This is a genomic window from uncultured Polaribacter sp. (assembly GCF_947497125.1).
Taxonomy (GTDB): Bacteria; Bacteroidota; Bacteroidia; order Flavobacteriales; family Flavobacteriaceae; genus Polaribacter.
The window spans coordinates 115,344-173,014 of record NZ_CANMFI010000006.1 but is presented as its reverse complement, the minus strand read 5'-3'; the positions used below and the strand labels follow the sequence as shown (position 1 = coordinate 173,014).

Below are 57,671 nucleotides of genomic sequence, written 5' to 3'. Positions count from 1 at the left end.
AGTACATCTCCGTTTTCATCTAAATGCACAAAGCTGGCGCCATAGGTAGAAAAATTAATTGCTTTTATAGCGTATTGCTCACTTTTTAAAATTCGATTAAAAATTTCCTTTAACCAAGTTTGTAAGGCAGCTAAATTTTCTGTTGGATAACCATCTTCATCTTTAATTTCATCAAAAGAAGCATACTCTCTGTATACTTCTTTGAATTTTTTATCAAAAAGAAAAAATTTCTTATTAGTTTTTCCAATATCAAAAATGGCAGTTACTTTTTGTTTCATGGTGTTTTTTTACAATCCTGTTGCTATTGTATTTTTACCTCTTTCTTTTATTAATGCTGCTCTTACAGCTAAATTTCTATAACTTTCTATTGGGTTTATAGCTCCACCTGTTTTTAGTCTTGCTGCTGCCAATAAAGGTCTTACATCTGTTCTAAAAGCACCTTGTAAAATTTCTTGACACTTAGTAACATCATTTTCTAATTGTGCTGTTCTTAAGGCTTTTTGATCTACTAACAATGCTTTTGCATACGCTTCTTGTATGGCTTCTAAAGATTGTAATAAATCTTCTAAAGGATCTTTAACATTATGACTTGCATCAATCATCCAAGCTAAATCTGGGTTTTGTGGATTGTTTTCCATTCCGTAAACCAATTCATTAAAGATTAAAAATAACGAATATGGTTTAATACTACCAACAGTTAAATCATCATCACCATACTTACTATCGTTAAAATGAAATCCACCTAACTTTCCTTTTAACATTAATACAGATACAATTTGTTCTATGTTAGAATTTGGTAAATGATGTCCTAAATCTACTAATGAGAAAGCTTTTTCTCCGCACTCATTTGCCAACATAAAAGAAGTACCCCAATCTTGAATTACAGTTGAATAAAAGTTTGGTTCATAAGGCTTGTACTCTATTAGTAACTTCCAATCATCTGGTAAGCCTTTGTATATTTCTTTTAAGCTGTCTTGTGTGTTTTGTAAAGCTGTCTGAAAATTATTTTGTCCTGGAAAAGAAGAACCATCTGCTAACCACACAGTTAAACTTTTAGATCCTAATTTGTTTCCAATATTAATTACATCTATGTTGTGTTGTATTGCTTGGTCTCTAACAGCTTTGCTGGTATTACTTAAAGAACCATACTTGTAGCTTTCTTTAGCATTCTTCTGATCTTGAAATGTATTTGAATTTACAGAATCGAATTGAATACCCAATGCACCTGCTTTTTCTTTAATAGCATTGTAATCAGAAGGAATATCCCAAGGAATATGTAAAGATACAGCACCTGCAGTTTGAGTTAAACTGTGTAAAATACCAACATCTTCTATTTTTTGTTCTAAGGTAGAAGGTTCTCCATAAAAAGAAAAACGCCCAAAACGAGTACCACCTGCACCTAAAGCCCAACTTGGTATTGCTACTTGAAATTCTGATAATTTGTTAATAATCGAATTTACATCATACCCTTTAGAGGTTAAAGAATCAGCTAAAAAATTATACTGATTATTTTGAGATGTTAAATTCTTTTTATTATCGTCTTCTATATGTTGTTGTGTTAATTTCATAATTCTGTTTTAATAAAAAACTTCCATAAAATTTTATGCTCTATGGAAGTTCTAAAATAATATATTTTAACTTAAAAGTGTTTACCTTACAAATGCATTTGCCATACCACCATCTACATTGATGATATTTCCTGTAGACTTATCTAAAATACCTACTAAAGAAAATACACCATTTGCAATATCTGCAGGAGTAATAATTTCATTTAACAAGTTTCTTTTTGCATAAAATGCTGGTAATTCTTCAACAGTAATTCCGTTTGCCTTAGCTCTTCCTTCTGCCCAAGCGCCTTCCCAAATTTTACTTCCTACAATTACACCATCTGGGTTTACTGTATTTACTCTTACTTTATCTTTTGCCAATTCTGCAGCTAATAAACGTACCATGTGTTGTTGCGCTGCTTTTGCAGTACCATACGCTACATTATTAGGACCTGCTACTAAGCCGTTTTTACTTGCAATAGCAATATAATCACCTCCTAAACCTTGTTTACGAACAATCATTGCAAATTGCTTTGCCAAATCAAACTGTCCTTTTACTAAAATACTTTGTAAAATATTCCAGTCTTTGTCAGTTGTATCTGTTAATGGTTTAGAAATTGCCAATCCTGCACTGTGCACAATCATATCTATACCACCAAACTCTAAAATAGCTTTTTTATAAGCGCTTGCAATAGAATCTGTACTTGTAACATCACAAACAGCATAACTAGATACATCTCTAGCATAAGTTCCGTTTGCTTCTATTAAAGCTTGTTCGTTAATATCTGTTAAAACAACGTTTGCTCCTTCTGCTGCTAATTTATCAGCAATCGCTTTACCAATACCACCACCAGCACCAGTTACTACAGCAACTTTTCTAGATAATGGCTTTTCTTTTGGCATACGTTGTAATTTTGCCTCTTCTAACAACCAATACTCAATATCAAATGCTTCTTGTCTTGGTAAAGAAGTATATGCAGTAATTGCTTCTGCACCACGCATTACATTAATTGCATTGATATAAAATTCGCTTGCAACACGTGTAGTCTGCTTGTTTTTAGCAAAACTAAACATACCAACTCCTGGATAAATAATAATTACAGGATTTGCATCACGAATTGCAGGACTATTGTCTTTTTTACAAGTATTGTAATAATCTACATATTCTTGACGATAAGCAGCAAAAGCTGGCTCTAATTTCTTTAACACAGCTTCTGCATCAGATACGTCTTCATTTTTGTCTAAGTCTAAAACCAACGGTTGAATCTTAGTTCTTAAAAAGTGATCTGGACAAGAGGTTCCCATAGGAGCTAATCTCTCTAAATCGTTACTGTTAATATATTGCATTACAACATCAGTATCCGAAAAATGACCAATCATTCTATTTTCAGAAGAGCACAAACCTCTTAATAAAGGCATTAATTGAGCTGCTTTTTCTAAACGATCTTCCTGTGGTAAACTTTCAACTTTTTGACCACCAAAAACTTCGCCTTGTTCTTTTAATTTTTTCTCTATGTATTCAGAAGCCATTTCTATAACCTCTAAACTATTTATATAACATTCGTAAGAAGTGTCTCCCCAAGTAAATAAACCGTGAGAACCTAAAACGATTCCTCTAATTCCAGGATTGTCTGCCAAACACTTTTCTAATTGCAAACCTAAATCGAAACCTGGTTTTTGCCAAGGCACCCATCCCATAGTATCACCCCAAATTTCTTTGGTAACTTTCTCACTATCTTTAGCTGCAGCAACTGCAATTAAAGCATCTGGATGTAAATGATCTATATGTGCAAATGGTAACAAACCATGCAAAGGTGTATCTATTGATGGTGCTTTACTATCTAAATCGTAAATACAATGATTGAATAAACCAACCATTCTATCTTCATCTTGAAGACCGCCATAAACATTTTTTAAATCTCTTAATCTACTTGTGTATAAACCAGCAATTCCTGCTCTATTTAAAGTTCCAATATCTCCACCAGAACCTTTTACCCACATTACCTCTACTTCTTGATTTGTTAGCGGATCTTTCTCTATCGTTTTACAACTTGTATTACCACCACCATAATTTGTAATTCTAAGATCTGCTCCTAAAATATTAGAACGGTATAAAAATAATGCAACTTGATCATCTCCTAAAGCATTCGCTTTTTCTTGATCCCATAAATAATCTACGTACTTAAATGTCTTTGTGTTGGTTTTCATAAAAATTATTATATTATATGACAAATCTAAAGCTACAAACTAGTATTTGTATCCTGTACTATATGGTTTCAGTAAAAACACTTCATTTGTTATAATTTTGGAAATGATTTCTATTGTAAATACTTTTTACAAATTTGTTTAGAAGATTATAAATATAATAAAACTTCAAAGAACAGCAACTAGATTTATTAATATGTAAAACATATGTAAGAAAACAAACACATTTTGTGGTCAATTAGAATTAAAGTTTTATTTTTATTTTTTTTAAGTATAGATATGATAAAAAATATAAAAATTGATACTGAATCTAGGATTCCAAAATACCAGCAAATAATAGATTCTATAATTCATAATATCTCTACAGGTAACTTGGTAATCGATCAAAAAATTCCTTCAATAAATATGTTTAGTGAAGAGTTTTACCTTTCTAGAGATACTGTTGAAAAAGCTTATAGCATCTTAAAAGAGAGAAATATAATTACCTCTATTCGCGGCAAAGGGTTTTACATCTCAAGAACAAAATTAATTTCTAAGGTTAATATTTTATTCTTAGTCAATAAATTAAGCTCTTATAAACTTAGAACCTATAATTATTTTATAAATACTATTGGCGCCAATTCTCACACAGATTTACATATTTATCATTGCGATGAAACCTTGTTTTTAAATCTTTTAGAAAAAAACAAATCTGCATATGATTACTTTGTAATTATGCCTCATTTTAAAACAGAGGAATTAAAACATGTTAGCTATACAGACAATGTTATAAAAGCTATCAAAAGCATCCCTAAAGAAAAACTAGTACTACTAGACAATATTAAACCAGGAATTGACGTAAAAGGGATTGAAATTTATCAGGATTTTGAAAATGACATCTACACTGCATTAAAAGAAGGGATAGAAAAAATAAGCAATTACAAAAAAATTATGCTTATTTACCCAAATAAAGCTGTATATCCGTATCCAAGAAGAATACTACATGGGTTTAGAAAATTTTGTGTTGAACATAAATTAGACTTCGAAATACTGAATGAAGTTTATGATGATATGATTTTAAAAAAAGGAGATTTATTTATTACCATAGAAGAGGCAGATTTGGTTAATTTGGTAAAACAAGTTCGAGAAGATGAATATGTGTTAGGTAAAGATATTGGTATTATTTCTTATAACGATACTCCTTTAAAAGAATTATTAGGGATTACAGTAATTTCTACAGATTTTAAAATAATGGGGGAAACTGCTGCAAGTATGATTTTAAACAAAGAAAAAGGATCTTTTAAAGTACCTTTTAACCTTATTGAAAGAGAATCGCTCTAATACAAATTGTAAGTTTTTATTTGAATACTAGACGGATTACGAACACTAATTTCATTAGAAAGCTTTGTTAATTTTCCTGTTTCTTTATTTCTTTTAAAAATTACAACCCTATTAGTATGCATATTGGCAACTAAAAGAAATGTACCAGAGGCATCTATTCCAAAATTCCTTGGGTGCGCTCCAAAAGTTTGCTGATGCCCAACTAACTGTAGTTTTCCAGTTTTTTTATCAATAGAAAAAATGACAATAGTATCTTCTTCTGGACCTCTATTTGAAGCATATAAAAATTTACCATCTGGTGAGATATGTATGTCTGCTGCTCTGTATATATCTTGTTTTTTTTGATAAGTTGTATACTCTTCTATAAAATTTAAGTTTCCGTTTTCATAGTTATAAACATTAATTTTACCACTTAATTCATTAACTAGATATCCAAATTTCTCATTTGGATGAAAGGTAAAATGTCTTGGCCCACTTCCTGGTTTTGTTTTAATCTCTTGCTGCTGTTTTAATTTTTTATGTAATGTATCAAGCGTAAATTTTCTAAGTTTATCAGCTCCTAAATCTTGTGCGAACAAATAATTTCCATCAGAAGAAAAATTTGAAGAGTGGATATGAGAAGAGGCCTGACGATTTTTAACAATACTGCTATCTTTAAATCGTAATACTTGTAAAGACTTACTTAAACTCCCATTTTTATTAAGTTTAAAAAGACTTAAACTTCCATCTGAATAATTAGAATTTGTTAGATAATTACCACTTTTATCAATTTCTAGATGCGCAGGATTTACCCCTCCACAATCCTGAGTATTTATAAATACTAACTTTGATTTTGAAACATCAACTTTAAAAGCAGCTATTTTTCCATTGTATTTCATCTGACTGTCTGCTACAGAATATAAATACTTACCATTAGGAGACAATTTTAAAAATGAAGTATTTGTAAGAGTATCTATAGTATTCTTTAAATGAGCTTCTCCTGTTTCTAAATCAAATTCATACACATATATTCCTTCTCCTGGTTTTTTATCTGTAAAACTTCCTACAAATAATAATGTTTTGTTTTTATCTTGATCTGTTTGACATCCAAAAAGAAAAACGCTAAGACATATTAAAAGAATACTTTTTTTAATCATAAGATTTAAAATATGTTTTTGATGAGTTTGTGACAATTTCTTCATTTTTATAAATTAATTTTTCTCCTTCACCAATATAAATACTCTTTAATTCATTCTTATTATTTAATGTTATTACTGCATAAGAACCTTTAAAATAAATATCATCATTCTTAAAAAATTGATCTTTAGATTGTGTAATTACGTATTGAATTAGATTTTCAGAAGGTGTTTTACTTTCTATAATCAATCCTCTATAAATGCCATTTTGCTCAATTTTTGTAACATATTGTATGCTTGGTTTTTCTGAGCTATTAAAAGGCTCAAAAATTACTACAAAAGGGTTTTGCCAAGCTTCACCCTTATTTCTTATGACTAAAGTTGGGGTCGGTTTTCTATCATAAGGTTCTGGAGATTCAAAAGTTGCAGGTGCTTTTACTTTGGTGTAGGTTCTATTTTTAAACCCAGGAATATGTAATTGCATGAACAAACTATTTCCTCTTAACTTTTTGATATGAAAAGTAGCTTTTACATTGTTTTTATATTCTTGAGATGTTTTTACATCTTTAAAAAAATGCCATCCTGGATTTCTATATTTTTTATTGTGAATCCATTCAGCATTCGCATTTGCCATATATCTATTTGGTGTTTTTTGCAACTTTATATCCTTATTTTCAAAGACAAGCTTATCACCAATATTATGATATAAATAATCATGATATTCATTTTGTAATTTAGATTTTGAACGAAAAACATCTACATAAAAACCTGTTGTTGGCGATGTTCTAATGAGTCCTAAAGTTCTTTCTTGAGTTGCTTCTGCTTTATCTGCTTTATCATCAACAAAACTAGTTTGACTAAAAGAATGATTTGGAGAAATTCCTACATCATTAACCTTTGGTTCCATTGAAATCAACTCCACAGAATTGATTCCCAAATTTACCCAACCATCTTCTCCTTGAGAACTTCCGTTTACAATTACTGTGTTGTGAGCTGCAAAAATTCTGGAGTAGTTTTCATGCAAATCTTTGCCGTAATTTTTTCTCCCATGATCTACACCTAAAACTTGTCCTTCTCCATATAATTCAATATTCATACCTTCTGCATGGCCATGAACCATATGTGCACCTCCAACAAATCCCATTAATCCATCTTTTGGGTTGTTAGTTGTACTTAAATTTCTTTGCAACACAATACCTGCATGATAGACTCTATCTGTTCTTGGTAGTTTTATAGTATTAGAAGCTCCATAAATAGCATCATCATACCAAAATAATGCTTCTATACTATTTCTAGAATACTGTCCATTTTCCATTGCACTTTTTAGCAATGGAGTAAATTTATCTTGTAAATATTTTAAGCCATCCATCTTTGCTAAAACATAGGCATTTTCATAAGCTTGATAAGAACCATGTTGTCTTCGATGTCCATCTCCCCAACGAATAATTTCGTTATTGGGATACACTAAGTCATCTAACCTTGGTAATGCAAAAAGAATATTAGGATATTTTTTACCCAACTCTAAAGAAGGTTGATATCTGTTAATAACTAACAACAATTTCCCTAAAATTTCTGTGGAATGATTTAAATATTGTGAAGTTTCTGGCCAAATATCACCTTGATTTTTATAGTTTTTTTCCATTATTGGCAAAGCATCTTGATTTTGGGTACTTTCTGATAAAAAATAAGACAACCATTTTTTACGTTCTTTTTTATCATCTAAAGCCAAAGCATTATACACCAAGCTTGGTGCTTCTAAAACAGGGTGATTAGAACCTGTTTGTCCATAATTCACAGTTATATTTGCATAGGTTTTAAAAACTTTTTGAGCTTCATTTAAAGGAAATGATACTTTTTTATTTTGAATGATATCAAAAGATTTTCCGTTATTTTTAAGGTAAGTAGCAATAAAATCATAAATCAATGGAAGTCTGTACCCAATAACTCTAACTTCTCTAAAACCGTCATAAGGAAATAGTAAACCTCCTCTTCCTTTCCATTTAGACATTTTAGATTTCTGAACAGATTTTGTAAAAGAATACAAAATGCTACTAGCTACATAGGCATATTTTTCATCTTGCGTTAAATAATATAAATAACCACAATCTAATGCTATTTGTAAATTTTCAATTAATAATGCTGCAGGTTTCCATTCTTTATCTGTGGCGTTATCTAAATTTCTATGTTTTCCGTTTTCTATGTGATCTGTTTTAAAAAAAGGAGGAAACTCATTTTTTTTAGCTTCTACCCAATTAAAAGGCAAATTTTTAAGATACGTTGATGGGTTTTTATAAAATTCATCAACTTGCTTATCTGCATTAGATTTTAGAGTTCTGTAAATTTTATTCGCCCAAGTTTTTGTTTTTATTTTATTTAAAATTTGATTTCTTTCACTTGATTTCACTAAAATAAATGGGCGCTCTAATTCTTGACTCTTTGTTTGAAATACCATCAAAATCAGAAAGTATAAGATGATATATTTAAGTTTCATTATCATAAAATTTTTATTTATTTATAAACTTTATCATCGCTTCACGATAATGAAGATAATCATTTGGCGGCGAACTTTTATTGTTATCTAAATAAGATTTAATCCATTTTGGGTGATTTATTTCTTTCGTATTTCCTTCAAATATATTATTTAAAAAAACACCTGTAGTTCTATTACTTTTTAAATAATCTACATTAAGAGTATAACCTTTTAAAGGTTTTAAACCCATAAAATAATTGGTTAATATAGCAATATCTGGAGATTCTGCATAAGGTATTGTATCTCCCTTTTTTATTCCAGGTCCATAAAAATTCATATAAATTTGCCATGAAGACAATTGCTCTGAAAGGTGGTTACTTTTCTTTAAAACCCCCATACCATGATCTGCTGAAATTACAAAAAAAGCATTTTCCCATAAACCTTGCTTTTTTAAAAAGGATACTAATTTTCCTAGCTGAGCATCCACATTTAAAATGGCTTTTATATATTTAGAGTTTGGATTATTTTTTTCTTTCGCTCCTTTCCAAGAACTTCTTATTTCTTGTAAATGCAAACGCACCAACCTTGCACCATCTTCTTTTATATGTTTGATTCCTAAAGCTACCACTGTACTATCAGGCATTATCTCTGCATAATAAGTATCTGCTGTGGTAAACACATCGTATAAAGTATGACCACCAACATAAACAGATTTGATTCCTTTTCTTCTTGCTGATAAAAATATATCATCTAAATTTTGTGACTCAAAAACATGAGTTCCTGTATGCATCCCAATATTTGGTGGAGATGCCCCTCTCCAAGGCTCACTTCCATCTGGTAATTTAACTCTTCCAACAGGGCTATTTGAATATGCAGCTTCTACAACAACGCCGTTATTTCTAAAATATTTTAAATTTTCTGCACCTGCTTTAATTGCTGTTTCTACAGCGTCTTTCATTAATCCATCTATAATAAATTGAATAACTATAGGTTGTTCTTTTTCTATTTTTTTTACTCGTTTTAGTTGACTGCAATTGGTTAACAATACTACTGCAATAGCTAACGTAACAAAAGTTCTCATTGTAATTTATTATTATTTAATTAAAAAGTCTTTTCCCCATTTTTCTCTGAGTTCAACTGCAAGTTCTTTTATTTGTATTTATTTGCCTTTTCTTGTTTTCTTTTTAATGCATTTCGCATTTCTTTAAGCACCTCTTTATATTTAACATCTGCAACCATATTCTTATTTTCTGCTGGATCATGTTTACGATTATATAACATCTCTTCTCCATTTTCAAACAGAGAATAAGTAAAATCATCGGTTACTATAGCATCTGCTTTTTTAAAACGAGCATAAGTATATGCTCTAAAAGACTTCTCAGGATTATCTAAAGTAGCTTTAAAACTTTTTCCCATAATATAATTTGGTACAGGTATGTTTGCCAAATCGCAGAGAGTTGGATAAATATCTACACTTTCTACCAATGCTTCAGTATGTTTTCCTGTTGATTTTCCTGGAACTTTTACCACTAAAGGTACCTGTAAAGCGTTATGTAAAGTATTGTGTTTACCCCAAAACTCATGCTCTCCCAAATGCCAACCATGATCTCCCCAAACTACTACAATTGTGTTTTTTGCCAATCCAAGTGTTTCAAGCTCATTTAAAACTTCACCAACTAACTGATCTACATAACTAACGCAAGCATAATATCCATGACGCATCATTTTATGAAATTCTTCTGTATTGGGTTTATAATCACCAAAGCTATAGCTTTTAAATTCTCCACTACCTCTTAAAGATTTTGGAGCATTTTCAGGCAAATGACGATTATCTGCAATCTCTATTGAATCTCTATCATATAAATCCCAATATTTTTTAGGTGCATAAAAAGGCATATGAGGTCTAAAAAATCCGCAAGCCATAAAAAATGATTCTCCTGATTCTTTAAAACGGCGTAAATCTTTGATCGTTTTTTGTGCGATTTTATAATCTGGATAAGCACTATCATCAACTTCTGGAGCTTCATACACACGTCCATTTCCAGATTTCATAATCACGTCGTTAGTTTTAGGGTCATAACTTACTCTATGTCCACCTTGTGGCATCCAAGGGTTTTCGCTCCAACTTGCTTCTTGAACATCTTTATTATAATGAAAAATTTTTCCATTAGAAATACTTGTATAACCAGCTTCTTTAAAAAGACCTGGTAATGTTTTTGCATTTGGAACATCTTCTTGTGCTTTTGCTCTATAATCTATAAAACGTGTTTTTGTTGGTAGAATACTGGTTAGTAAACTAGCTCTTGAAGCACCACAAACAGGTACATTGCAATAGGCTCTATTAAAGACCAAACTTTCACTAGCTAGTTTATCTAAATTTGGAGATTTTATATGTTTTGCCCCATAAATATTTAACTCTGGACGTAAATCATCTATAGCAATGAACAAAACATTCATTGGTTTTTGATTTTGAGTAGCTTCAGTTTTCTCTTTTGAGGATTTACAGGAAACTAAAAGAATGAATAAAGCGAATAATATATAAGTAAAAAGGTTTTTTTTTATCATAATATTACCAATGTTTTATAACGATATAATCGTCTTTTGTGAGTGAGTTTTTTATAGAATCTGGAATTTTTCTTCTTGGAGTATCTTGGTCTAACTTGAATCCCTTTTTACCTTTAGGCGTAATAATTGGCATATCCCCAATTGTTTCATCCAAAATATCGCCTTGAGCTTTCATCCAAGTAAACATATCTGTTGATAATTGCTTTTTCATCAACTTAAATTCAGGATTATTTGCTAAGTTGTTTTGTTCAAAAGGATCATTTTCTAAATCGTACAATTCTTCAAAAGGTTCGTTTTTAAATTTGTTTGCTCCTCTTTTTATAAAATAATCTACATTTGGTTTTCCTGTTAAATTTTGTTCAACAACTTCTAATGAATTAAAATTTCTGATGTATTTGTAGCGTTTATTACGAATCATTCTTGATGGAAAAATCTCTGAATTTAGAATGTTCTGATTGGTTCTAACTCCATAAACATATTTATTGACAGCAACATCATTTCCTTTTAAGATTGATAAGAAACTCTTCCCATCTATATTTTCAGGCACTTTTCCTCCTGCAACGTCCATAAAAGTTGGCAATACATCTGTATAATGTATCAACTGATTTGATGTTGTTCCAGCTTTAATCACTTTTGGCCAACGTACTACAAAAGGTACTTTTAAACCAATGTCTTTTACGGTAAATTTACCAGAAACACCATGATCTGCACTATAAATAAATAAAGTATTTTCATTTAAATATGTATCTACTAATGCTAAAACTTTTTCTATCTGAGTATTATCTTCTTCAATACTTCTGTAATAACCTGATCTACTTTTTATGTATGATTCATTATTCTTTTTATCTTCATTAAAAGGATAAAACTTTAGGTTATTTACATCTGGGTTTTTAACATCAAAATATTTTCCATGAGGATATTTTGAGGTGATGAACATACAAAATGGTTTTTTGGCAGTTTTTAAATAACTCTCAATACTGTCTAGAGGAATATAATCTCTTGGTACATCTTTTTTAGGAACTGGTTCCCATTCTTTGTCCCACTGGTAAACACTTGCTGGTTTTACGTGGCTTTTCCCTGCCAAAACAACTTGATAACCCAACTTTTTCATTCTAGAAGTTACACTTTTTATATGGGGTCTTGTTGCTGTATGATTTGCAAAACATCCATTTTTAACAGGATAATTCCCTGTAAAAACTTGAGATCTACTTGGTGCACAAATGGCTTGAGCTGTAAATGCATTGGTAAATAACATTCCTTCTTTTGCCAACCTATCTACTGCTGTTGTATTTACTTTTTCATTACCATAACAACCATAATCGTACACATCTTGATCGTCTGCTAAATAAAATATGATGTTGGGTTTTTCATTCTCATTTGCTTCAACTTTAGTATTTTTAGATTGTTTTTTATTACTAAAACATTCGGTAAATGCTATACTTATCACTACCAAAAAAGGTAAAATCAAAGACTTTTTATTCATTTCTTAAATTCTATTATTGATACTTTTTTACACCTTCTAATTTAGGGTAAAGCACTTTTTCTTTGTTTTTAACCCAAGTTCCTGTTGGTGCATTATTGGTTGCTAACCAAGCTAACATATCTGCATTCATTTGCAATGCGATTTCCATTTCTTTGGATGTAGGATTGTTTAAAATATTTCTTTTTTCTGAAATGTCTTTGGTAATGTTATACATTTCAAACACATCTGTTTCATAAAAATAAAACAACTTAAAATATTCTTCTCCTACTCTTGTTTGAATTAAAGTTGATGGAGAAAAACGTTCATCCATATATCCTGGAAGATGCCAAAACAAATTTTCTCTTGAAATTCTTTTTGCCTCTCCTGTTAAAACTTTGGCAAAAGAAGCTCCATCATATTTAGGCTTGCTTCCATCTTTCTTTTTTAATGTAGCTAAATCAACTCCAACTAATTCTGCAAAAGTGGGTAGAAAATCGATACAATGTACTGCTTGATTGGTTATCGAATTTTCTTGTATCACATTTGGATATCTGAAAATTAATGGAACTCTAAGACCACCTTCTGTTAAATTTCCTTTTTTACCTTTCAATGGCGTATTTTTAAATAATCCTCCATTATCAGAATAAAATATAAAAATGGTGTTTTCTGTGATGTCATCTTCATAATTTCCATCTCCATTTGGATCTTTCAAAGCATTATTTATTTTCCCCACATTTTGGTCTAACAATTCAATCATAGAAGCATATTCTGCAATTCTTGGTTTTAAGCCGCTGTTCAAATACTTTTCTGTTAAATCTTTTCTACCAGTAACATCAGAATGAACTGCGTGAAAAGGAATGTATAAAAAGAACGGATTTTCTTCATTTGCTTTTTCTTTGATATAATCTACAGAGAAATCTCCAATTGCATCTGTAAGATGTTTTGGAGTTCCTTTTAAAAGAGACACATCTGCTCTTGATTTATAAGGTTTTAAAATCGTATTAAGGTATTCTTTATCATAAGGTTTGGCATATTTATCTACAAATTCTGAATTAAACGTCCATCCTTTTTTATCGGAATTTAGTGCTAAATAGAAAGATTTTATTCTTTTCCCTTTAATAGGAGCCGCTATAATGTGATGAATATCTGCTGGTAAATCTATACCATAATCACCTTTTAAAGGATGTGGAGTTCCGTGACTTTTACCCACTAATGCTGTTTGATAGCCTTTTGTTTTTAAAACATCAAACATATTGATACCATCTTCTGCAATTACTTTTTTTTGCTTGAAAGGCTCAATAAGTACATTTGGAAATCCTTTGGTTCTTTTGTCTTGTCTTTTTAAAGAGCCCACATTATATACCTGATTATCTACTCCTGTTGCATATTGCCCACTAATTAAAGCTGCTCTTGATGGTGCACAATTTTGGTTGGTATAGGCATTTGTAAAAGACATCCCTTGTGATGCCAATTTATCGATTACGGGTGTTTCATAAATTTTAGAACCGTTATTTCCATTTGTATTTCCTGTGCTTATATCTGTCCAACCTAAATCATCTGCAAATATGAATACAATATTTGGTTTTTTATTATTACTCTCCTTTTCTTGCTCTTTTGATGAACTACAATTGAACAATGCCAATATTAAAAAACAGATAATTGATATTTGAGATATTCTCTTCATTTTAATATTGCTATACTTTTTATATTTTTTAATTGTATAATAACTTTTTATAAGAATTGTTATGTTTTAGGATATATATTCCCTTAGAAAATTTAGAAACATCAATTATTTCTTCCTTTCCTGAAAGTACTTTAGCTCCGTTCAAATTGTATACTTCCCAATTTTCTTTAGTATCATTTTTAATTGTAAACACTCCCTTTGAACTTGGATTTGGATACACAATAAAGTTGTCAATTACAGTATTTTTATCTGTAGACAAACTTTCTTGAACAAAAGTCGCTCTTATATTTAAATCTGATGTGATAGAAATTTTTAATGGATTTTCTGTACTTACTACATCACCAGACCAATCTTGAAATACCCAACCCGCATCAGGATAAGCATTAAACGTAACATCATTACCAGTAAAAACTTTGCCTCCAGAAGGAGAAACTACTCCGGAACCTTCAACAATATTTGTGGTTATAGTATGCTCTTCAACACCAGCTTTCAACACTAATTCTATACTATCAATTTCTACTGTACCACCCAAACTTGACCTATTTGCAATCTCAATATTAAAAGAATCAATGGTTCCATTCCAATCTGCATCTGAACTTAAATCTACAGTATAGGTATTAAAAGATGTTTCATTAATTCCTGGACGAAAACGTCGCTGATTTTTTACACCATCCTTGTACCAAACAAACCAAAAGATATCGCTATTTGTTATGTTTTTTATATCAATCTTAAAACTATCAAAATTATCAACATAAAGTGATGTGTCATAAATAAGGTTTGGAAAACTACCTGTAATGGTCATATTAATCTTACCTCCAGCTATTGAAGATGACATTTGAGATGTTGAAAATTGTTGAAAATCTTCGTCAGTTGTCCATTTATATTGTGGTGTATTTAATTCCGTTACCAAATTAGTATTAGTTCTAAATTCGATTTTTTCAAATGCAAAAGATGGGATTTCTGTGTTTAAAGTAATTACAGAACCTGATTTTCCGTCATTTCTCGCTATTGTTTCAATACTTTCCCACTCAGAGTATTTATAAGGATTAGGGTTTTCATAAGCTTCATAAGCAGCCAAACCTTCGTCTGTTAAAATTCGATCTGGACTTCCTCTCTCATTAAATCCACTTTTTACAAATCCTGATGTATTTTCTAAGAAATTTTGAAGCTTGTTATTTGTTTTATCATAAGAAATGTTTCTGTAATACAAAGTTGTTCCTGCTGATAATTCTGATGTAAAAGACAGGTTTATATCTTCACTATCTCCATAAGATAAAGAACTATTATTGTAATTATAAACTAAAACATCGTATTCTAATGCGTTCTCTTTTTTTGCAAAAATAGCACCTAAATCATTTGTTGCAATTTGTGGTGAACCAGAAGTTACAGTAGTGTAATGATTTTTTTCATTCATTGAGTTTAAAACACTAATCCCTGGAGGATCTTGAGAACCTGTTCTATTACCCCATCTATAAATATAATCTAAGCCTTTGTCTTTGTTTTTATAATAGATGTTCGAAAAATACAATTCTACAATTTCTGCGTGCGTAGTTTCTGCGTTGATAAATCCATTTCCATCAGCACCATCCATTGTTGTAACAGTTGCATATTCCATTAAATCTATGGTTGCATTCGCATTCCATTTTGGATGATTTACTAAATCTGCAAATAATTTATCATATTTAGCACTCATGTTCCGCAAACTAGCACTTCCTAGAACTACGTAATCAGAAATTCCCCAAAAATCATATTGTACATTATTATCTGCACAATATTCTATCAAACCTTCAGCAAAAGAAGCAAAAGGTTCTCCTTTATAATTTAATATTGTGCCATTTTTATATAGAAAATCTGGCGCTCTTGTATGTAAACCTACAATTGCATTAGGCAAAATTGCTCTTACTGCTTTTTCTGTATTTTCAAAATGTTCAATAAAATCTTGTTTGGTTCCAAACCAATGATCTGGTGTTTCTATTTCAGACCCCACTCTAAAGCGCCAAGACATTACTTTTTCTTCACCATAAGTTTCCACCAGCTTCGATATTAACGCTTTTATATAATCGTGATAGGCTTCTTTATTGGCTGGTGGCAAAGAATTTCCATAAATGGATATTTGCTCGTTTTCTCTAAAGTTGATATTATCTCTGGTTCCTTCAGGAATAAATGTATAACCGTGTTGAAAAGCCCAAGATGGTTGATCTAATACAATTTGATGAATTTCTGTTTGAGAATTGATGATTTTATTAATTCTTTCAATAAGAGGTTCAAATCGATATACATATATATTATTGATAGAATCATACAAACAGGTATCAAAATCTAAATCTTTTACATTGTTACCATTTACAGTTTTTTTGATTCCTCCGATCATTCTTACTGTATTCATTTTAAGTCCTGGACGAATATTAGAGCCATTTGTTGGACTTATTCGGTTTGCAATAGACCAAATATTATGTAAGGGTTGATTTTTTTTAGCATCGTCTGTAAAATCTGTTGATAAAGTTACTTGTGCGCTTAAACTGTAAAAGCTAAAAACGGATAATACTAGAATTAGTTTTTTTAGAGCTGACATCATTTAAATTCTGATTAAAATTATTCATAAATGCCAAATTATTTATATTCAATAAAATATCTGTCCTGCTATGTCATGGACGTAGTATTTACCCCTTTATTGTCAATTGACGCGCTTCTTTTGCTCAACAAAATAAGGCTGAAACGTATAGTTAGAACTTGCATCCCATTTGGAATTTACTTTAGGTAAAAACTCTTTCATTTTTTCTATTTGTGTTTTGTATTTTGGATTATCAGCATCGTTATTCCATTCATTTGGGTCTAAACTATGGTCATAAAATTCTTCTATTCCATCTTCATATTGAATATATCTAAAACCATCTTTTTTAATGGCATGATTGTTCATACCAAAAGTTGTCAATGCGTAAGAATTATCAATTCCTGCATCATTTTGCATCATATTTACCAAACTTACACCTTCATTTCTATCATAAGCAGGCAAACTACTTAATTCTAAAAGTGTTGGATAAATAGACAACATTTCTACAGGAGCATCAATTTTCTTTCCTTTTGGTAAATTAGGTCCTGCAAAGATTAATGGCGCTTTTGTGGCAGTTTCCCAAAGTGCGTGTTTTGCAAAAGTGCCTTTTTCTCCTAATCTGTACCCGTGATCAGACCATAAAACAATTACTGTATTATCTGCATATTTACTATTTTCTAAAGCGTCTAAAACTCTACCCAGTTCATAATCTACATAACTGATACATGCCAGATACGCTTGCACAATTTTTTTCCATTCTCCACTTTCTTTTGCCCATTCTGTAGACGGCATCATTGGTAAATCGTTAATTTGCAATCCTACAGGTGGAATATCATTTAAGTCATCAGATTTGTATGGTGGTGTTTCAATATTTTCTAAAGGATACAAATCGAACCATTTTTGAGGCACATACAAGGGAACATGCACACGTAAGAATCCAAGCCCCATAAAAAAGGGTTTTTCATAATTTCTTTGCAAACGTTCTGTAACCCAATTTACAGAATTATGATCTGGCATTAAAGTATCATTCTCTGGAAAAGCACCCCAATCTGTGCTTGTTCTACCATATTTACCTTTATTTTCTTTTGATTTTGATGTTCCAAAACCATCCCAAACCAATCGTTTTTTTGGATAAGGCCCAAAACCTTTTACACGTCCACCAGACTCATTAAAAACACTATCTGGTGCATGAATGTGAAACAACTTTCCTATACCCATAGTGTGATACCCATTTTGCGCAAAATATTCTGGTAAAAAGGTAATCTCTTTTGTTGTAGGATTTCCTGCTCTTCTTATTTCATTATCAGGTGTCATTCCATAAATACCAGTAGTTGAAGGACGTAAACCCGTCATTAAAGAGGCTCTAGAAGGGCCACATAATGGTGCTTGTACGTGTGCGTTTGTAAAGGTTACCCCCATTTTTGCCAATCGATCAAAATTGGGAGTTTTTACATTTGAAAAATTATCAATAGGACTTATCCAAGTGTTTAAATCATCAACAGAAATAAATAACACATTTGGTTTTGTGTTTTTACTTGAAGTTGCTTGTTGCTTTGTTTCTCTAGATTTACAAGCACCTAAGAATAATACTACTGCGAAAAATAAAAAAAATGCTTTTTTCATAATTTACTATTTAGATCTAAACTCCTTAATCTTTTCCTGCAACTCTCTCACAATTTTTAGATTACTTTCAGCGATATTATTTTGCTCAAAAGGATCTGTATCAATATTAAACAACTGTATCACTTCGTCTTTTTTCCTAACAGGATCTGGAACAATAATTTTATATGGTGGAAAAATAGCCATATTATAGTACATACTATTTTCTATAGTATCAAAATCATGTGCATATACTTCTCCGAAAAAACCTTTACGCTCGTTTAAACTTTTGGTGTCTAAAACACTAATTCCTGGAAGATTATCTGGTTGTTTAATATCTAATATATCTAAAACTGTAGGCACCATATCTATGCTACTTACAATCGTTTTGGTGTCCATTTTTGGGTTAATTTTACCTGCCCATTTGTACATGATTGGCGTACGAATTCCCATATCATAAGGCGCTCTTTTAGAATCTTTCATATAGCCACTTTTTGTAGGGTCTTGCCTCCAACCATTATCACAGACATACACAAACAAGGTATTTTCAGTTAATCCTTTATCCTCTATTAAATCAAACAATTCTCCACAGGTTTCGTCAAACCATTCAATCATTGCCCAATATTTTGCAAGGTGTTCTGAATCTGTTTTCTTTTGATACTTTTCATATAATCTTGCAGGAGGATTATGTGGCCTATGTGGTAAAAAAGGTGCATACCATAAGAAAAAAGGTTTCTTTGCTTTTAAAGCTACATCTACATAGCTATTGATGGTATCTAAGCCTTTTCTTCCAATTTCTAAGCCATAATCTCCATGTCTTCCACCTCTTTTTGGATTTCCATGCGTCATACCATCATCAAAACCACCTATTTTATGATTTCCATGCCACCATTTTCCTGTTTGAAATGATAAATACCCTTTTTCTTTAAGCATATCTGGAAGTGTCGTTTGCTTTTCGAAAGCTGAAATGATAGGCTTATACGCTTCTGCTCTATTCTTTTGACTGGTTTTGCGGTCATCTTTTATTCGCTCATACACTTTATCATTCCCTAAAACACCATGATCTTTTGGATATAAACCTGTAATTATGGTTGCTAAGGATGGCGAACATAAAGGGGTAGGCACATAACCTCTAGTAAAAGTTAAACTCTCTGAAACAAATTTATCTATTCTTGGTGTTTCTATATTTTCATCGCCTATAAAACTATAATCTGTCCAAGATTGATCATCTGAAAGAATGAATACTATATTTGGTTGATTTTGCAAATTATTAGAAATACTTTCTGTTTCTTTTTTAGTTTCTTTACCGCAAGAAATTAAAGTACTAACGACAAGTATTCCTAAAGATAGTTTTTTAACGATTTTCATTTTAGGCTTAATTTATTAACTTCTTTAAGTTTTTTAATAGTTGAATTTCTTTTTTATTTCGCGGTATTGGTCCGTTATCTCCTATAAGATACATTTTTCTAAAATCTGAACCTTTTTCTTTTTGACCAACAATCATTCTAGCATCTGGATGAGGGTTATCGATTAACGCAGATATTACAAATCCTGAATTTTGTCGACTTAAAAAAACGTTGCTCTTTTTAAAAGATGCTCCTCCATCAAAACTATCCCATTTACTTATTTCTCCAGTATTGTTATCCGCTTCACTTTCTAAATAAATGCTTACTTCTTTTGCTGATGTTACTTCTATATCTCCATTTCCTCTGGGAAGATTAGTGTTCTTGCTTTGCAACCAAGCTTGTCCTGTCCACCTATAGTATTGTAACCGTTTTGGGCCACTTCTTTTTGCGTCAATATCTGCACCAACCAGCACAATTACATGCGGATTTCCATTTAAATCTACATCTGTTACTCCCTGAAAAGTCCAATCATTTGGTATAACATTTACTAACGCTTTTTCATCTGCTAACTCTTTGGTTACAGGTGTTTCTAAAGGCTCATTTTTCACATTTTTCCACACTCCTGTTTTGGTATCAAAAACCATATAATACAGGTTGTGCCTCTCTGGAATGTGCCCTCTTGCATCTTGACTGTTTTTATGATCTCTACAAATATGATAATCAAAAGTTACAATTATATCATCTCCATTTCCTTTACTTACCCACGGATACCAAGAATCTTCTGCTTCAATCTCTGTTCTTCTTTTGTGCTTTAAGAATGAAACTGGCTCGTTAAAAGTAACCCCATTGTCTGTTGATTTTTGATATACCCAATCGCTTCTATGTGCTCCGTGTCTATAAAACAAATACATGTCTCCATTATCCATTTTTATAAATTGACTATACGTACCAAATAACGATATGTTATCTAAGGTTTCCCACTCAGAAATGTCTAGTGGTTTTTTAGAAACCGCATGTAAATTTTTTCCATAATGATGATTTCCTAAAGGGTTTACCCCATCCTTTATTGTTCCTCCATGACCACCATAAGCAATATGAAGAAAATCCGCATCATCTATTAATAATGCTGGCTTGCCATGATTATCTATTCTTTTCTTACGATTAGGATCTTTACCCATTACGCTAACCCCAGCTTTAAATGGACCTTTCCATTCTTTAGTTGTATGATTATAAGATGCTACATAGGGGTCTTCTAACGCTCCTTGGTAAGCAATATAAGTAATGCCTTTATGGTATACACCTGATGGATGTTGTACCAAAGCAACCGCATTGCCAAAACCATTATCTGCAAAATAGTCAACAGACGCTGCTTCTTGTATACTCTCTGATGCTGCTTTTTTATTAGAGTTACACCCAACTAACAAAAGGCATATAGATATATTGAATATGAATTGTTTTTTAGTCATTTATTTTAGATTTACTATTTTTGAGATATTAATTTTTACAGGTCCTAATAATCCAGAAGTGAGTAATTCTGAATCTTTGCCCCAATGTTTCCAAGAGGCAAATGTTTGTCTTTTAGATGTTCGAGATTCAGGATTTTCTAACCAATCTGGTAACTCCTTAATTTTTTCGCCTTTGCGCTCATAATCCAGAGGTAGTTTTTCATCTCCAATTAATTTATTTGGCCACAAGTTAGTTACTTTTATCTTTAGAGTATTCTTACCTGTTACTAAAAAGTCTTGAATAGTAGTTCTAAAAGGTGCTTTCCACAAGGTTACAACCTTTTTCCCGTTCACAATTACCTCTGCAATTATAGCAACACTTCCTAAGTCTAGTTCTAAATTTTTATCAGATTCTAATAAGTCGTCCGCTAAAACAAACTCTTTTGTATAGATTGCTGTTCCAGAAAAGTGTTGAATTGCTTCATTTTTATGATCTGACCAAGATGTTAAAGTAGTAAACGTTTCGTTTATACTTTCGCCTGTATCTATAGGAAAGGAAACCTCCCAAGCATTAGACAAATCAATCGGATTAGAGATCTCTTTTACTTCAACTATTTTTGATTTTCCTAATGAATTGGTATACATTATTTTTCCTGCATAAGGAGTTATCCAATGAATCGCATCATTATTATAAACTAATTTTGATTTTGCTATATCTTTTGACAACTTAAGTGATTGCCCTTTATCAATATAAATTACTCTCTCCTCTCCGTCAGTTATAAACGTAACTTTTAGAGCTATTTTATTACCTTCAGGTATTTTATTATCAATTAATTTGTTGGTAACTAAAATGTTGTAATTGCCAGAAGCTATCTGTTTTTCTATCTCTTGGGTAACATCAAAGGTTTTATAATATTGAGGAATACCAGTGGTTGCTCCTTTAAATTTACCAAAAACTGCTTTGAGTACTTTTAACTTTTGATTGCCTGCATAAATCTCTATATGTTCTCGTTCTTCAGCATATAACTGTTTTTTAGTATTGCCTATTAGATATTCCATTCGGAACTCTTTTTTATAACCCATTGCAGGGTCGCAATCACAAAAAGCACGTGAAATTTTAAAGTCTAAACTTCCGCTTTTTATGGCAGCATTCACTTTATCTGTAATATCAATTAAACCTTCTTGTAAAAATGTACCGTATTCGGCTTTTATAATTTTTAAATTAGACAATGGTACTAAGTTTGGCTGCTCTACTTCCATTTTAGCAGATATTAAATGTGAAGTATTTATGTTTTTCTTGAAAACAATAAAGACAGATTCTTCCATATCTAATTGCAATGGAACTGTAGTTGTTCCATCTTCATTTAGATTAAACACTACTAAATCTTCAATAGTTCCTTTTTCTGGACGCCACAATTCGGGTTGTTTTCCAGTAACTCTAAAACGTGCTGTAATTTCTCTAGCTTCTTTTCTGGCATTGGCAATAAAGTAAATATCAGCTTCTTCTGTTTTTCTATGGATAAAACTCAAGTCTGATGCATCTCCAATTTCAACCTTAAAATCAGCTGTTTTTTTGTTTAAAACAGTTTCAATTGAAACATCTTTTACCAAACCTTTACCCCATAATTCTTCAACTTGGGTTTTAACGGCATCATCACAAATAGGATAATTCGTTAAACTAGGCGATTGTAATGGTCTTTTACCAATCACTTTTGCCCCACCATCTATCAACTCTTTTACTTTTTGAAGTGTTTCTGGTTTTATAAAATTAGATTCTGGCAATACCAACATTTTGTAGGTGTTACCTACAAAAGAGTATATGGTGCCGTTTTTAACGGTTAGGTCTTTTAGTTTGTTAGCGCCAATTAAATCATAATCAAAACCCATTTCTTTAATTTTAGGTTTTATAAAGCCTGTATTTGGCGATGATTCTCCTGTAAAAACCAATACATCAGCTACATTTTTACCTTGTTGTAATAAATACTGAGACCGAGCTATGTAATTCATATAGTCTTTACTTTGCGACCACCAAGTATTTAATCGGTTAAAATCAAAACCATGATAACTTAAAGCTAAACCTGGCGCAACATCCCAAGGTTGATGAACATACGTATGAAAAATAAAGCGTGTTATACCCTCTGCCCAAGCACGATCTCCAATAGATTTTATGTTTGCTGGGTGCTTATCCCAACCGCCAACTCCTGTAAAGGCTTCTGCACCAATAATACTACTACCATTTAAATGCGCAATGGATGATACAAATTTTGGTGAATCGAAAAACGGATAACCACCACTCCAAAACTCACACATTACAATATCTCCTGTTGCGCCGACTTGCATATTATCAAATGGTCCCCAATAGGGTTCTACAGAAAATTTCATTCCGTTTTTATGACATAAATCAGCAAAATGCGCATAATAATTTTCGGCAATTAAATCTCCAATGGTTCGTCTAAAATCCCACAAAAAACGTTCTGATATTTGGCCACTTTCTACATAATATCCTGCTAAAGTTGGTAAAAATGAAGTTAAATCGTAGCCTCTTAAATTTTTAAATTGTGTTTCAAAACCTGCTGTCCAATTGGTAGTTTCTACCTCGTAACTATCAATTAAACAATTATTCACGGTTGTTCCTATTAAATCTCCTAATTTATCGATTATTGGCTGAACTCCTCCTTCCCAATAGGCATCTAAAGCGGTTTTACTCATTTTATCTACTTCTAAACCTTTCGCTTCTGGTGGAGCAGGACGATTTGTTGTACCAATCGGCGTGTGTCCAAATCTTAAAATAACCCACTTACCACTTGGTGCTTTCCACTCTAAAATACCTTCTTTAGAAACTTTGGTTGTCAAATCGATAACAGATTCCTTAGAAATTGTAGAAGATTCAGAAATCATATTGGTATCTGGCAACAAATGGTTACGAATACGTTCAGATAATATTTTATAATCTAAACCATCTATTTTTTTGTTTTCTTTTGGTTTAGGAAATGCCAAAACAGCAATGTCTTTATAATAGGTAAACTTAGTCTCAGGTTTTGGTAAGATTTCTTTCACTACTTTCCCGCCCTCAATAATAACTTCACTAAAAACTACAGTTTGCATCGCGTTTTGTTCTGTTACCCATGGCCCTCCAGAAGAAGACCAACCTGCGCTGTTATGAAATGCCAATTCTAAATCTAAACGCTTCGCCTCTTCTGCCGAAAATTTAAATAAGTCTAACCATTCTTCACTCAAATATTTAACAGGTCCTTTTGGGAATCCTAAATGGACATTAAATAATTGTGCTTCTTGAATACCAATAGCTTTCATTGCTTCTAAATCTTTTGTAATTCCAGATTTAGAAATGTTTCCGCTAATCCAATGCCACCAGGTTCTTGCTTTGGCTTCGTTTGGTGGGTTTTTAAAACCTTGTTCTAAGCTTATCGTTGATTTCTTATTACCTGAAGATTGATTATTGCATCCTAAACACAAAATCAATAAAATTAAAATAGCTATGTTTTTCATTCTTTCAAATTAACGAATTACTATTACTCATTTTTTTTGATGTATTTGTTGTAGTATTTTATCAAAAGAATACTCTTTAAAATTGTTACTTATATACTGTAAATCTCTAATTAACTTTTCTTCAGAGTTTTTTCTGTCCTTTATTTGTTGAAACTCCCATTCCTTTTCTTTGGTAACATAAGGCAGCATATATTGATATCCTTTTTTGATGCTTCTACCATCTTTAGATTCTTCATCCCAAAGATTTACGTCTACTTTTTTACCCAAAATTGCCAATTCTAAAAATGCATGTAAATTCATTACTGAATAAGAGAATGATTTTGTTCTAGCCAATTCTAATGGCTGACTGCCATCTGGTTCTATTTGACTAAAAATTCTAGCTTTAGTGATAGTTGATAAGTATTCTTTAACTTGTGCTGTCTTATTTAAATAGATTAAAATATTTAGCAATTGTAAATCATAATGGGTAGCATGGTTATTTTTTCTGGTTGCTTCTTCTTTACCCAGTTTACTATTTTGAAGCCAGGTACTATAAGCTGTAAACCAATTAAACATGCCTTTTTCTGTTTTTTTAGCTAATAGATTTCTATCTTTTGCTAATTCTAAAAACTTTATAACCTCAGTAATTCCTCCAAATTCTATAATTCCAAAACATCTCCCTTCCGAAATTCCAGGAATATATTGTCCGTAATTTAAATTGGGATTCATTTTGGTAGCATCCTCTAAAAACCAAGCATTTATTAGTTCTAACACTTTATCAGCATATTTCTTTTGATCACTAAAATAATAGGCTTTAGTTAAAGTTTTTATAGCAACTAAAAAATTATCTTTCTCTACATAATCTGTAAAGTTATTTCTAGTTTCAGGATTTTTTTCTCCGTCTTTTCTAATATAAGGCAAACCATTAGCTGTTTCAGGATTTGGCCACCAATAAGGACCAATACTCATATAATCATGTTTGCTTTTACTTGGAGGTACGCCTGTTTTATGTACAACAGAAAATGATCCTAAAGTAAATAAGCTATCTGCTTTTTGTATGAGTTGATTGTAATTTTTAACAGCATCTTTATCTCCATCTTTAATGAGTAATTTTTGATTTTCTAATGCTTCATATTCTATAAGGTAGCTTTTTTTATGACTCTTTTGTGCAAATAAAACACCCCCTAAACCAACTAAAAGTAAAAAAACTATTCTTTTAAAAAAAGATACTTTATTTTTCATAACTAAAATTTTAATCAATAAATAGTTCATCGATAAAAGGACCACTTTCTCCAAATGTTTCTATTCTAATGCTATTTGCACCTGCTTTTAACCTTAATATTGCAGGCACAAACTTCCATTCTTTTTCCCATCCTCCTGTTGGCTTAAATTCTAAAGTTCTTACATATTCATCGTTTAAATACAACTTCATTGGATGTTTTTTACCAATATTATTGTGCATATATCTAAATCGCATGCTATAATCGCCTTCTTCTCCATCATTTTCTTGATAAAACTCTACAGATCCTTCTCCGCCTTTAAAATCTACAAATCCTGTACCTTTAAAACGTCTTGCATCTTTACTTGCTGTTGCACTTCCTTTTAAAATACCTTCTTCCGCAGAAATATTTACGCCTCTACCAATCCACATATCTTTAGAATGTTCATCGCCCCAAAATAAACCTTGATTTTTACCAAATTTTTCTTCCAACCTAAAAACGACTTTGCCATTTTGTTTTACAATGGCTTTTACAATAGCTCCCTCTGAAACTTCAAAAGAGTTATCATAGACCTTTCCATTTATTTCTGGATTATCTCCATTTACAGTATATAAAATAGTTAATTCATCAAAATTTGAATTCCCTAAAACCGATATTTGTTTTGCATTAATCGTTATTTTATTTGAGGTAAAAAGTGCTTTATCTCCTAAAATTGAGGCAGTAATAATTGATGCCTTTTTTGCATTGGGCAACTCTCTTAAAAACAATCTTGTTTTGCCAAAAAAGAATGCTCTGTAGTCAGATTTTGTTCTACTTGTAGGATCTATCGGATTGCCATTTTCCATAGAAATAATTTTAAGATTACCCTGAATAGTATAATAAACTTTATTTTCTCCATAAGGATACAAATTATCATTTTCATCTTTACTTTCAGATGTAACAATATAACTTGTGGTAAAACTATCTTCTGCAGCTAATTTTTGAAGAGTTGTTTTTAATTTTGATGGTTCTTTACTCGTTGAAAACGATGTTCTTTTCACTTCCTTTCCATCAATATAAGCTACCGCTTCTAGTTTTCCTTCTTTGTAAGGTACCATCCATTCGCATTGCATTTCATTCCAAACAGTTCCTGGCTTGTCTTTTCCTAAGGATTGTCCGTTTAAAAACAACTCTACTTCATCTGCATTAGAATAGACCCATACCGGAATTACTGTGCCTTTTTCCATTCTTGGATGCGTCCAATGTGGCAACATATGAATCATTGGTTCTTTAGTCCATTGACTTTGGTAGAAATAAAACAAATCCTTTTTAAAGCCTGCTACATCCAAGGCACCACCCATAAATAAATTGAAAGGCAAGCCTCCGTGCACCAAACCAGCTTCTCCATAATAATCGAAACCGGTCCATCTAAAATGACCGCTATGCCAAGGATTGTCTCGCATTACTTCCCAATATTTTCTTGCTGAAACCCTTACAGTTGCATTGTCATAAGAAGAATTAAAGCTCTGCTTTCTGTTATTCCAATTTTTGGGATTAATACCTTCGTAAAAGAAAATTTCTTTTTTGGTTAAATTGGGTAAAGGATACGTTCCTGGTAATTCGTTATCTCTCCACCAAGTTTGTGTTCTATAATAACCTCTAGTTTGCCAAGTGTGTGGCGCTTCTGTGGAAATAAAAGCTTTTTCTAATGTTTTCCCATTCATACCATCAATAAAACTTTTGGTTTCAGAACCTCCATTAACACCTAGGATATCCATATCTTCAGGATTTCCTGCTCCTGATGTAAATAATCGTGTAGGATCTAAACTTTTTCCGAATTTCACCAATTCAGGACCAATAGGACTGTGAGTTTCGTTTCCTAAACTCCATACAAAAATACTGGCATGGTTTCTATCTCTAGTTATCCATTCTGTAACATCTCTTTGCCACCAATTGTCAAACGCTTGTTTGCCATAATCTTCTGGTGCTTTTTTATGCCAACCATCAAAAATCTCATCCATCACTAACAAACCAATTTCATCACATAAATCATAAAACATCGGTGGAGTTGGGTTGTGGGAAGGACGTATGGCATTGATACCCATATCTTTTAAAGATTGTAATTTCCAACGTAACAAAGGCTTTGTCCAAGCACCTCCAACTGGGCCACCTTCCCAATGTTCACAAACACCTTTTAGTTTTACGTTTTCTCCATTTAACCAAAAACCTGTTTCGGTTTCCCATTTAACAGTTTTAAATCCAAAATTTGTTACTATTTCATCTATGACTTTTTTCCCTTCTAAAATTTGAGTCACAGCTTTGTACAATTCAGGTGTTTCTGGACTCCATAATTGTGGGTTTTTTACTTCAAATTGATAGGTAGGATTTGATACTTTTAATTGCTCACACTTTTTTGTGAGTTCTTTTCCATCCGAAGAAAATAATGTTACTTGATATTTTAACCCCTTTATTTTACCGTTGATTTCTGCATCAATAGAAACAGTTGCTTTATTTTTCTGTATTGAAGGTGTTTTTATAAAAATAGAATTGGGTGTAAAGTGTGTAGGATTTACTTCAATTAACTGTACTTGTGCATAAATACCACAAGGATGATACCAACGTGCTGAAGGCTCTAAACTATTATCAACTCTAACTGCAATGGTATTTTTCCCTTCTTTTAAATATCTAGAAATATCATATCTAAAGCTAATATAGCCATAGGGTCTTTTGCCTAAGTAATTACCATTTACCCAAACTTCACTATTCATATACACTCCATCAAAATTGATGTAAGTAATTTTAGAAAGACTTTCTTTTCTTATCTTGAATTGTTTACGATACCAACCAATTCCGCCATCATGATAACCACCACCTTGACCTTGATCTCCTCCTTTACGAACTCCTTTTTCAAAAGACCAATCGTGTGGCACATTTAAATTTTTCCATTCAGTAGCATCATAATTTGTGTTTGAATAAGAAGGATTATCTGCTAGAATAAATTGCCAGTTGTTATTAAAGTTCTTTGTGGTACGCTGTGCATAACCACAAGAGATATAAAGCACAAGCAACAGGAGTTTGAAGGTATTTTTCATTAATTTATTTTGTGATTGAAGGTGACCTAAACAAACATAATTTTTAATAGTCTCAAAATAATCCTGTTCTGTCCTGTTCTGTCCTGATTTCTCATGAAAAACAACTGTTACTTTTTTTTACACCGGTTACTATTTTCGAGGTAAATCATTTTGTAAAAAAGGCTTATTTCTTGGAAACTGAGTTTCTAAAAATGCTCTCATTTGTTGCTCAACTTTTCTATACTTAGATTTTCCTGACAGGTTTACAAAAGACAACAAACTGTTCTTGTGTTCATATAATTCGGCTCCAAGAATTTCATGGGTTATAGAATTCCTCCATTCTGTATATCTCCATTTTCCATCTGTTGCAGTAACACCCATAATTTTTGATCCTCTTGCATAAACACTGGTCGCTATTTCGTCTCCTTTGGTGTTGGGTTTATTTATAATTGGCAGTATACTTTTACCATCTAATGTTGGCCCTTCTAATTTGCATAAATCTAACAAAGTAGGAAAGAGATCTACATTTTCTACTAAAGCATCTGAAATTTTACCAGTTTTTCTCTTTTTATAATTGGTTTCTCTACTAATAATTAAAGGCACTCTTACGTCTATTTCTACATTAGATTGCTTACACCAAGCACCATATTCGCCTATTTTATAACCATGGTCACTCATAAAAACAACCATGGTATTCTTACGCAAATCTAGCGTTTCTAGTGTTTGCATTATTTTACCAACTTGGGCATCAATAAAACTTACAGAAGCATGGTAGCCGTGTATTAATGATCGTGTTAAAGAATCGTCTAAAGTACCTTCGTTTGGTATATTAGAATACATCTTCAATTCTCCCCATTTTGCTAATGCCAATCGATAAACTCCTTCTGGCTGTTTTCTTGAAGGAATTTTAAAATCGTTTTTATGATATAAATCCCAGTACTTTTTTGGAGCGTTAAAGGGCAAATGTGGTTTACTTAAACCTACAAACATTATAAACTTATCGTCTTTTACTTTATGTAACGTTTCAATAGCATAGTTAGCAACTCTTCCATCTTTATAGGCTTCATCTGCAACATCTGCATTTTCAAAAGCGGGTCCTTTTATTCTTTTGTTTCCTAGTTTTTTTTGTGCTGCTATGAACGCAATATTTTCTGGCTTTAAATAGCTATTTTCTTCTTTTTCAAAATGGGTACTCCACTCTTTTTTATCATCTGAGCTATGATGATATACTTTTCCGATACTAATAGTTTTATAACCATTTTGTTTAAATAATTGCGGCAAAGAAACTACCTCTTTGTGTACTTTCCTTAAAGGTGTAAAAATGCTATAAATACCTAGAGTTTCTGGACGCAAACCTGTTAAAGTACTCATTCTAGAGGGAGCACAAATAGCTTGTTGCACATAAGCTTTGTTAAATAACACACCCTCTTTTGCTAGTTTATCTATATTAGGTGTAATGGCAGTTTCACTCCCATAACAACCTAATTCTGCTCTTAAATCATCCACATAAAAAACTAAAACATTCGGTTTTTCTTGTTGGGCAGAAATTGATAAAAATGAAAACAGTATTAATAATAAAGAGATAGATATTTTCATTTTAAATCTTTTGTTCAATATAATTTAGCAAAAGACTTTTAACATCTTCTACGGTACCTTGTTTTAATCCGTTGTTTGTAGTTGCTCCTGTTATCCAATATAAAATCATACCTGCATCAGAGCAATCCCATTTTCCTTTCTGAAATTTAACTACATCATCTACCTCTGCCAGCTTACCGTACAACCATACCTGCTGTAGTCTTGGGTCTTTATGATCTCTGGCCCAATCCCATTCTTCAATAGCTACTTTTAATTTTATATTCTGGTCTGGAATGCGGACTTCTTCGACTCCAAAATCTAAAATTTGCTGCCAAGTATAAAAATCACCTGCATCATCATTTGCAGGGTGATGTGTGACAACTTTTACATATTTATGCTTTTCTTTTGCACTTGCAGCAAGTGCAAAACCAATTATATCTGGCTCTCCAGCTTCAATAATCCAAAGAGGGTCTTCTGTGGTTGATGCGTTTATGGCCTTAGCCAAATCTTTAACGGTATCATCTAAATTCCATTTTGCATCTAAAAACTTAATTTTATCAAAACCACCCCATCTTCTCGCTGTAACATCACAAACACTTTGCATTAGTGCATGTCTTTCTATTTCTGCTTTTTCTGATATTCTATTAACACGAACCAAATCGCAACTGTGCGAGTAATGCACCAATCTATCTTCAAGTCCAGCTGCTCTAAGTAAGGCTAATGATACTGCTGTTCCGCCAAGATCATCAGGATCGGGAGAATTACCATCAGCAACCACAGCAATACGACCTTTGGGTGCCTTAATTACTGGCACTTTATTTTGTATAACTTTTAAGTTTCCTACATAGGGTGTTTTAACAACGTCTTTTCCTTTACCTAAAGGTGCAAAAATAATACCCGACCAACGTGCCCTAGCCCATTCTTTACCATCTGTGCTGCCAACTTTAGCAAGTACCGTAATTTTATCGCCTTTTTTTAATTTTACATTTTCCCAAAGAGCGTTGCTACTTTCACCTTCTTGAAATAAATCTTTTGTAAGTGGTGCCCTAAAGGTTCCTAATCTTTTATTATTGATGCTGATTTCAAATTCTGATTGCCCATCATTTTCACCAACGGCAACAAATATCAGATCATAATTTCCATTTTTAAATGTAAACGGTGTAGTTGTTTTTGCTTCTTTTTGTTTATTCGGATTTATACCAAGCCATTTACCGCCAGCGTGTTTATAAAAACCCGTTCCTTTTATCAGAAAATCATCAATAGGCAAGGTTTTATTTTCAATAACAGAAGCTGCAATTTGTTTGTAATAAGACTGCATAGGCCAAAGTGTTGTTACCTTTAAACCTTTCTCTTTTGGAATGTATGCACTATCTTTTGTTAATATAAATTTATCAAATTCAAAACCGTCTTCACGCATGCTAAATTGTATGTCATGAATGCCTGGTTTTTCTATATCTAAATAAATTTGTTTTGGGATACCACAATGCACCTCTTTTGTTCTTTGCTTACTACCCCAAGTCCATTTATTTTTTCCTTCACACCATTGCATTCGTTGTCCGTGTTCTGGCCACATTCCGTTAAAACCAACATGTAAACCATTATCTTCACTACCTGAACTATATGCACGAACCCAAACGTAATAACGCCCTGGAGTACTTATTCTAACTTTATAATGCAAGACACCTATTTCACCTCCATTATTAGAAAAATTTTCACCTTGTACTAATTTATCTGCATGTGTAACTCTTGTATCTGGCAATATTTTAATGTATGTATCATTACTTGCGCCTAGATAATGTGACGCATCTTTATCCTGAACTATTTTCGATTCAGTATTTTTTGAAGTAATAAACCACTGCCTAAGTTCTGACTTGCTTTGTTTATAAAAATATTCTGCTTCAACAGCTACTACGCCATTGTTTTCTTGAAATATAACACCGTCATCTGCAATTGGATTCGTATACTCTTTGGATTGTGCATGTAACAGCAAACTTGATCCTATCAAAAAAAATAATACTAATTTTACTTTCATATATATTATTTTATTTCTGATTGAAATGTGTAAGTTCCGGCTTGCACCTCTAATTCAAACACATTCTTTGTTGTATGAATTAATTTTACAGCAGAACTCTCCTGAAACGTTGTTCCGTTTAACACAAGCGGTTTTGTTGTATCTGCAGGAACACTAATTTTTGCTGATGTATTTGGCGGAACAGTAACACTTAATTGAAATACATTTGCTTTCATCTCCCAAGACGAAGATACTTTTCCGTAAGGTGTATTTAACGTTGCCGATGCTGATGTTAAGGGTTCACGAACTTGCGGAGCAATTTCAATAGTTTTATAACCTGCTTCTATAGGTGAAATACCAGCAATACGTTCATACATCCACTCACCAATAGCACCATATGCATAGTGATTTAAACTATTCATACTCATAGGATTGTACCCTTCTGTTTTACTATAACTATTCCAGCGTTCCCAAATAGTTGTAGCCCCTTGATTGATTGAATAAAACCAAGATGGATAGGTTTCATTAAAAATTAATTTATAAATTAAGTCTGTTTCTCCCATATCATCTAACACTCTAGACAATAAAGGTGTTCCTAAAAATCCTGTGCGCAAATGGTTATCGGCATCTTTAAGCTTACGCAATAAATTGGTCTGCGCATTCTTTATCTTATTTTCTGGTAATAGATTAAAAGCTAATGCCAATAAATAAGAAGTCTGAGTCTCTGCAACACCCTTTACAGCACCAGTTCCATCAAAAAACCTATTGTCAAATGCTTCTGCCACTGTTTTATATAGCGCTTCATATTTTGCTTGCGCTTCAACTTTACCAAGTACTTCTGCTGCTTGTGCAGTTAATTTAGCAGAATGTGCAAAAAAAGCAGTACCAATAAGTTGTCTTGAAGTATCGCCTGTATTTTTTCCACTTTCTGGATACGGCTGCAACCAATCTGAAAAAGACATCATATTAGAGATGTATTTTTTTGATTTCAATTCGTGATGAGACACCCATTGTGTCATCATTTCAAAATTATCTTCTAAGAAACCAATATCTCCAGTTCTCATATAAATTTTCCAAGGAATAATGGTTCCAACATCTCCCCATCCAGAACTTGCAATTTTGTTTCCTCTACTATCAGGTACTGTCCAAGGTATAGCACCATCTTCTAATTGTGCTTCTCTAACACTCTGCAACCAACTAGCCCAAAATTTATAGACATCTGCATTAAACATAGAGGTAGGTCCAAAAACTTGTGCGTCACCTGTCCATCCTAAACGTTCATTTCGTTGAGGGCAATCTGTTGGAATGTCTAAAAAATTACCACGTAAACCCCAAACAATATTACTTTGTAGTTGATTTAATTTTGGATGAGAAGAGGTAAAGACTCCATTATCATCAAAATCTGAATACTGAACAATACCTGTAACCCAGTCTTTTGTTGGCTCTTTTGAGGCATCAAAACCACTTAATTCTACAAATCGAAATCCGTGAAATGTAAATTTAGGCATGTATTCAATTTCTCCATCTTTAGAAGCAATATAATAATCTGTAGAATGTGCACTTCTATAATTTTTAGTATAAAAAGTACCGTCTGGAGATAACATTTCTGCAAATCTAACTTTTAATGTATCTCCTTTTTTCATGGGTACTTTTACCAAAGGCACCCCAACCATATTCTGGTTTAAATCAAAAATTAAGGTGCCTTCTTTTTTAGTGATTTGTGTTGGACTTAATTTTATTTTACCTTTTACAGCTGTATGTCTTTTAGGTGCTAATGTAACATTAGAATCTAAATTAGCAACTTCAACATTTAACCAGTTTTTATCATTAAAAGCAGTTGTTGTCCAAGAAGGCATTTCTAAATTAGCATTGTAAATTTCTCCATCATAAATTTCTGAAAATTGTAATGGTCCATTTGTGGTTCCTTTCCAAGATTCATCTGAAAGAATTATTTTTTTAGAACCATCTTTCATTTCTATTTCTAACTGACATATTATTTTTGGTGAAATTGTATTATCCCAAGGTGTTGTTCCCCATAACAATCTACCAGAATACCATCCAGAAGCCAATTCTACACCAATAGTATTTTGTCCTGTTTCTATAAGATTGCTAACGTCATAGGTTAAGGTTTCAATACGTTTATCATACGATGTAAATCCAGGAGACATTGCATCATCACTTACATTTTCTCCGTTTATAGAAACATCAAAAACACCTTTGGCAGTAATATACAACCTCGCAGAAACTTCATCATCAGACAATTCAAACTCTTTTCTTAAATACTGAGGTTTATGAATTAATACTTTTTGGCGACCTCTAACACTGTCTTTTGCGGTATTAAGACCTACCCATTTTGCTTGCCAATCAGAATTATTTAACAACCCTAACTCAAAATGATTAATGTCACTCCAAATAGAGGCTTCAGCATTTTGATTCCAATATTTTACTTGCCAATACACTTTTTGTCTAGATTGTAATGGTTTTCCTGCATATTTAAGCCAAGCAGATTGATCTGATTTTTGTTTTTCAGAATCCCATAAATCTGGACTATTAGGTAATAAATCTGGATTACTAGCCGCTATAATTTGATATGCAGACTGGCTTTTAATATTTTCTGATACTGGTAATTGCCAAGAAAATGTTGGCTTTACATCGTAAAAACCTATTGGGTTTTTAAATCCTTCGGAAATTGTTAAAAAATTCGCTTTTTCTAGTGTCCCTTTTTCTTTACAAGAAGTTAAACCTAAAAAAGTAGTGCAAATTATTAGGTAAATAAAATATCTGAAATTCATATTTTTAAAAATTGTTAATTCAATTTGTTTAATAAGCAATATGTTCTTTTTTTTCTCAAAAACTATCCTGAACTATCCTTTTATTATTTATAAACAAAAAAAGAAGATATTTAACATCTTCTTTTTCTTAAATACTTACTAGTATTATAAATTAAAACTACCTTGTTGTAAAACTCCATGTTTGACCAACACTAACACCTCCATTACCGTCTTTAGCAACCACTTTAAAGTAGTATGTTGATGCAGGACTTAAACCTTCGGCTAAAAATGTTGTTGCTGATTGGTTTTCTGATACCAAAGTAACAGGAACTGCATTTGTATCTAAATACACATCATATGACAAAGTATCTTCATCTACATCTGATGCTGACCAACTTAAAGTAGTACTTGTTCCAGTAATTTCATAATTTAAGGCTGGACTTATTAAATTAGGTGCAAACGGTAAATGATTAGAATCACCATCTCCTTCTGTTAAAAATTGACTTATTGATGAATACTCACTCTCTGCTGCTCTACTATCTACTGCTTTTATACGCCAATAGTATGCTTTACCTGATGTTAAACTAATTAATTTCGATTGTCCAAAAGTTGTTTCAGTCTGTAATATAGGTGAAAAAGAATTATTCTCTGCGATCTCTAAACTATAGGTAATTCTGTTTCCCTCTGTATCGGTAGAGGCACCCCATTCAAAAATTATATTATGATCTATACAGACTGTATTATTTAACGGATATATTAAAGTAGGTGTTGTTGGCGCTGTGTTATCTACTTCAGGTTCTTGTAGATCATCACCTCCACCACAAGAAATAATAGTGAATACAAATACTCCTACTAAAAATAAATATTTTTTTTTCATCTTAATTTTTTATTAATTTAATAAACATAGGTTTCTCTGAATTTACTTTTACAAAATACACCCCTTTTGGTCTATCTGCTATATTTATAGTTATTTTACCATTGGTTAAAGTGTATGATTTAGAAAGTATTAATCTAGACTGAATATTATATATTTCTAGACTTATATTGCCTAAAGCTTTAGGTATAAATAACTCAAAAATTCCACTTGTAGGGTTTGGATAGGCTTTTATATCTTCTAATAAATCAATAGTTTTTAAGAACTCTCCTTGGCAAGCTTTGGTGCTTTTAATTTTAATAACATCTCCATGATCTACATCAACATAAAAATTTGTTTGATGCGTTTCAAATACTTGAACACCATTTTTAACAACGGTGTATGGCGCTTCTCCAGATTCTACAGATACTATTGCCGTATTTTTACTTACACTTATTTTAGCAGATAATGCTACTGCTTCAGCTATTTCTAAATGATAAAAATGTGTAAAATTTTCACCAACAACCTCAATACTTAAATCATAGGTTCCTGGTTTTAAGTTTTCTATAGTTTTATCTTTTGTAAAATTATGCGCAACACCATCAATAGTTGCTATATAATCATGGGTTGCATTTCCGTTAATTACAACCTTACCATTATCCATGTCTGTACATGTTTCTCCTATGGCCTGAATTTTAAAATTATCTGTTGCCATTGGATCTACAATAGTTATATCTAGATCTATAATTTTAAGATATAATGGTTGTGCATTACCAGAACTATTTTCCATTAAATAGTAATAAAGTTTTCCATCTGCAATATGAACTCTACCATGGTCAAAGGTTCTACCTGAATTTTCTTGATATACAGTTTCGAAATTATTAGTTCCTCCTTCTGCTTTTTGAACAAAAACCCTGTTATTTTGAAGTCCTATTATAAAAACATCGTTCCCTGCTGTATATATAGATGTTCCGCCATCAAAATCTTCTGAAGTTATAAAGTCTGTGGCACCTGAGGGTTTGTAGGTATGCAAAGATTTGGTTACGTTATTTTCGTTATCCTTAACTTTACTGATAATATGGACATCGCCATTTTGAGTAACTGTCCAATCAAAATCACCAACAATATATACTTGATCTTGTTGAGTGGTTGATACATAATCACCAGGTTCCATAACCTTTATTTTATCAGCATCAAACAGCGGCAAAGAAAAAGGGGTTCCTGAATGGTTTTTCCAATCATCTTGTCCAGATTGATTATCAGAATACGCATAATAAACACCATTTTGATACAGGTATTTATCAGTTCGATCTGCAGATCTGCGTTGGAAACCTACTCTAATTTTTCCGTTTACATACTTCATATTCCCATACAAACCCCAGTTATAATCAATACCTGACTGACTTTTAGCATTTAAAACATTGAAGTGTGTAAAATCTGACCAAACAGAAGTAGTTGCATTGTATTTAGAAAACTTGTAAGCTCCATTATTGTTACCTCCTTCACGCATATACATAAAAATGTCTCCTAAATCATTTGTAAAAAATTGCGGGTAAGTTAAAGATGCGTACTTTGCATATTCTTCATCTGGATACCCCGATTTACCACTATTTAAACTTAAATGCTTATAGCCACCATTGGTGTTTTTTACAAACTTATCTAATGTAAACGCATCATCAGAAAGTGATGCTGCATTTTTTACAGAATAACTGTATCTAAAATAATCGTTAGACAAACTACCATCTGATGGTCTTGATCTGCCGTAAGCATGCATATCATATAACAAGTGAATGGTACCATCTAAAGGGCTTACTGCAACCGCAATGGCATTATGAGATTCACCTATCCAAGGTTTATTTTGAAAACCTGTATGCCTATGAGGAAACTCTATATCTACGCTTGTACCTGTAACAGTATTATAGCGAGTTAACATTACATGACGATCAGATTCTCCTCCTCTATACCATGTCATGAACACATAATTTTCATAGGTTTTAATACAATCGCCGTGCGCAGAAATATTACGCCCGAAATAATAGTCATAAGAATCGGTATTACCATCATCTGCATCAAACTTACTACCACTGGTAACTTTACTACCATTAAAATGCAAACCTATATCTGTTATTTTTACTTCTTTTTCAAAAGTAACTTGTGAAAAAGAATACAAATGAACTAAAAGAAGTAATAAAAAAGTAACTGTAAATTTATTGAAGGGCACCTTGTACATATTTCTAAAATTAATAATTTTATAAAGATAAATTTTGTAAAAATTAAATCTATCTTGGTCTATCCTGTTTAAAAAAGCTAAAAACTAGGGTAAATAAAACACCTCTTCTAAAGGAACTGAAACAGGAGAATTATCTGCATTTACTTGCATAATATCTGCCATAAAGTTCCACCATTTTTTAACAACCTCATTCGTTGACAAATCTTGCGAACCACCGGCACCTGATACTTTTTGAAAAGCAAATAAAATACTTGTTTCTTCATCAAAAAAAATAGAATACTCGCTAACTCCATTTTCTTTTAATAATTTACTTAATTCTGGCCAAAGCTCATCATGCCTTTTCATGTAAACTTCCTTTTGACCCTTATTTAACTTCATTTTAAAAGCGACTCTTTGCATAGTAGATAATTTTGATATTCTTAAAAATAAAAAAACATCCTATATTTTACAATAGGATGTTTTTAAGTAGTTTACAATTTAAATTAATAAGCTTACTGCTTGATAATTTTCTTTGTCAATCTTTCTCCATTTTCACCGTTAAGCTCTACAATATACATACCTGTAGACAAAGCACTAACGTTTAAACTAATATCTTCGTTACCGTTGTTTATTGCTTTTGATAATACTCTGTTACCTAATAAAGAATATACAACTACTTGGTTAACTTTAGAAGTTGTTCCTTTAATAGTTAATTGATTACTTACTGGGTTAGAAATAGAAAACTTATCTGCTCCAAAAGTATTAACACTTGCCACAGCAGCCTCTACAAGATGAAATTGAATTACATCAATACCTCCTCCATCAAACACAACAGCGTCTCCTGCTGCAGATGGAACCACACCATATCTAGAATTAGTACCTTCTGGTGTTTGTAGAAATAATGCATTATTTCCAGCAGATGGGTTACTTCCACCAGCGTCAGCTAATCCCTCTGAATTAACTTTAGCTTTTCTTCTTTGAAACTGATCTAAACCTGACCAATCACCTGCTTCAACTGTTTTTGGCACTCTTTGCTCTACAGTTATTGTATAACCTGGATGATCTGTTGATACATTAGCTGGAGCTGTAGTCATAGTCCAATCTATACCACCAAAATCTGAAGTAATCTCCATCAATCCACTAGAGGCAGGACTTCTGTGATCTATTACACTCCATATTTGAGCTGCGTCTGCACCATCTGCCAATTCTTCAGCCCAAACTAAATCACCTGAGGAAGCATCAATTGTCATATAAAGATTTGGAGACAAGCCTGATGTTGAAATTTTATACGTACCGTTTACAGTCCATAAAGCTTGCGCCTGTATTGTTGATGCACTAAAAAGTACAACAAATGCTAACATTGTTAATTTAAGTAATTGTTTTTTCATGATTTAATATTTTAATTAGTTAATAGATATGCAATATAACAAACTTATTTACTTAAAGTATCCTGCACTATACTGTTTTAACTAAAAAAATCTTTAAAATTTTGTTATTTTTAATGAGCAGTCAACTAATTTACCTTTCTTAACTTAACACCACTTAATCTTGTTTCTCCTTTAATTGCTTTAAAATCGATAGTAATTCCATTAGTATCATCCACAGAAATTAAGAAACGTTTTTCTACACCTCTATCACTACCAAATTGTTTTTTTAGGTTGATGTTTGTCCAGATTTTTTTATTATTAACAGAGATATCCATTATATTTTCATTTCTGGTTTTTAACTCTGCCATTAATAATGTTAACTCATAAGTTCCTTTTGGAACCTCAAATTTATAGGCATCTAAACCGATTACTTGTGTTTGATAAATGGGATCATTCTCTGTGCCTTTTATACTAACATCTGTACCAATATTATTTCTTCGTTTGCTTTTAAATCGTAAATAATCTCCTCCAACAAATCCAAAACTTCCTGCTGAATATTCTTTATCTGGCATCCAAAGATAATCTAAATTATGGGTTTCTGTAAAATAGCAATAAGACCCAACATTGATAGCAATTTCTTTAAAAGGATTGGTTTTACTTTTAAAGTTTTTAGGCTGTAAGGTAAATTCTATAGTCGCAAAATCTTTAATTGTTTTACTCTCTTTGTTAGATACTACTTCAATTAAATTTCACCCCTGTTGCAAAGGAACATTAAATACAGCTGTAGAAAAATCGAATGTTTTTTTACCCAATGAAGTTCCGTTTATCAACAATTCAACCTCTTCTCCATTCCCAACAATTGTAATAGGTTGTGTTGCAATACTTCCGCCTTCAATATCTGCAATACCCGCTCTTTTTAACCAACCTTTAGAAGCAATCGCTACAAATGGGGTTGTACTTAGTAAAGCCTGGTATAAATAATAGGCATCTTTCTTTTTTCTATCTACAGAAACTAACCCTTTGTTATTAATATGAGGCACAGCATCTTTACGATGTTCTACTTGGAAATCTGCATAATTCCAAACATTTGCACCTACAATTTCTGGAATTTCTAAAATAGCTTTCATATAGGCTTTGTGTAACAAAAACTGATATTCTACACTAAAATCAAACCGGGTTGGATTGTAAGTTCTTAACCTTGGATCTGCGCCGCCACCATACTCGCTTAAAATAAAAGGCTTGTCTGGATCTAAAGCTAAGGTACGTTTTACTAAATCTCTTAAATTTTTATCAATATCCTTTAACTCTTCTTTGTACCATCCGTAATATTTGTTGTAACCAACAATTTCTGTAAATCGAATTCCTAATTTATCTTGATACGCAGGTTCTCTAAAAAAAACTGTGTATGAATATCTAGTTTTATCTTCTTTTTTAATGGTTTCTGCTAAAATTTTGTGCGTTTCTATAAAATGTTTTGTGTAGGCTTCCCCTAAATCACTTGGTGCTTTCATAGTAGTTTCGTTTCCTAAATTCCACGCTACAATTGCAGGATGATTGTAGTTAAAACGAATGGCTTCTTTTAGCATATTTACAGTATTCTGTTTCCCTTTTTCATTGGCAGCAGCTTTGTCTACAAAAGGAATTTCTACGGTAGCAATAATTCCCATTTTATTGCACATTTCTAAAATTGTAGGGTCTTGAGGGTAATGGGCAATTCTTAAAAAGTTAATACCCATTTCTTTTAGCAGTTTCATGTCGTTTCTATGAACTTCATCAGAAACTGCATTTGCTTTTTTATAAAAATCCTGATGTCTATTGGTGCCAATTAATTTGGTTTGTTTTCCATTGATAAAAAAACCTTTATTTGCATCAAAATGAAACCACCTGAACCCTACAGGATTCTCTACTCTATCATACACTTTATCTTTAGCATCTACAATTTCTGTAATTAAAGTATATAAATATGGGTTTTCTGGCGACCATAAATACGGATTTTCAACAGTAAAAGAACTGACTACTTCTTTACCATATTTAGATTTTGATTGCACCGTTTTCACCAAGTTACGCTTATCATCAAACAAGGATTGCTTTACATAATAAGTTCCTTTTTTAGGGCGAACCAATTTCGCTCTTACCGCTACTTTTGCGGCTAATCTAGAAACTTCTGGTGTAGTAATAAATACAGCATTTGTTCCTAGATTAGCCACTTCAAAATGAATTGGTTTGGTAATTACCAGATGAATATCTCTATAAATACCTCCGTAAAAAGAAAAATCTGCAGACTGTGGTATAATTTCATCATGGTGTGCATTGTTTACTTTAACTGATATTTCATTTTTACCTTCTTTTAAAAAAACAGTAACATCTCTTGCAAACGTTGTATAACCACCAATATGATCTTCGCCTACAGGTTCTCCATTTACAAATACTGATGTAACTTGATTGGCGGCTTCAAATACTATAAAAACTTGCTGATTTTCAAAAACTTTAGGAATATCCATTGTTTTCTTATACCATCCATCACCTCTATAATACCCATCTTCATCATCTAAAATATCTAGCGTATTCCAAGAGTGAGGCAATGTTACTGACTCCCAAATTGTGGTTTTTTCATTCGAAAAAGGATTTTCAATTTCGCCTTTAAAAAAACTCCAATCTTCATTTATAGTTTCTATATGACGTATATTTTGAGCTGATAAAAGACATACAAAACTCACTAAAATTAGGGTTACAACAACTTTCATTTTAAATATATATTTTAAAAAATAATATTAGAGTAAAAAACGGTAAATACTATCCTGCACTATAATGTTTTTTTTAAGTAAAAAAATTTTATAAGAGAAAAACTAAACTTTTAGAACTAACATTTAAATCAAAACATTTTATTAAAGAAAATAGATTTGTGTTTTACTCTCCTCCTAAAATTAAAAAAGCAACAACCTTAAATTCACAAATATGATTGATACAAGATTTAAACTTAGATAGTATTTTAAATCATCAATGTCCGATTAAAGCCATTTTAGGTTCTTAAATTCTATTAAAATATGGTTTTTTAAGATTTTTTTAAAAATGATACCTTGCTTTTTTAAAAACAAATTTTAAAGAGAAATAAAGACTATTTTAAGTTTAATTACTACTATTTGTCAATTAGTTAGCACAGAGTTTTTCTCGAAATTTCGGGATTGGTTCTTTTATCGGACAACAATAATTTTAAATATAATTCCGACAAAAAAAAAGGAAGAACAAGAAACTAATTGATTTAAAAAAACGACATCTTATATCTATTTTCTTCAAAAAATGTAAATTTAAAAAGATCTGCAAACATAAAGGGTAGTAATGATGAAAATGGAGTAATTTAAAATCAATCTGAAATTGGAGAGTTTTTTTTGTAAAAAACACTTTGACAAAATCAATAAAAAAATGCTTAAAAATTTAAAAAAAACAAGTCTAATAATTTCAGGATGGAACAGTATAGATAGATAAAAACTTGTTTTTATATTTGTTAACTTAACACAAAGCAGAATGAAAAACGAATTATTTGTATTTAATGTAAATCAAAAGAATAAAATTCCAAAATATATACAATTAGTTAATGCGATAAATAATGCAATTACAGAAAATTTATTAAAAAAGGGAGATGCATTGCTTTCTGTAAGTGAAATGTCTAAACACACTAAACTCTCAAGAGATACTGTTTTTAGAGCTTATAAAATCTTAAAAGAAAATGGCACTATAGATTCTGTTCCTACAAGAGGTTATTATGTTGCTAGCAATATTAAAAAAGTTTTATTAGTTCTAGATACTTTTAAAGCCTATAAAGAAGTTGTATATCACGCTTTTGTTAAAGAATTACCAGACAATATTACTACTGATATGTATTTTCATCACTATGATATCGATAATTTAAAAGTAATATTAGAAAATAGTAAGGGTGAATATTATAAATACATTGTAATGCCATTTAATCACAAAGAAATGTCTTCTTTAATTTCTGATCTAGATAATGATAAGTTATTGCTTTTAGATTGGAATATTCATTCTAACAACAATAATAATTATGTTTTTCAAGATTTTGGAAAAGCCTTTTTTAAAACTTTAAAAATAGCATTAAACTCACTAAGAAAATTTAAAGAGATTGTGTTTTTGTATCCAGATTTCACTTATCACCCTAAAGAAACCTTAACATATTTAAAAAAATTCTGTATTCAATTCGAATTTAAATACAAAATAATCAAAAATCCAAATTCTTTAATTATAAAAAAAGATATTGCTTATATAAGCTTAAGTGACAGAATGTTGGGCTTTTTTTTAGAACAATGTAAAGCTAAAAACCTTGAACCAGGAATAGACGTAGGTTTTCTATCTTACAATGAAACTCCTATGAAAAAATTTATATATAAAGGAATTTCTGTAGTTTCTACTGACTTTGAAGAGTTAGGTAAAAAAGCTGCAGAATTTGTACTTCAAGACAATAAAATGCAATATTATGTACCTACAAAGTTAATTTTAAGAGAATCTTTATAATGAATTATTATTTAGGATTAGATATAGGAAGCTCTTCAATTAAAGCAGCATTAGTAGAAATAAAATCTGGCAAAAGCATTGGCGTAGTTCAAGAACCAGAAGAAGAAATGAGCATGTTTGCCCAAAAGAATGGCTGGGCAGAACAAGAACCTTTAGATTGGTGGTTGCATATTTGCAATGCTATAAAAAGTCTTCAAAAAAAATACAATGTTCACAAAGAGCAGATAAAAGGAATTGGCATTTCTTATCAAATGCACGGTTTAGTTTTAGTTGACACAAAAGGAAATCCACTTCGTAAAAGTATTATTTGGTGCGATAGTAGAGCTGTAGAAACTGGCAACAAAGCTTTTGCAGATATTGGGGTAGAACAATGTGCTGCACAATTGTTAAACTCTCCAGCTAATTTTACAGCATCTAAATTAAAATGGGTACAAGAAAATGAACCTGAAATTTACAAGCAGATTCATAAATTTATGTTGCCTGGAGATTTTATTGCCTACCAATTTTCTAATACAATAAACACAACAATATCAGGACTTTCTGAAGGAATTTTCTGGGACTTTAAAAAGGATACAGTGGCTAATTTTTTGCTAGAATATTATGGCATTCATTCGGCTCTAGTGCCAGATATTGTAGATACCTTTAGCATGCAATCTAAAGTAGATGAAAAAGGTGCTGCAGAAAGTGGTTTAGCCGTAGGAACCCCTATTTTTTACCGAGCAGGAGATCAACCAAACAATGCCCTTTCATTAAACGTCTTTAATCCAGGAGAAGTTGCAGCAACAGGTGGCACTTCTGGGGTTGTATATGCCGTTACCGATAGTTTATCTGCCAAAGAAAGTGCAAGAGTAAATAATTTTGCTCATGTAAATTATACAAAAGGAGCCGCTGCAAGAATTGGTAAATTATTATGTATTAATGGCGCAGGCATCCAATACAGATGGCTTTTAAATAACTTAGCTGTTTCATCTTACGAAGAAATGAATACTTTAGCGTCTGAGATTACAATTGGGTCTGATGGTGTTTGTTTGATCCCTTTTGGAAACGGCGCAGAACGCATGCTAGACAACCAAGAAATTGGCACCAGAATTGTTAACATGAACCTAAACAACCATCACAAAGGGCATTTGTGTAGAGCAGCTTTAGAAGGAATTGCTTTTTCTTTTTATTACGGAATTGAAATTCTAAAATCAGATGGTATAAACCCGGCTGTTATTAGAGCAGGAAATGACAATTTATTTCGATCAGAAATTTTTGCAAACACAGTTGCTACATTAATTCAACAAGAAATAGAAATTTACAACACCACAGGTGCTATTGGAGCAGCAAGAGCAGCAAATTTACATACAGGAGATTTTGAGTCTTTTGGCAAAAACATTATGGAAAATGATCATGTAATGACATTTACACCATTTAAAGACCAAAAACCATATATGGAGGCTTATAAAAATTGGAAAAAAGAATTAGAACTCGTTTTAAATAACTAGAATTTGGGCGTTCCCTAAAAAGGTCGGGCTTTCTCTACTCGCTTCACGCCCAAAAGCGTGAGAGCTCAAACAGAACGTTCAATCCCTAACGCAACACAGAACAATTAAATAAATACACGAACAAACAATTAAACAATCTAAAAAAAATGGCAAATAAAGAATATTTTAAAGGAATCGAAAAAATTAAATTTGAAGGTAAAGAGTCAGACAATCCTATGGCTTTTAAATACTACAATCCAGAACAAGTAGTAGCAGGAAAAACAATGCGTGAGCATTTTAAATTTGCAATTGCTTATTGGCATACTTTCTGCGGACAAGGAGGTGATCCTTTTGGACCAGGAACACAAAATTTTGCCTGGGACCAAGCATCAGATCCTATTCAGGCTGCAAAAGACAAAGCAGATGCTGCTTTCGAATTTATCAATAAAATGGGATTTGATTATTTCTGTTTTCACGATTACGATTTAATTCAAGAAGGAGCAACTTTTGCAGAATCAGAAGCAAGACTGCATACCATTACAGATTACATTAAAGGAAAACAAGCAGAAAGTGGTGTAAAACTATTATGGGGAACAGCAAACTGTTTTTCAAATCCACGTTACATGAATGGTGCTTCTACAAATCCTGATTTTAATGTAGTTGCAAGAGCTGGTGGCCAAGTAAAATTAGCACTAGATGCTACTATTAAATTAGGTGGAGAAAATTATGTTTTTTGGGGAGGTAGAGAAGGATACATGTCTTTACTAAACACAGATATGGGTCGTGAATTAGACCATATGGGACAGTTTTTAACCATGGCAAGAGACTACGCAAGAGCACAAGGCTTTAAAGGAACTTTTTTTATAGAACCAAAACCAATGGAGCCTATGAAGCATCAATATGATTTTGATTCTGCAACTGCAATCGGATTCTTAAAAGAGTATGGATTAGACAAAGATTTTAAAATGAATATTGAAGTAAACCACGCTACTTTGGCACAACATACCATGCAACACGAATTAGCCGTTGCAGCCAAAGCAGGAATGTTAGGAAGTATAGATGCCAATAGAGGAGATTACCAAAACGGCTGGGATACAGATCAATTTCCAAACAACATTCAAGAAACCACAGAAGCAATGTTGGTTTTCTTAGAAGCTGGAGGTTTGCAAGGTGGTGGTGTTAATTTTGATGCAAAAATTAGAAGAAACTCTACAGATATGGAAGATGTATTTTTAGCACACATTGGTGGTGCAGATACTTTTGCAAGGGCATTAATTACTGCAGATAAAATTATTACTTCTTCATCTTACAATTCTTTAAGAGAAAAAAGATACAGCTCTTTTGACAGCGGAAAAGGGAAAGACTTTGAAACAGGAAAATTAGAATTATCTGACTTATATAAAATTGCACAAGAAAATGGTGAATTAAGTTTGCAAAGTGGCAAACAAGAATTATTTGAAAATATAATTAACCAATATATTTAGTATATTTTAGTATATTTCGAACCTCATAGCTTTTAAAAACTATGAGGTTTTTTTATTAATCTTTTAAAAATCAATCAAAATATGTTAGGAATCATTTCATTTATAGGTTTTACTTTACTAGTGGCAATCATTGCTTATTTGGCAACCAAAGGCACAAACGAAAATACTTCAGATGGATACTTTTTAGGAGGAAGAAGCCTAACAGCTACCGTTATTGCAGGTTCTTTATTACTAACAAATTTATCTACAGAGCAAATTGTAGGACTAAACGGAAGCGCCTATGCAGATGGTATTTTAGTAATGGCTTGGGAAACTTTAGCCGCAATTGCTATGGTAATTACCGCTATTTATTTATTACCAAGATATTTAAAAGGAGGTATTTCTACGATTCCGACCTATTTAGAAAGACGTTTTGATACCACTACAAAAGCAATGACTTCTGGTTTATTTTTATCAGGATATGCAATAGTTCTGTTGCCTATCGTTTTGTATTCTGGTTCTCTTGGAATAAGCGGCATGTTTAATCTGCCAGAGCTATTAGGCGTTACAGAGTGGCAATCTATTTGGATTTGTGTAATAAGCATTGGCGTTATAGGCTCTATTTACGCCATTTTTGGTGGCTTAAAAGCTGTAGCTGTATCAGATACTATAAATGCAATTGGCTTGTTAATTGGTGGTTTATTAATTCCTGTTTTTGGTTTGATGTCTATTAGTGATGATGGAAGTTTCTTTGGGGGTATTTCAAAATTAACAAGTGAATATCCAGAAAAATTAGATGCAATTGGAGGTGCAGAATCTTCAATTCCTTTCGCAACTATTTTTACAGGAATGATGCTGGTACAACTATTTTACTGGGGAACAAACCAACAAATTATTCAACGTGCTTTGGGTGCAAAAAATTTAGCAGAAGGACAAAAAGGATTAACATTAGCTGCTGTTATAAAAATTTTAGGTCCTATTATAGTGGTACTTCCTGGAATAATTGCCTATCATAAATGGGGAGGAGAAGTTTTAACAAACAATGATGTTGCCTACCCAAGATTAGTGGCAGAGGTGTTGCCTACCTATTTAGTTGGCTTTTTTGCCGCGGTTATGTTTGGCGCTATTTTAAGCTCATTTAACTCTGCCCTAAACAGTTGTGTAACACTTTTTGGTGTTGATATATACAAACAATATATCAATAAAGATGCAGAAGATAAAAAAGTAGTTACTGTAGGTAAACGTTTTGGAATCTTTTTAGCCATCTTTTCTATGTTTGTAGCGCCCTTTTTATACTATGCATCAGACGGCCTTTTTGGATATTTACAAACCGTAAACGGAGCGTATAGTGTACCAATTTTAACAGTTATTGTAGTAGGTGTATTAACAAAAAGAGTTCCAGCTATTGCAGCAAAAGCTGGAATTATATTCGCATTTACTTTTTATGTAACGTATATCGTTTTATCAAAAGGTTTAGAAATGGATTTACCTCATTTTTTACATTTTCAATTTGCAGCATTTGTTTTAACAATTATCTTAATGTTAGTAATTGGAAAAATAAAACCAAGAGAAACAGATTACGTGCAAGAGTACACAAATCAAGTAGATGTTACACCATGGAAACATGTTAAAACTTTTGGAGTGGTAATTTGCGCCATTGTAATAGCTACATATCTTATTTTTAGTTAAGAATATTTTACCTATTAAAACATCAATAAATCTTAAACCAAACAAAAAGAGATTAAAATATATTCTAATCTCTTTTTGTATTATTAGTGTTTTGTATTTCTCTATTGATATATCTAAAATCTTAAAATATCACTAAAAGTTATAACGTATATTTTTTTTACATAAGCTATTAGATTTATTTTTAAAAACGTAAGAAAACATCAAGACATTATTAATGATATAAAATTAATTTCTATGAAAATATTTTTAAAAAAAATTAAAAAACAACTATTCGTAATTTTATGTGCATTCTTTTTTTTATCGGGATTTTCACAACAAAACGAGCCTAAAGTATTAGTATTTAGCAAAACAACAGGTTTTAGACATAAATCCATTCCGGCAGGTATTAATTACTTTGTGAATTTAAAAAAAGAAACGAATTGGATCATAGATTTTTCTGAGGATGCAAATGATTTTTCTATAGATAATTTATCAAACTACAATGTAGTTGTCTTTTTAAACACCACAGGAAATTTATTTGATGAAAATCAAAAGAAAGCATTTCAAAAATACATTGCAAACGGAAACGGTTTTGTAGGAATTCATGCTGCCTCAAACACCGAAGAACAATGGCCTTGGTTTACAAATATGGTGGGCGCTACCTTTAAAAATCATCCAAAAGTACAACCTGCAAAAGTTATTATCAATAAAGAAACGAACCATCCTGCTGTAAGTCATCTACAAAAAGAAGAAGTTTTTAAAGACGAATGGTATAATTTTCAAAAACCTGTAGCGAAACATGTAAATGTTTTAGTTTCCGTTGATGAAACTTCTTACAAAGGCAAAAAGATGAATACTAAAGAGCATCCTATTACTTGGTTTCATCATTATGATGGAGGCAGAATTTTTTATACAGGTTTAGGTCATACCAATGAATCTTATGAAGATATTCGTTTTAAAAAAATGATAAAAGGTGGAATTCTATGGGCTACAAACTTGAAACAAATAAAAAAACTATCTGCAAATAAATGGACACACCTTTTTGAAGGAGATTACACCAAAAATTGGGATGTATTTATAGGAGTACCTCATAAAACTATTAAAAATTTAGAAAATATAAATTCTGAAAGTGATGGTAAAAAAGGAATTCCTTTAGGTTTAAATAATGACCCTAAAAATGTATTTAATTTTACATCAGAAAATAATGAAAATATACTGCATATCTCTGGAGAAATTTATGGAGCATTAATTAGCAAACAAGAATATGAAAACTATCATTTAAAGTTACAATTTAAATGGGGAGAAGAAGTTTGGGAACCTAGACTTTTAAGAGAAAGAGATAGTGGTCTTTTATATCATTCTTTTGGGCCTTACAGAACTTTTTGGAATGTTTGGATGTCTTCTCAAGAATTTCAGATTCAAGAAGGAGATCTTGGTGACTATTATGGTTTAGGCGGAACATTAATAGAGATTCCTTCAGAAAAAAGAACAGGAGAAAAAGAATTTAGTTATGTAAAAAATGGAATGCTACATCCTTTTTCAAGTGCAGATAAAAAAATACCAAATCATGCAAATAAAGGTTTTGATAATGAAAAACCACATGGAGAATGGAATACCCTAGAACTAATTTGTTTTGAAGGAACAAGTATGCATATTGTAAATGGTAAAGTTGTAATGGCTTTGTACAATTCTAAATATAAAAATGCTAACGGTAAAATTATGCCTCTAACAAAAGGTCGTATTCAAATTCAATCTGAAGCTGCTGAAGTTTTTTATAAAAATATTCAGATAAAATCCATTAAAAAATTACCTAGAAAATTTAAAAGACAATTATAAACCCTAAATAACTCTAACTACAACAAACAAAACCTTGTCACTAATTAGAATCAGAAATAGATATTTATGCAAATTTTACCAGAAAATATGCAAAAGCTTCTTTATAAGCTTTTTATAAAATATAAATTTAGCAAGGACAATGCCAAATTACTTGCCAATACATTTACAGAAAGTACTTTAAGTGGTGTAAGTTCTCATGGCATTAATAGAGTTCCTTTATTTATCGAATACATAAAAAAAGGAATCATTAAAGTAGATGCTGAAGCTGAAAAAGTAAGTTCTTTTGGCAATATAGAGAGATGGGATGGTAAACTTGGCCCTGGAATTATAAATGCAACAAAGTGTACTAACAGAGCTATAGAATTAGCAAAACAACACGGCATGGGAATGGTTGCATTACGTAATACGAACCACTGGATGAGAGGCGGAACGTATGGAAAACAAGCTGCCAATGCAGATTGTATATCGATACTTTTTACAAATACGAAACCAAATATGCCTCCTTGGGGCGCAAAAGATAGCAGAATAGGGAACAACCCTTTTGTTGTATCTATACCTAGAAAAAAAGGAGATGTTGTATTGGATATGGCTATTTCACAATTTTCATTCGGTAAGATTAACGATTATAAATTAAAAGGAGAAAAATTACCTTATCCTGGCGGTTGGGATGACAATGATGAACTTTCAAATGATCCTAATAAAATATTAACAAAAGAAAGAGGGTTACCAATTGGTTATTGGAAAGGCTCTGCACTTTCTATAGTTCTAGATATGCTAGCAACTCTATTGTCTGCCGGAAACTCTACAGCCAAAATAAATTCAAAAGAAATTGAAACAGCAATTTCGCAAGTTTTTATTTGTATTTATCCAACCGTTTTTGGTGATAAAGGATTACAAGAAAGGCTAATTGATGAAATTATTGATTTTACCCATAATGCAACGCCAATATATGCAGAAGATAAAATTTATTATCCAGGAGAAAGAAGCTCTAAAACCCGCATAAAAAATTTAAAAGAAGGTATTAAGGTTAACCAAGGTATTTGGGAAAAAATTATTTCGCTCTCTGAAGAATAAAACTCTAAATTAAATAGTTAAAATCGACTTTTATTTAAAAATTTCGAATTCCTGGAACTATTTTTATAGTATAATCTGTTTTGTCTTTACCCCATTTTAAAATAATTAATTTTTGAGCATTAGCATCCCAAATAAAATCTGAAGGATTAGAATCCTTAGTGGTTTTATAAACCTCTAACCCAACATTTTTTAGAGGATTATAATACATCACAAAATCGTTATTGATGATGATTGAAAAACCATCTGGATAATGCCTGTTTGCTCCAATAAATATTTTAGAAGCACCCTTACTGTTGTCTGAAATAATGTTTAGTGTTAACTCTCTTTTTGGGAAATTAAATAGAAATGATTGAATATCTCCGGCAATTTCTTGAGGAAAGGGTCTAGAAATGATGTCTGTAATATATTTACGCTCTACCGTTCCTGCATCTGTTTTATCGCTAAATATAGACCAGGTTGATGGACCTCCGGCTAAAAAATTCTGCATTGTTCTGTTCCCTAAAAACCAAGCTTTTATAGAGCCCACTCCCATTTTATCAAAAACCTCTGCAGTTCTAATGTACATTTCTCTGTATTTTAATTGTCCCAAATTACCGACCAAAGTAGTATCTGTCTTCGCGAAAGTAGGAAAACCCCACTCGCCAATTAAAATTGGTGCTTTTAACATCTCTGATTCTCTATCAAAACGATCCATGTTTTTTTTGATAAAATCGACATTACTTTGGTAAATATGAGGTGCAAAAACTATATTTTTTCGATTGATTGGTGCTGAAATTTCTGCATATTGATTATTGTCAATTTTCTCTCCTTTGTTCATAAAGATAGATTGAACTAAAATCAACTTATCTGCATTAATTTTCTGACTTTCATCAATAATTCTTTGGTACAAAGGAATTAAATAGTTGTTTGTTAAATCTGTGTAAGAAATTTTCATTTGCAACTTTCTAGGCTCATTAACAATATCATACCCTATTACATAAGATTCATTTACATATCTATTCCAAATTACCTTCCAAGCATCAATGTAAGTTTTGTACTGGAAATCGTTTTTGTTTTCCCAAAATTCTTGCCATATAAATTTATCAACCCCATAAACTGTCATTTTAAAAACAGTTTTAATGCCGTGGTTTTTTCCCAAAGCAACTAATGTATCTAATTTAGCAAGATATGCTGGTTCTAATTTTCCTCCAGGAAACTCGCTTAACTTACCTAACTCTAAACGAATTACTTGATGGTTAGCTCCCATTCTAACTTGTCTTGCATAATCATCACTATTAAAAAACACTTCTCCTGCATGGTCATTGGTGTTTATTACAAAACCTCTAGGTATAATATGTTTGCCTTGTTTATCTCTTAGCCCATGTTTTATTTGAGAAAAAGTATTGATGGTTGTAACAATAAAAAGCGCTATTAATATTTTTTTTGAAAAATTCATATTATTAATTTGAAATAAAATTACTTGTAAATTTTTAATTATGTGTCCTGTGCAATACTGATTATATAATCTTATTAAAAATTATTCTATACTAAAAAAGCCGAAAGAAAATAATTTCTTTCGGCTTTCAAATTCAAATAAATCAATTCAAAACAAAGATTTAACGGTATCCATTATTTGTTGGATCTGACTCCAATAATGCCGGATTTAATTCTAATTCTTGTAAAGGAATAGGTAATTTAGTATGATACGGTCTAATATTTGTGTTAGGAGTCCAGAAACGATATTCTAAATTCTGAACAACATCTAATAAAATTCCCCATCGAATTAAATCATACCTTCTGTGAGCTTCACCAGCTAATTCCCACTTACGCTCATCGTAAATTGCCTCTCTAAAACCTTGTTGACTTAAACCGCGAATTGCTTCTGCTTCTGCAACTGTTGCAAATGCACGCTCTCTAACTTTTCTAATATACTCAAAAGCATCATTAGGATTTCCGCCAGGTCTTTCATTTTCACACTCAGCTGCCATTAAGTGAACATCTGCTAAACGAAATACCATTCTATTATCTGAATGATTGAAACGTGGCGAACGATCTAATTCTAAGTTCCAGAATTTTGCCATGTATGGAAACACTAAATCAAAACCTAAGTAGTTGTCTACAATATTTAATTCTCTTCTCTTATCATTTGTTGGAAATTTTTCTGCAAAATCTTTAGAAGCTACTTGTAAACCCGTTCCATTAAAAGCCTCACCTCGCGCGGTTAAAGCAGCACTTAAAGCATCTCTCTCAGAAGTATTTAAGGGTTCATCTCTTAAACGAGGATTAAACATACTTGGTCTCCAGTTATTATTTCCGGCAAACGCAGCTCCAGGAAATGCAGGGTCAAATTGACTATTAATATCTCTTGCAAAATCTAAAGACCATATAATTTCTGCATTGTATTCATTAAATTGATCGAATACCTCGTTATATGTAGGCAATAAACTATGAGAAGATTGATTGATAATTTCTAAACATTTATCTAGACCCAAATCCCATTCTTTTTGCTTCATATAAATTTTAGCCATTACAACTGCAGCAGCCCATTTTGAAGCTCTACCACTTTGATCACCTGCATAAGAATCTTGTAAGTTATCTTGTGCAAACTTTAAATCTTCTAGGACTCCGGTAATTATTGTTGCCTCATCTGTTCTACCTAGTGCACTAATTTCTTCTAAAGTTAGTACTTCTGTGTAATATGGAGCATCACCCCAAAGATTTGTAATATGCCAATAAGACAATCCTCTAATAAACCTTGCATCTGCAATAATATCTGTTCTAATTGCTTGTGTTCCTATCTTTTCATTTCCTGTTACTCTCTCTATAATTACATTTGCATTTAAAATGGTTCTATACAAATCTTTCCAAGTATCAGAAACACTCATCTTTTGAACAGACACATCGGCTAATGCCTCATTTAAAGAGTAATTTCCCATTGTTTCTAAAAAATTTGCAGATCTATTAGGTTCTATAATATCTGCTCCGTTGTCATAAAACCAATCTAAACCTCCTTGCCCATATAAAGAATTATTTTTTAAAATTGCATAAATTCCTTGCACAGCTTGTCTCGCATCATTTTCTGAAGCAAAAAAAGTATCTGGAGATATTAATGATTTTGGATCTTCCTCTAAAAAACTTTCACAACTAATACTTGTAAAAACCAAGAAGATATATAAAAATATTTTATTTGTTTTCATATCTTTTTTTCTAAAAATTTAAATTTAAACCAAATGTTACAACTCTTGGGTTAGGGTATTGCGCACTTAAGTAACCTTGAGCAATATTTCCTAGACCACTACTACCAAAGTTACTTGCCTCTGGATCTATTAATCTTGTTTTAGACAATAAGAACAAGTTAGCACCAGACATGTAAATAGTTGCATTTTTAAAACCCTTTAAAAATCCGTTTTCATTAATAGGATAATTATAAGCCAGTCTTAATGTTTTAAGACGTAAATGAGATCCATCTTCTACATACTCTGAATTGGGTGGTGTATTTGTAACAGAATCAGCTCCTGCTCTTGGGATATCTGAAGTTGGATTATCTACTGTCCAACGATCACGTAAATCCCCAAATTTTACAGTTTCACCTCTATTAAAATAATTATTACGCATATTTAAGTTAAACACTTCATTTCCTACCGTTCCCTGAAAATAAAATGATAAGTCCCAGTTTTTGTAAGAAAAAGAATTTTCGAATCCAAAAATTAGATCTGGAAATGGGCTACCTAAAACTACATTATCTTCTGTAGAGATAATTTTATCTCCATTTCTATCTTCAAATCTTGAACCACCAACTACTTGAGAAGACATTCCAGAAGCATCTATTTCTGCTTGACTTTTCCAGGTTCCCAGGTAGTTAACTCCTGTAAACACTGGCACTGCCTCTCCTACAATTAAACGTGTGTTACCCGATCCTATAAGTGGATCTACAACAACATCTATAAAATCTACTCCTCCAAGATCTAGTATTTCATTTTTATTAGATGATAACGTTATTGTAGAGTTCCAACTAAAATTATCTGTACTAACATTTTTGGTGTTTAATAAAAGTTCCCATCCTTGGTTTTGTAAAGAACCTACGTTTTGAAGCTGACTTGTAAACCCTGTCTGTCTAGGTATGGTAACATCTAATAATAAATCTTCTGTTTTCTTGTAATAATAATTGAATTCAGTAAAAATTCTACCTCCAAATAAAGAAGCTTCTAAAGCAACATCAAATGAATTTGTTGTTTCCCATTTTAAATTAGGGTTTGAAGGTCTTCCCAGTGTTAAACCAGGAACCTCTACTCCGTTAAGTGTAGTATTTGCCTCTGTTAAAAGACCAAATGTTCTATATGGCCCAATAGCCTGGTTTCCAGATTTACCCCAACTAGCTCTTAATTTTAAATCTTTAACAACATCTTGATTTTCCATAAATTTCTCTTCAGAAATTTTCCAAGCTGCTGCTACCGAAGGATAAAATTCGTACTTATTACCAGCTGCAAAACGAGAACTACCATCAGTTCTACCCACTAAAGTAAATAAATACTTATCTTTAAAAGTATAGTTTATTCTTCCAAAAAACGAAGCTATTTGAAAGCCAGAAAATGAACTTGTTACTACAGATCTTGTTGGATCTGAGTTTCCTAAACTATTAAACCCTGTAGCATCACTAGTAATACCAAAAGCTTCTGCTTCTGCAATTTCAGTAGAAACCTTTTGAAAAGAAGCTCCTGCAAGCGCAGTAAAACTATGGTCTTCATTAAGATCTTTACTATACTGAATTGTATTTTCATTATTCCAACCAGTACTCGCTACAGTTCTTACACTAGCACTACCCTGCCCTACATCTCCTACTGAAAGTAAATTTGGTGCCTGGCTAGATCTAAAAATATTTTGTTTTGTATTGTTAAACTCTGGACTAAATGTTGAACGAATAATCCAATTTTCTGCAGGCTTATACTCTAAAAAAGCTGTTGCTAGAAGATTATTTGTAAATGTTTCATTTGTATTTAATTCTCTATTTGCAATTGGATTTGAAAATGGAGATCCAACAACATCGTCAAATCCATTATAAGATCCATCGTCATTGTAAACTGGTTGCGTTCTTAAAATTCCAAAAGCAGCTTGACTATAACTAGCTAAAGCATTATCTTGCTCTAATCTAGAATAGTTTATTCTAAATCCTGCTCTTACTTTATCTGTTAATTTTACATCTAAATTTGACCTGAAAATATATTTTTCTAAACCAGAACTTTTTACAATACCTTCTTGATTAAAATAATTAAAAGAATTGTAATAATTTACAGTATCTGTTGATCCTGAAATAGAAATATCTGCATTATAAATTAGTGCAGGACCCAAAACTAAATCTACCCAATCATTATCTGGATATGTAGAAGGATCATTAGGAAACGGAATTGCTGCAGATCTAAATGCCGCACTCTCATTTGTAAATGCAATTTGCTCAACTTGTGTTAACCTATCTGGTAACTCAGGTAAAAACTGTATACTATTGTATAAATTTAAACTAATTTGTGGTTTTCCAGCACCAGAACTTTTACCACTTTTTGTAGTTACTAGTATTACACCATTGGCTCCTCTAGAACCATAAATTGCAATAGAAGATGCATCTTTTAAAATTTCAATAGATTTAATATCATTACTGTTAATATTATTCAAGTTAAAACTTGTACCTACTACAATACCATCAATAACCCACAAAGGCTCATTGCTACCTGTTATAGAATTACCACCACGAACCCTAATAACAGTTCCTGCTCCAGGAGCACCACTAACTTGTGTTACCTGAACTCCAGAAGCTCTAC

The 57,671-nt window shown here is 31.8% G+C and carries 35 protein-coding genes (2 of these 35 cut by a window edge); 7 read left to right on the top strand and 28 right to left on the bottom strand.

Annotated features, from left to right (window positions below):
* The 3 genes from Q0678_RS10180 to Q0678_RS10170 form a co-directional block, all read right to left on the bottom strand.
* Nucleotides 1–278 carry the 5' end (the start) of an FGGY family carbohydrate kinase gene (locus tag Q0678_RS10180; RefSeq protein ID WP_299057456.1) on the bottom strand. The gene continues 1,096 nt to the left of window position 1, outside the view, so 278 of the gene's 1,374 nt are visible here — the first part of the coding sequence; the start codon lies at nt 276–278; the stop codon falls past the left edge of the window.
* A 9-nt stretch (nt 279–287) separates the two neighbouring features.
* Nucleotides 288–1,568, bottom strand: coding sequence for a sugar isomerase (locus Q0678_RS10175; protein WP_299057454.1), 1,281 nt, complete (start codon nt 1,566–1,568; stop codon nt 288–290).
* Nucleotides 1,569–1,649: 81 nt separating this feature from the next.
* Nucleotides 1,650–3,755, bottom strand: coding sequence for a bifunctional aldolase/short-chain dehydrogenase (locus Q0678_RS10170; protein WP_299057452.1), 2,106 nt, complete (start codon nt 3,753–3,755; stop codon nt 1,650–1,652).
* A gap of 276 nt (nt 3,756–4,031) precedes the next feature.
* On the opposite strand from Q0678_RS10170, the gene Q0678_RS10165 reads away from it, so the two are divergent.
* Nucleotides 4,032–5,072 (top strand): GntR family transcriptional regulator, encoded by a 1,041-nt coding sequence (locus Q0678_RS10165; protein ID WP_299057449.1) that lies wholly within the window; start codon nt 4,032–4,034, stop codon nt 5,070–5,072.
* On the opposite strand, the gene Q0678_RS10160 is transcribed toward Q0678_RS10165, so the two are convergent.
* From Q0678_RS10160 to Q0678_RS10055, 22 genes are all read right to left on the bottom strand, one after another.
* Nucleotides 5,069–6,208: a lactonase family protein gene (locus Q0678_RS10160; protein ID WP_299057445.1), complete on the bottom strand. Its 1,140-nt coding sequence runs from the start codon at nt 6,206–6,208 to the stop codon at nt 5,069–5,071. The two genes, Q0678_RS10165 and Q0678_RS10160, sit on opposite strands and share 4 nt — an antisense overlap.
* Nucleotides 6,201–8,678, bottom strand: coding sequence for a heparinase II/III family protein (locus tag Q0678_RS10155; RefSeq protein WP_299057443.1), 2,478 nt, complete (start codon nt 8,676–8,678; stop codon nt 6,201–6,203). Before Q0678_RS10155 ends, Q0678_RS10160 begins: the two co-directional genes overlap by 8 nt.
* 13 nt (nt 8,679–8,691) lie before the next feature.
* Nucleotides 8,692–9,738, bottom strand: a complete 1,047-nt coding sequence (locus Q0678_RS10150) for an alkaline phosphatase family protein (RefSeq protein WP_299057440.1) — start codon at nt 9,736–9,738, stop codon at nt 8,692–8,694.
* Nucleotides 9,739–9,806: 68 nt separating this feature from the next.
* Entirely contained in the window at nt 9,807–11,114 is a 1,308-nt protein-coding gene (locus Q0678_RS10145) for a sulfatase (RefSeq protein WP_299057437.1), read from the bottom strand.
* Nucleotides 11,115–11,226: 112 nt separating this feature from the next.
* The gene (locus Q0678_RS10140) at nt 11,227–12,705 is read right to left on the bottom strand and encodes a sulfatase (RefSeq protein WP_299057434.1); all 1,479 of its coding nucleotides are present in this window, start codon (nt 12,703–12,705) and stop codon (nt 11,227–11,229) included.
* Between the two features lie 13 nt (nt 12,706–12,718).
* Nucleotides 12,719–14,368: a sulfatase-like hydrolase/transferase gene (locus Q0678_RS10135; protein ID WP_299057432.1), complete on the bottom strand. Its 1,650-nt coding sequence runs from the start codon at nt 14,366–14,368 to the stop codon at nt 12,719–12,721.
* Between the two features lie 28 nt (nt 14,369–14,396).
* Nucleotides 14,397–16,943, bottom strand: coding sequence for a T9SS type A sorting domain-containing protein (locus Q0678_RS10130; RefSeq protein ID WP_299057430.1), 2,547 nt, complete (start codon nt 16,941–16,943; stop codon nt 14,397–14,399).
* Between the two features lie 99 nt (nt 16,944–17,042).
* Nucleotides 17,043–18,542: a sulfatase gene (locus tag Q0678_RS10125; protein WP_299057428.1), complete on the bottom strand. Its 1,500-nt coding sequence runs from the start codon at nt 18,540–18,542 to the stop codon at nt 17,043–17,045.
* Between the two features lie 6 nt (nt 18,543–18,548).
* The gene (locus Q0678_RS10120) at nt 18,549–19,886 is read right to left on the bottom strand and encodes a sulfatase-like hydrolase/transferase (protein ID WP_299057425.1); all 1,338 of its coding nucleotides are present in this window, start codon (nt 19,884–19,886) and stop codon (nt 18,549–18,551) included.
* A gap of 7 nt (nt 19,887–19,893) precedes the next feature.
* Entirely contained in the window at nt 19,894–21,330 is a 1,437-nt protein-coding gene (locus Q0678_RS10115; RefSeq protein ID WP_299057423.1) for a BNR-4 repeat-containing protein, read from the bottom strand.
* Nucleotides 21,331–24,816, bottom strand: coding sequence for a glycosyl hydrolase (locus Q0678_RS10110; RefSeq protein ID WP_299057421.1), 3,486 nt, complete (start codon nt 24,814–24,816; stop codon nt 21,331–21,333). It abuts the gene before it with no gap.
* Between the two features lie 27 nt (nt 24,817–24,843).
* On the bottom strand, nt 24,844–26,037 hold the full coding sequence (locus Q0678_RS10105; protein ID WP_299057419.1) for an alginate lyase family protein: 1,194 nt from the start codon (nt 26,035–26,037) through the stop codon (nt 24,844–24,846).
* A gap of 10 nt (nt 26,038–26,047) precedes the next feature.
* A complete protein-coding gene (locus Q0678_RS10100) occupies nt 26,048–29,086 on the bottom strand; it encodes a sugar-binding domain-containing protein (protein ID WP_299057417.1) in 3,039 nt (1,012 codons plus the stop codon).
* Between the two features lie 129 nt (nt 29,087–29,215).
* On the bottom strand, nt 29,216–30,661 hold the full coding sequence (locus Q0678_RS10095; RefSeq protein WP_299057414.1) for a sulfatase: 1,446 nt from the start codon (nt 30,659–30,661) through the stop codon (nt 29,216–29,218).
* Between the two features lies 1 nt (nt 30,662).
* Nucleotides 30,663–32,672: a hypothetical protein gene (locus Q0678_RS10090; RefSeq protein WP_299057411.1), complete on the bottom strand. Its 2,010-nt coding sequence runs from the start codon at nt 32,670–32,672 to the stop codon at nt 30,663–30,665.
* A 5-nt stretch (nt 32,673–32,677) separates the two neighbouring features.
* A complete protein-coding gene (locus Q0678_RS10085) occupies nt 32,678–35,443 on the bottom strand; it encodes an alpha-L-rhamnosidase (RefSeq protein WP_299057408.1) in 2,766 nt (921 codons plus the stop codon).
* Between the two features lie 157 nt (nt 35,444–35,600).
* On the bottom strand, nt 35,601–36,299 hold the full coding sequence (locus Q0678_RS10080; protein WP_299057406.1) for a fibronectin type III domain-containing protein: 699 nt from the start codon (nt 36,297–36,299) through the stop codon (nt 35,601–35,603).
* Between the two features lies 1 nt (nt 36,300).
* Nucleotides 36,301–38,505, bottom strand: coding sequence for a BNR-4 repeat-containing protein (locus Q0678_RS10075; RefSeq protein ID WP_299057403.1), 2,205 nt, complete (start codon nt 38,503–38,505; stop codon nt 36,301–36,303).
* Nucleotides 38,506–38,589: 84 nt separating this feature from the next.
* A complete protein-coding gene (gene rhaM, locus Q0678_RS10070) occupies nt 38,590–38,904 on the bottom strand; it encodes an L-rhamnose mutarotase (protein ID WP_299057400.1) in 315 nt (104 codons plus the stop codon).
* Nucleotides 38,905–38,996: 92 nt separating this feature from the next.
* Nucleotides 38,997–39,872, bottom strand: a complete 876-nt coding sequence (locus Q0678_RS10065) for a T9SS type A sorting domain-containing protein (RefSeq protein WP_299057396.1) — start codon at nt 39,870–39,872, stop codon at nt 38,997–38,999.
* Nucleotides 39,873–39,997: 125 nt separating this feature from the next.
* Nucleotides 39,998–40,480, bottom strand: a complete 483-nt coding sequence (locus Q0678_RS10060) for a malectin domain-containing carbohydrate-binding protein (protein ID WP_299057564.1) — start codon at nt 40,478–40,480, stop codon at nt 39,998–40,000.
* A 120-nt stretch (nt 40,481–40,600) separates the two neighbouring features.
* Nucleotides 40,601–42,595, bottom strand: coding sequence for a glycoside hydrolase family 2 TIM barrel-domain containing protein (locus tag Q0678_RS10055; RefSeq protein WP_299057393.1), 1,995 nt, complete (start codon nt 42,593–42,595; stop codon nt 40,601–40,603).
* A gap of 778 nt (nt 42,596–43,373) precedes the next feature.
* Here Q0678_RS10055 and Q0678_RS10050 point away from each other — a divergent pair.
* The 6 genes from Q0678_RS10050 (at nt 43,374) to yiaK (ending at nt 51,882) form a co-directional block, all read left to right on the top strand.
* Nucleotides 43,374–44,375, top strand: coding sequence for an HTH domain-containing protein (locus Q0678_RS10050; protein ID WP_299057390.1), 1,002 nt, complete (start codon nt 43,374–43,376; stop codon nt 44,373–44,375).
* Nucleotides 44,375–45,862 carry an FGGY family carbohydrate kinase gene (locus Q0678_RS10045; protein ID WP_299057387.1) on the top strand — a complete coding sequence of 496 codons (1,488 nt, stop codon included), beginning with the start codon at nt 44,375–44,377 and terminating at the stop codon, nt 45,860–45,862. Before Q0678_RS10050 ends, Q0678_RS10045 begins: the two co-directional genes overlap by 1 nt.
* 146 nt (nt 45,863–46,008) lie before the next feature.
* On the top strand, nt 46,009–47,325 hold the full coding sequence (xylA, locus tag Q0678_RS10040) for a xylose isomerase (RefSeq protein WP_299057385.1): 1,317 nt from the start codon (nt 46,009–46,011) through the stop codon (nt 47,323–47,325).
* An 81-nt stretch (nt 47,326–47,406) separates the two neighbouring features.
* On the top strand, nt 47,407–48,993 hold the full coding sequence (locus Q0678_RS10035; RefSeq protein WP_299057382.1) for a solute:sodium symporter family transporter: 1,587 nt from the start codon (nt 47,407–47,409) through the stop codon (nt 48,991–48,993).
* A gap of 234 nt (nt 48,994–49,227) precedes the next feature.
* On the top strand, nt 49,228–50,808 hold the full coding sequence (locus Q0678_RS10030; protein ID WP_299057379.1) for a ThuA domain-containing protein: 1,581 nt from the start codon (nt 49,228–49,230) through the stop codon (nt 50,806–50,808).
* Nucleotides 50,809–50,874: 66 nt separating this feature from the next.
* Nucleotides 50,875–51,882: a 3-dehydro-L-gulonate 2-dehydrogenase gene (gene yiaK, locus Q0678_RS10025; RefSeq protein WP_299057376.1), complete on the top strand. Its 1,008-nt coding sequence runs from the start codon at nt 50,875–50,877 to the stop codon at nt 51,880–51,882.
* Nucleotides 51,883–51,916: 34 nt separating this feature from the next.
* On the opposite strand, the gene Q0678_RS10020 is transcribed toward yiaK, so the two are convergent.
* The 3 genes from Q0678_RS10020 to Q0678_RS10010 form a co-directional block, all read right to left on the bottom strand.
* Nucleotides 51,917–53,317 (bottom strand): cellulase family glycosylhydrolase, encoded by a 1,401-nt coding sequence (locus Q0678_RS10020; RefSeq protein WP_299057374.1) that lies wholly within the window; start codon nt 53,315–53,317, stop codon nt 51,917–51,919.
* A 160-nt stretch (nt 53,318–53,477) separates the two neighbouring features.
* Nucleotides 53,478–55,058, bottom strand: coding sequence for a RagB/SusD family nutrient uptake outer membrane protein (locus Q0678_RS10015; protein WP_299057371.1), 1,581 nt, complete (start codon nt 55,056–55,058; stop codon nt 53,478–53,480).
* A 10-nt stretch (nt 55,059–55,068) separates the two neighbouring features.
* Nucleotides 55,069–57,671, bottom strand: partial view of a TonB-dependent receptor gene (locus Q0678_RS10010; RefSeq protein WP_299057368.1) — the 3' portion only. 436 nt of this gene lie beyond the right edge of the window; only the last 2,603 of its 3,039 coding nucleotides appear in the window; its start codon lies off the right edge, out of view; the stop codon is at nt 55,069–55,071.

What these genes read in the sequence shown, in the direction of transcription:
- Q0678_RS10175 (WP_299057454.1), bottom strand. Translation starts at nt 1,568, where the DNA reads ATGAAATTAACACAACAACATATAGAAGACGATAATAAAAAGAATTTA.
- Q0678_RS10170 (WP_299057452.1), bottom strand. Translation starts at nt 3,755, where the DNA reads ATGAAAACCAACACAAAGACATTTAAGTACGTAGATTATTTATGGGAT.
- Q0678_RS10165 (WP_299057449.1), top strand. Translation starts at nt 4,032, where the DNA reads ATGATAAAAAATATAAAAATTGATACTGAATCTAGGATTCCAAAATAC.
- Q0678_RS10160 (WP_299057445.1), bottom strand. Translation starts at nt 6,208, where the DNA reads ATGATTAAAAAAAGTATTCTTTTAATATGTCTTAGCGTTTTTCTTTTT.
- Q0678_RS10155 (WP_299057443.1), bottom strand. Translation starts at nt 8,678, where the DNA reads ATGAAACTTAAATATATCATCTTATACTTTCTGATTTTGATGGTATTT.
- Q0678_RS10150 (WP_299057440.1), bottom strand. Translation starts at nt 9,738, where the DNA reads ATGAGAACTTTTGTTACGTTAGCTATTGCAGTAGTATTGTTAACCAAT.
- Q0678_RS10145 (WP_299057437.1), bottom strand. Translation starts at nt 11,114, where the DNA reads ATGAATGTTTTGTTCATTGCTATAGATGATTTACGTCCAGAGTTAAAT.
- Q0678_RS10140 (WP_299057434.1), bottom strand. Translation starts at nt 12,705, where the DNA reads ATGAATAAAAAGTCTTTGATTTTACCTTTTTTGGTAGTGATAAGTATA.
- Q0678_RS10135 (WP_299057432.1), bottom strand. Translation starts at nt 14,368, where the DNA reads ATGAAGAGAATATCTCAAATATCAATTATCTGTTTTTTAATATTGGCA.
- Q0678_RS10130 (WP_299057430.1), bottom strand. Translation starts at nt 16,943, where the DNA reads ATGATGTCAGCTCTAAAAAAACTAATTCTAGTATTATCCGTTTTTAGC.
- Q0678_RS10125 (WP_299057428.1), bottom strand. Translation starts at nt 18,542, where the DNA reads ATGAAAAAAGCATTTTTTTTATTTTTCGCAGTAGTATTATTCTTAGGT.
- Q0678_RS10120 (WP_299057425.1), bottom strand. Translation starts at nt 19,886, where the DNA reads ATGAAAATCGTTAAAAAACTATCTTTAGGAATACTTGTCGTTAGTACT.
- Q0678_RS10115 (WP_299057423.1), bottom strand. Translation starts at nt 21,330, where the DNA reads ATGACTAAAAAACAATTCATATTCAATATATCTATATGCCTTTTGTTA.
- Q0678_RS10110 (WP_299057421.1), bottom strand. Translation starts at nt 24,816, where the DNA reads ATGAAAAACATAGCTATTTTAATTTTATTGATTTTGTGTTTAGGATGC.
- Q0678_RS10105 (WP_299057419.1), bottom strand. Translation starts at nt 26,037, where the DNA reads ATGAAAAATAAAGTATCTTTTTTTAAAAGAATAGTTTTTTTACTTTTA.
- Q0678_RS10100 (WP_299057417.1), bottom strand. Translation starts at nt 29,086, where the DNA reads ATGAAAAATACCTTCAAACTCCTGTTGCTTGTGCTTTATATCTCTTGT.
- Q0678_RS10095 (WP_299057414.1), bottom strand. Translation starts at nt 30,661, where the DNA reads ATGAAAATATCTATCTCTTTATTATTAATACTGTTTTCATTTTTATCA.
- Q0678_RS10090 (WP_299057411.1), bottom strand. Translation starts at nt 32,672, where the DNA reads ATGAAAGTAAAATTAGTATTATTTTTTTTGATAGGATCAAGTTTGCTG.
- Q0678_RS10085 (WP_299057408.1), bottom strand. Translation starts at nt 35,443, where the DNA reads ATGAATTTCAGATATTTTATTTACCTAATAATTTGCACTACTTTTTTA.
- Q0678_RS10080 (WP_299057406.1), bottom strand. Translation starts at nt 36,299, where the DNA reads ATGAAAAAAAAATATTTATTTTTAGTAGGAGTATTTGTATTCACTATT.
- Q0678_RS10075 (WP_299057403.1), bottom strand. Translation starts at nt 38,505, where the DNA reads ATGTACAAGGTGCCCTTCAATAAATTTACAGTTACTTTTTTATTACTT.
- rhaM (WP_299057400.1), bottom strand. Translation starts at nt 38,904, where the DNA reads ATGCAAAGAGTCGCTTTTAAAATGAAGTTAAATAAGGGTCAAAAGGAA.
- Q0678_RS10065 (WP_299057396.1), bottom strand. Translation starts at nt 39,872, where the DNA reads ATGAAAAAACAATTACTTAAATTAACAATGTTAGCATTTGTTGTACTT.
- Q0678_RS10055 (WP_299057393.1), bottom strand. Translation starts at nt 42,595, where the DNA reads ATGAAAGTTGTTGTAACCCTAATTTTAGTGAGTTTTGTATGTCTTTTA.
- Q0678_RS10050 (WP_299057390.1), top strand. Translation starts at nt 43,374, where the DNA reads ATGAAAAACGAATTATTTGTATTTAATGTAAATCAAAAGAATAAAATT.
- Q0678_RS10045 (WP_299057387.1), top strand. Translation starts at nt 44,375, where the DNA reads ATGAATTATTATTTAGGATTAGATATAGGAAGCTCTTCAATTAAAGCA.
- xylA (WP_299057385.1), top strand. Translation starts at nt 46,009, where the DNA reads ATGGCAAATAAAGAATATTTTAAAGGAATCGAAAAAATTAAATTTGAA.
- Q0678_RS10035 (WP_299057382.1), top strand. Translation starts at nt 47,407, where the DNA reads ATGTTAGGAATCATTTCATTTATAGGTTTTACTTTACTAGTGGCAATC.
- Q0678_RS10030 (WP_299057379.1), top strand. Translation starts at nt 49,228, where the DNA reads ATGAAAATATTTTTAAAAAAAATTAAAAAACAACTATTCGTAATTTTA.
- yiaK (WP_299057376.1), top strand. Translation starts at nt 50,875, where the DNA reads ATGCAAATTTTACCAGAAAATATGCAAAAGCTTCTTTATAAGCTTTTT.
- Q0678_RS10020 (WP_299057374.1), bottom strand. Translation starts at nt 53,317, where the DNA reads ATGAATTTTTCAAAAAAAATATTAATAGCGCTTTTTATTGTTACAACC.
- Q0678_RS10015 (WP_299057371.1), bottom strand. Translation starts at nt 55,058, where the DNA reads ATGAAAACAAATAAAATATTTTTATATATCTTCTTGGTTTTTACAAGT.